This is a genomic window from Prevotella heparinolytica, from assembly GCF_004342845.1.
Classification (GTDB): domain Bacteria; phylum Bacteroidota; class Bacteroidia; order Bacteroidales; family Bacteroidaceae; genus Bacteroides; species Bacteroides heparinolyticus.
Genome location: NZ_SLXB01000005.1, coordinates 57672 through 115342, shown reverse-complemented (window position 1 = coordinate 115342; position 57671 = coordinate 57672). Strand labels below are relative to the sequence as shown.

General features: G+C 47.5%; 45 protein-coding genes and 2 pseudogenes (1 of these 47 only partly in view). 17 read left to right on the top strand and 30 right to left on the bottom strand.

Translation table 11 applies throughout. From position 1 onward, the window contains the following. Positions 1-46: 46 nt before the first annotated feature. Complete coding sequence (locus EV202_RS04350) at positions 47-1321, bottom strand: DUF2851 family protein (RefSeq protein ID WP_106069449.1); 1275 nt, start codon at positions 1319-1321, stop codon at positions 47-49. A 99-nt stretch (positions 1322-1420) separates the two neighbouring features. On the opposite strand from EV202_RS04350, the gene dapB reads away from it, so the two are divergent. The 4 genes from dapB to EV202_RS04330 all read left to right on the top strand — a co-directional run bounded on the left by dapB (position 1421) and on the right by EV202_RS04330 (position 6036). Beyond that, positions 1421-2188 carry a 4-hydroxy-tetrahydrodipicolinate reductase gene (gene dapB / locus EV202_RS04345; RefSeq protein ID WP_131925702.1) on the top strand — a complete coding sequence of 256 codons (768 nt, stop codon included), beginning with the start codon at positions 1421-1423 and terminating at the stop codon, positions 2186-2188. A 36-nt stretch (positions 2189-2224) separates the two neighbouring features. Next, positions 2225-3715, top strand: a complete 1491-nt coding sequence (locus tag EV202_RS04340; protein WP_131925700.1) for a S26 family signal peptidase — start codon at positions 2225-2227, stop codon at positions 3713-3715. Positions 3716-3734: 19 nt separating this feature from the next. Beyond that, the gene (gene lepB, locus EV202_RS04335; RefSeq protein WP_131925698.1) at positions 3735-4670 is read left to right on the top strand and encodes a signal peptidase I; all 936 of its coding nucleotides are present in this window, start codon (positions 3735-3737) and stop codon (positions 4668-4670) included. A 118-nt stretch (positions 4671-4788) separates the two neighbouring features. Continuing rightward, entirely contained in the window at positions 4789-6036 is a 1248-nt protein-coding gene (locus EV202_RS04330; protein WP_131925696.1) for a M16 family metallopeptidase, read from the top strand. Between the two features lie 174 nt (positions 6037-6210). Here the strand turns inward: EV202_RS04330 and EV202_RS04325 are convergent, their stop codons facing one another. The 13 genes from EV202_RS04325 to EV202_RS04270 form a co-directional block, all read right to left on the bottom strand. Further along, positions 6211-6795, bottom strand: coding sequence for an epoxyqueuosine reductase QueH (locus EV202_RS04325; protein WP_131925694.1), 585 nt, complete (start codon positions 6793-6795; stop codon positions 6211-6213). Between the two features lie 103 nt (positions 6796-6898). Next, positions 6899-8164, bottom strand: a complete 1266-nt coding sequence (locus EV202_RS04320) for a biosynthetic peptidoglycan transglycosylase (protein WP_106069444.1) — start codon at positions 8162-8164, stop codon at positions 6899-6901. Beyond that, positions 8161-8901, bottom strand: a complete 741-nt coding sequence (locus EV202_RS04315) for a galactosyltransferase-related protein (protein ID WP_106069443.1) — start codon at positions 8899-8901, stop codon at positions 8161-8163. The genes EV202_RS04320 and EV202_RS04315 overlap by 4 nt, the downstream gene beginning before the upstream one ends. Then, on the bottom strand, positions 8898-9914 hold the full coding sequence (locus EV202_RS04310) for a hypothetical protein (protein ID WP_131925692.1): 1017 nt from the start codon (positions 9912-9914) through the stop codon (positions 8898-8900). The genes EV202_RS04315 and EV202_RS04310 overlap by 4 nt, the downstream gene beginning before the upstream one ends. 24 nt (positions 9915-9938) lie before the next feature. Beyond that, positions 9939-10928 (bottom strand): glycosyltransferase, encoded by a 990-nt coding sequence (locus EV202_RS04305; protein ID WP_131925690.1) that lies wholly within the window; start codon positions 10926-10928, stop codon positions 9939-9941. Positions 10929-11170: 242 nt separating this feature from the next. Further along, positions 11171-12973: a hypothetical protein gene (locus EV202_RS04300; protein ID WP_131925688.1), complete on the bottom strand. Its 1803-nt coding sequence runs from the start codon at positions 12971-12973 to the stop codon at positions 11171-11173. 74 nt (positions 12974-13047) lie between these two features. After that, positions 13048-13221 (bottom strand): hypothetical protein, encoded by a 174-nt coding sequence (locus tag EV202_RS15015; protein ID WP_164996233.1) that lies wholly within the window; start codon positions 13219-13221, stop codon positions 13048-13050. 21 nt (positions 13222-13242) lie between these two features. Continuing rightward, positions 13243-15537 (bottom strand): outer membrane beta-barrel family protein, encoded by a 2295-nt coding sequence (locus EV202_RS04295; RefSeq protein ID WP_164996232.1) that lies wholly within the window; start codon positions 15535-15537, stop codon positions 13243-13245. Positions 15538-15895: 358 nt separating this feature from the next. Further along, complete coding sequence (locus EV202_RS04290) at positions 15896-17125, bottom strand: radical SAM/SPASM domain-containing protein (RefSeq protein WP_131925686.1); 1230 nt, start codon at positions 17123-17125, stop codon at positions 15896-15898. A gap of 321 nt (positions 17126-17446) precedes the next feature. Next, positions 17447-17947 (bottom strand): putative HlyD family type I secretion protein, encoded by a 501-nt coding sequence (locus EV202_RS04285; RefSeq protein WP_131925684.1) that lies wholly within the window; start codon positions 17945-17947, stop codon positions 17447-17449. Between the two features lie 4 nt (positions 17948-17951). Continuing rightward, on the bottom strand, positions 17952-20159 hold the full coding sequence (locus EV202_RS04280; protein ID WP_131925682.1) for a peptidase domain-containing ABC transporter: 2208 nt from the start codon (positions 20157-20159) through the stop codon (positions 17952-17954). Between the two features lie 114 nt (positions 20160-20273). Then, the gene (locus EV202_RS04275; protein WP_131925680.1) at positions 20274-22073 is read right to left on the bottom strand and encodes a tetratricopeptide repeat protein; all 1800 of its coding nucleotides are present in this window, start codon (positions 22071-22073) and stop codon (positions 20274-20276) included. A gap of 158 nt (positions 22074-22231) precedes the next feature. Further along, on the bottom strand, positions 22232-23416 hold the full coding sequence (locus tag EV202_RS04270; protein WP_131925678.1) for a DUF5009 domain-containing protein: 1185 nt from the start codon (positions 23414-23416) through the stop codon (positions 22232-22234). 720 nt (positions 23417-24136) lie between these two features. Between EV202_RS04270 and EV202_RS04265 the strand changes: the two are divergent. From EV202_RS04265 to EV202_RS04240, 6 genes and pseudogenes are all read left to right on the top strand, one after another. Beyond that, positions 24137-24403: pseudogene (locus tag EV202_RS04265) on the top strand (DNA alkylation repair protein); the annotation flags it as partial. A gap of 133 nt (positions 24404-24536) precedes the next feature. Continuing rightward, positions 24537-25037, top strand: a complete 501-nt coding sequence (locus EV202_RS04260; protein ID WP_125238126.1) for a hypothetical protein — start codon at positions 24537-24539, stop codon at positions 25035-25037. Continuing rightward, positions 25034-25570 (top strand): HXXEE domain-containing protein, encoded by a 537-nt coding sequence (locus EV202_RS04255; RefSeq protein WP_131925676.1) that lies wholly within the window; start codon positions 25034-25036, stop codon positions 25568-25570. The genes EV202_RS04260 and EV202_RS04255 overlap by 4 nt, the downstream gene beginning before the upstream one ends. Further along, positions 25567-27170: pseudogene (locus EV202_RS04250) on the top strand (DUF6377 domain-containing protein). The gene EV202_RS04255 and the pseudogene EV202_RS04250 overlap by 4 nt, the downstream one beginning before the upstream one ends. A 203-nt stretch (positions 27171-27373) precedes the next feature. After that, entirely contained in the window at positions 27374-28627 is a 1254-nt protein-coding gene (locus EV202_RS04245) for a glycoside hydrolase family 5 protein (RefSeq protein WP_131925674.1), read from the top strand. A 55-nt stretch (positions 28628-28682) separates the two neighbouring features. Next, the gene (locus EV202_RS04240) at positions 28683-30905 is read left to right on the top strand and encodes a glycoside hydrolase family 3 C-terminal domain-containing protein (protein ID WP_131925672.1); all 2223 of its coding nucleotides are present in this window, start codon (positions 28683-28685) and stop codon (positions 30903-30905) included. Between the two features lie 738 nt (positions 30906-31643). Here the strand turns inward: EV202_RS04240 and EV202_RS04235 are convergent. From EV202_RS04235 to EV202_RS04215, 5 genes are all read right to left on the bottom strand, one after another. Further along, positions 31644-32084 carry a PepSY-like domain-containing protein gene (locus EV202_RS04235; protein ID WP_106070522.1) on the bottom strand — a complete coding sequence of 147 codons (441 nt, stop codon included), beginning with the start codon at positions 32082-32084 and terminating at the stop codon, positions 31644-31646. Positions 32085-32193: 109 nt separating this feature from the next. After that, a complete protein-coding gene (locus EV202_RS04230) occupies positions 32194-33465 on the bottom strand; it encodes a sensor histidine kinase (RefSeq protein ID WP_131925670.1) in 1272 nt (423 codons plus the stop codon). Then, on the bottom strand, positions 33462-34139 hold the full coding sequence (locus EV202_RS04225; RefSeq protein WP_125238133.1) for a response regulator transcription factor: 678 nt from the start codon (positions 34137-34139) through the stop codon (positions 33462-33464). Before EV202_RS04225 ends, EV202_RS04230 begins: the two co-directional genes overlap by 4 nt. 121 nt (positions 34140-34260) lie before the next feature. Then, positions 34261-35073, bottom strand: coding sequence for an SDR family oxidoreductase (locus EV202_RS04220; protein WP_106069427.1), 813 nt, complete (start codon positions 35071-35073; stop codon positions 34261-34263). 262 nt (positions 35074-35335) lie between these two features. Next, positions 35336-35971 carry a WbqC family protein gene (locus EV202_RS04215; RefSeq protein WP_131925668.1) on the bottom strand — a complete coding sequence of 212 codons (636 nt, stop codon included), beginning with the start codon at positions 35969-35971 and terminating at the stop codon, positions 35336-35338. A 559-nt stretch (positions 35972-36530) separates the two neighbouring features. Between EV202_RS04215 and EV202_RS04210 the strand changes: the two genes are divergently transcribed. Both EV202_RS04210 and EV202_RS04205 read left to right on the top strand, forming a co-directional pair. Further along, positions 36531-37136 carry an SIS domain-containing protein gene (locus EV202_RS04210; RefSeq protein WP_106069426.1) on the top strand — a complete coding sequence of 202 codons (606 nt, stop codon included), beginning with the start codon at positions 36531-36533 and terminating at the stop codon, positions 37134-37136. Next, complete coding sequence (locus EV202_RS04205) at positions 37124-38044, top strand: carbohydrate kinase family protein (protein WP_106069425.1); 921 nt, start codon at positions 37124-37126, stop codon at positions 38042-38044. The genes EV202_RS04210 and EV202_RS04205 overlap by 13 nt, the downstream gene beginning before the upstream one ends. A 332-nt stretch (positions 38045-38376) precedes the next feature. Here the strand turns inward: EV202_RS04205 and EV202_RS04195 are convergent, their stop codons facing one another. The 4 genes from EV202_RS04195 to EV202_RS04180 all read right to left on the bottom strand — a co-directional run bounded on the left by EV202_RS04195 (position 38377) and on the right by EV202_RS04180 (position 41330). Further along, positions 38377-39243, bottom strand: a complete 867-nt coding sequence (locus EV202_RS04195) for an FKBP-type peptidyl-prolyl cis-trans isomerase (RefSeq protein WP_131925666.1) — start codon at positions 39241-39243, stop codon at positions 38377-38379. Between the two features lie 24 nt (positions 39244-39267). Further along, positions 39268-39858 carry an FKBP-type peptidyl-prolyl cis-trans isomerase gene (locus EV202_RS04190; protein ID WP_131925664.1) on the bottom strand — a complete coding sequence of 197 codons (591 nt, stop codon included), beginning with the start codon at positions 39856-39858 and terminating at the stop codon, positions 39268-39270. Between the two features lie 336 nt (positions 39859-40194). After that, positions 40195-40644 carry a hypothetical protein gene (locus EV202_RS04185; RefSeq protein ID WP_131925745.1) on the bottom strand — a complete coding sequence of 150 codons (450 nt, stop codon included), beginning with the start codon at positions 40642-40644 and terminating at the stop codon, positions 40195-40197. Between the two features lie 17 nt (positions 40645-40661). After that, positions 40662-41330: an outer membrane beta-barrel protein gene (locus EV202_RS04180; RefSeq protein ID WP_131925662.1), complete on the bottom strand. Its 669-nt coding sequence runs from the start codon at positions 41328-41330 to the stop codon at positions 40662-40664. Between the two features lie 519 nt (positions 41331-41849). Here EV202_RS04180 and EV202_RS04175 point away from each other — a divergent pair. Next, a complete protein-coding gene (locus tag EV202_RS04175; protein WP_131925660.1) occupies positions 41850-42548 on the top strand; it encodes an SIR2 family NAD-dependent protein deacylase in 699 nt (232 codons plus the stop codon). Between the two features lie 14 nt (positions 42549-42562). On the opposite strand, the gene EV202_RS04170 is transcribed toward EV202_RS04175, so the two are convergent. From EV202_RS04170 to metG, 7 genes are all read right to left on the bottom strand, one after another. Next, positions 42563-43312, bottom strand: coding sequence for a glycosyltransferase family 2 protein (locus EV202_RS04170; protein ID WP_131925658.1), 750 nt, complete (start codon positions 43310-43312; stop codon positions 42563-42565). Continuing rightward, on the bottom strand, positions 43302-44570 hold the full coding sequence (locus EV202_RS04165; protein WP_131925656.1) for a glycosyltransferase family 4 protein: 1269 nt from the start codon (positions 44568-44570) through the stop codon (positions 43302-43304). Before EV202_RS04165 ends, EV202_RS04170 begins: the two co-directional genes overlap by 11 nt. A 410-nt stretch (positions 44571-44980) precedes the next feature. Beyond that, positions 44981-45895 (bottom strand): glycosyltransferase, encoded by a 915-nt coding sequence (locus EV202_RS04160; protein WP_106069418.1) that lies wholly within the window; start codon positions 45893-45895, stop codon positions 44981-44983. A 33-nt stretch (positions 45896-45928) separates the two neighbouring features. After that, on the bottom strand, positions 45929-46921 hold the full coding sequence (locus tag EV202_RS04155) for a glycosyltransferase family 8 protein (RefSeq protein ID WP_131925654.1): 993 nt from the start codon (positions 46919-46921) through the stop codon (positions 45929-45931). A 24-nt stretch (positions 46922-46945) separates the two neighbouring features. Next, the gene (locus EV202_RS04150; RefSeq protein ID WP_131925652.1) at positions 46946-47878 is read right to left on the bottom strand and encodes a beta-1,6-N-acetylglucosaminyltransferase; all 933 of its coding nucleotides are present in this window, start codon (positions 47876-47878) and stop codon (positions 46946-46948) included. Then, positions 47875-49320: a lipopolysaccharide biosynthesis protein gene (locus tag EV202_RS04145; protein WP_131925650.1), complete on the bottom strand. Its 1446-nt coding sequence runs from the start codon at positions 49318-49320 to the stop codon at positions 47875-47877. Before EV202_RS04145 ends, EV202_RS04150 begins: the two co-directional genes overlap by 4 nt. An 11-nt stretch (positions 49321-49331) precedes the next feature. Then, the gene (gene metG / locus EV202_RS04140; protein ID WP_131925648.1) at positions 49332-51374 is read right to left on the bottom strand and encodes a methionine--tRNA ligase; all 2043 of its coding nucleotides are present in this window, start codon (positions 51372-51374) and stop codon (positions 49332-49334) included. A gap of 517 nt (positions 51375-51891) precedes the next feature. Here metG and EV202_RS04135 point away from each other — a divergent pair. The 4 genes from EV202_RS04135 to EV202_RS04120 form a co-directional block, all read left to right on the top strand. Continuing rightward, positions 51892-54267 (top strand): LruC domain-containing protein, encoded by a 2376-nt coding sequence (locus EV202_RS04135; RefSeq protein WP_131925646.1) that lies wholly within the window; start codon positions 51892-51894, stop codon positions 54265-54267. 148 nt (positions 54268-54415) lie between these two features. After that, on the top strand, positions 54416-56485 hold the full coding sequence (locus EV202_RS04130) for an acetate--CoA ligase family protein (protein ID WP_131925644.1): 2070 nt from the start codon (positions 54416-54418) through the stop codon (positions 56483-56485). 76 nt (positions 56486-56561) lie between these two features. Then, positions 56562-57017: a radical SAM-associated putative lipoprotein gene (locus EV202_RS04125; RefSeq protein WP_131925642.1), complete on the top strand. Its 456-nt coding sequence runs from the start codon at positions 56562-56564 to the stop codon at positions 57015-57017. A gap of 4 nt (positions 57018-57021) precedes the next feature. After that, positions 57022-57671: the 5' portion of a TIGR04133 family radical SAM/SPASM protein gene (locus tag EV202_RS04120; RefSeq protein WP_131925640.1), read on the top strand. It continues 418 nt past the right edge of the window; 650 of the gene's 1068 nt are visible here — the first part of the coding sequence; it begins with the start codon at positions 57022-57024; the stop codon falls past the right edge of the window.

Sequence of the window (57671 nt, the reverse complement as noted above, 5' to 3'; positions counted from 1 at the left end):
TTCCTTTCGGTCGTTACGGGTGAAGAACCGTTCTACGGCAAGGCGTTTACGCCTTTTTCAGGTACTCGTAGCCGAACCTGCACCGCAAGCACTCTTTCCTGTCGCAATACTCCTTCCGAAGCTGGAGCAAGGCCTGCGAATCGGCTGCGGTGGAAACAGGCAATCCCGCCTCTGCCCACAACCGGATGATGCGGTTATCCTCGGCCGTTAGCGATTCGAGAAAACGGGTGGCACGGTCGCACAGCGAATCGTCGGCCTTGTGCAGCCCGTAGGCATAAAGAAAGGGGACGACGGTGTTTATCAGAATCAGTTTCAGGGCATTCGCCCCCACGGATTTCGTTCGGCGGGGCGACGGCCTGCCGAAGATGAAATGCTCCTCCCAATAAGCCGATGTGGGGGAGGTGAAAAGCCTCTTCACCTCATCCGCGCTGTCCGCCTCCATGACACGGGAAAAAAGTCCCTGTTCGCGGTGATACAAACCGGCCAACTGCGCCAGCCTGACGTGGGGGAAGTTGCCGGGACGCAGGCGCAGGAAGTGCCATCGGTGGGCATCCATCGGCGCAGGCAGTCCGAACTTGTGTTGCAGATAACGGAACTCATCCCGGAGTTTCAGGTAATACTCATCCGCTTCGGGAGGCACTTCCTCCAACAGGCCGGCCTGCCCGAAGAAAAAAGCCTCTACTTGGAAAAGATTGTCGCGATGCTTGTCCACGGCACGAAACGGAAGGTTGCCTGCCCAACACTCGAAAGCGTCGCCGTTCAGTCCGAAGCCGAAGTTGCGGGCAAGGGTGATGAAAAAGGCGTCTTCCCAATGGCCGGTGTTACGCTCCAACCTTTGGTAGATGGCGTGCGCCTTCTGTTCAAGACGCTCCACTTGCAGGGCCGACAGCCAAGCGTGAACGGTGAGCTTGGGGAGGGCGGGCAGTATGGAATGGCAGGGAGGAAAATACTCGGTGCGGCGCAGCTCCTCGTAGCGCTGCCTGACGATGTCGGGGCAAGGAAGCACAAGCTGCTGAACCGGCTCGCCGTTTGCCCGGCATACCTCGCAGTCGCACTTGCCCACCACGTGCAGTATGACGGTGTCGTAAGCCTTGTCGTGCTGGTGTCCGTGGCGCAGCCAGTCCGAAGCCTGTGTATGCACCTCTACGTTGCCCACCCAAAGCGTACCGTCTATTTTCAGTTTGGCATTGAAGAAGTCAGGGCCTGCATTCGTGTTCGGCAAACCGGCATCTATCACTTCCACCGGCAGTCCGGAGGTGGTCCGAAGCGAAGATAGAGGAAAGATTTTATGCTTCCAGACGTAGTGCAGTAATTGTTCCATTGTTAACAAGACGTTAATGTTGGGCGCAAATGTAAGAAAAAGATTATCTTTGCGACCTATACTTCGCTGATAAACTGAATGAATAATAAAATAAGAAGAATGAAAATCGCACTAATCGGTTACGGAAAAATGGGCAGGGAGATTGAGCGGATTGCCCTCGACCGCGGACACGAAATCGTCTGCATCATCGATGTGGACAATCAGGAAGACTTCGATTCGGCTGCTTTCAAGAGCGCCGATGTCGCCATAGAATTCACCAACCCCATGGTGGCATACACCAACTACATGAAGACCTTCAAGGCGGGCGTAAAGCTCGTTTCGGGCAGCACGGGCTGGATGGCCGAACATGGCGAAGAGGTGAAACGCCTTTGCACCGAGAGCGGCAAAACACTGTTCTGGTCGTCCAACTTCAGCTTGGGGGTGGCCGTCTTCTCGGCCGTGAACAAGTATCTGGCAAAGATCATGAACCGCTTCCCTGCCTACGACGTGACCATGAGCGAGACGCACCACATCCATAAACTGGACGCCCCCAGCGGCACGGCCATCACCCTTGCCGAGGGCATCATCGAGAACCTCGACCGCAAGGACAAATGGGTGAAAGGAACTTTCCGTGCTCCGGACGGAACCGTTTCGGGCACCGGCCGATGTGACGCCCACGAGCTGCCCGTCAGCTCCATCCGCGAGGGCGAAGTGCCGGGCATACACACCATCCGCTACGACTCCGAGGCCGACAGCATCACCATCACCCACGATGCCAAAAACCGCAAAGGCTTTGCGCTGGGCGCCGTACTTGCCGCCGAGTACACGGCGGAACACCACGGCTATCTCGGAATGAGCGACTTGTTCCCTTTCCTGAAAAATCAATAGAATCATCGGACATCATCAATCAAACAACCATATACAATGAGAAAAGCAACACGTGCCCAATGGATTAAATTCGCTATCGCAGCCCTGCTCTATCTGCTCTTCCTCGTCTGGGTAAGAAGCTGGTGGGGACTGATTGTACTGCCTTTCATTTTCGACGTCTATATCAGCAAGAAGATATCGTGGGGATGGTGGAAGAAGGTCAGGAATCCGGCTGTGCGCAGCGTGATGAGCTGGGTAGATGCCATCGTATTTGCCTTGGTGGCCGTCTACTTCGTAAATATTTATGTGTTTCAAAACTACCAGATACCTTCTTCTTCGTTAGAGAAGTCGCTGTTAGTGGGCGATTTCCTCTACGTCAGCAAGATGAGCTATGGGCCGCGCGTGCCCAACACACCGCTCTCCATGCCGTTGGCGCAGCATACGCTGCCCATACTGAACTGCAAGTCGTACATCGAATGGCCGCAATGGAAGTACAAACGCGTGTCGGGATTCGGCCGGGTGCAGCGCAACGACATCGTGGTGTTCAACTTCCCCGCCGGCGACACCGTGGCAACCAACTTCCAGCAGACCGACTTTTACAGCCTTGCCTATGAGGAGGGCAAGCGCATCTATCCCAACAAAGTAAATATGGACAGCCTGACGCAAGACCGCCAACGCACCGTTTACGAGTTGTACTACAACGCCGGACGCAACCTCATCCGTTCCAATCCGCAGATGTACGGCGACATCGTGGTGCGTCCCGTAGACCGCCGCGAGAACTACGTGAAACGTTGTATCGGCTTGCCGGGCGACACGCTGCAAATCAAAGGCGGACAAGTGTATATCAACGGGACACCCGCCGTGAATCCGCAGGAGATGCAGTTCAACTACTTTGTGCAGACCACCGGCCCTTACATTCCGGAAGAGATGTTCATCGAACTGGGCATCAGCAAGGACGACCGGATGCTGATGAGCAGCGATCTCAATTGGGAGGAAGGATTGCTCGATATGAGGCTTGACCGCCGCGACGCGCAAGGCCGACTGACGCCGGTCTATCACCTGCCGCTCACCCGGAAGATGTATGACACGCTGTCGGGGAACAAAAAACTGGTCAGCCGCATCGTGAAAGAGCCCGATTTATATTCCGGACAGATGTATCCGTTGAACCTCCACACCGGCTGGACACGCGACGACTACGGTCCGGTATGGATTCCCGCCAATGGAGCCACCGTCCGCCTCACCGCCAACCTGCCCCTCTACGAGCGCTGCATCACCGCCTACGAAGGCAATCGGCTGGAATTGAAGCCTGACGGTATCTACATCAATGGCCGGAAGACAGACACCTATACCTTTAAGATGGATTACTACTGGATGATGGGCGACAACCGCCACAACTCCGCCGACTCGCGCTACTGGGGCTTCGTGCCCGAAGACCACGTGGTGGGCAAGCCTATCGTGGTTTGGCTCTCGCTCGATAAAGACCGTGGTTGGCTCGACGGCAAGATTCGCTGGAACCGCATATTCAAGTGGGTAGACAACATCAAATAACCGTATCCGAAGTAAGGCCATGAAGAAAGCAGGAAGGGCAGCCTTGACAATCGTCGGAGTGATACTCGCCGTAGTGTTGCTCCGGGGTTGTGTTGCCACGTCCTGCCTCATCCCCTCTTCGGGCATGGAGAACTCGCTCTATCGCGGCGAACGCATCCTCGTGAACAAATGGAGCTATGGTCTGCGCCTGCCTTTCATGGGTTTGTGGGGCTATCATCGTTGGGCAGAAAGACCCGTACAGAAAGAGGATATCGTGGTGTTCAATAATCCGGCCGGCACTTCCACAATGCCCATAGAGCGGCGGCAGGTATTCATCGGCCGTTGCATCGGTATGCCGGGCGACACCTTGCTGATAGATTCGCTCTTCTCCGTGGTTCCTTCCGAGAAGAAAGCCCCTGATCAGAAATTTCTTTATTCCTATCCCAAAGAAAAAGAATATCAGTTAGACTCGCTGCTCCGGTTGCTTTCCATCTCCTCCGACAAACTGATGGGGCAAGATTCGGTGAAAAGCATACGCAGCTTCAGCCGCTACGAATACTACCTGCTGGAGCAGGCCATGAACGGAAAGTGCTGGATAGAACCTATGCTCAGGGAAGATCCCATCGAGGCATTGAAGCCCTTGATTGTCCCCCGCAAGGGGCAGGCCGTGCGTGTCTATCCGTGGAACATGACTTTGCTCTGCAACACCTTGCTCCTGCACGAGAAGAAGCACGCCCGGATAAAGAACGATACCCTCTACGTGGATGGCAAGCCCGCATTGCACTGTTACTTTACCAAAGATTACTACTGGATGAGTGCCAACAACTCCATCAACCTTTCAGATTCCCGCCTTTTCGGCTTTGTTCCCAAAGACCACATCATCGGTAAGGCCGCCTTCGTCTGGTTCTCCAAAGAAGAGGGGACGGGACTTTTCCACGGATATCGGTGGGAGAGGATGTGGAAGAGAGTGAGGTGAGCGGTTAGCGTTGAGTGGTTTTATGGGGTTGTGCCGGGGGCAAAAACAAGCGGGCATGTTTTGTACTGATTGCGGTTTGCACTATCTTTGTGCCCTCAAACTGTTTTGAAACGTCGGAATGAAGAGAATAGCAAAGAGGGAGAAGCGGGTTTTCAACGATTTTACCTTGCCCAACGGACTGCGTATCATTCACGAGCGCACAGCCTCTCAGGTGGCCTACTGCGGGTTTGCCGTAGATGCCGGCACGCGCGATGAGCTTGAACACGAGCAAGGCATGGCGCATTTTGTGGAACATCTCATCTTTAAGGGTACGCGCAAACGCAAAGCGTGGCACATCCTGAACCGCATGGAGAACGTGGGCGGCGACCTCAATGCTTATACCAATAAGGAGGAGACGGTGATCTATTCCGCTTTCCTCACCGAGCACTTCAACCGTGCCACCGAGCTGCTCACCGATATCGTGTTTCACTCCACTTTTCCGCAGCGCGAAATAGAGAAAGAGACCGAGGTCATCATCGACGAGATAGAGTCTTACAAAGACAACCCTTCCGAACTTATCTTCGACGATTTCGAGGATATGATATTCCGTGGTCATCCGTTGGGGCGGAATATTCTGGGTACTCCCGAAAGCCTGAAGCAATTCCGTAGTGAAGATGCTGCCGCATTCACTGCGCGGCTCTACTGCCCTGCCAATATGGTTTTCTTTGTGTCGGCCGATGTGGACTTCAAGAAAGTGCTGAGCCGCATGCAATTCTTGACACAGGATATTCCGGCCTTCAAGTCTGCACACCTCCGCACCCCGCCGCCTCTCTACGTACCCGAACGGCTTGTGCTCCGTAAAGACACCCATCAGGCACACGTCATGATTGGTGCTCGTGGCTATGATGCTTATGACGACAAGCGCACGGCACTCTATCTGCTCAACAATATGTTGGGCGGCCCCGGCATGAACAGCCGGCTGAACGTCTCCCTGCGCGAGCGTAGCGGACTGGTCTATAACGTCGAGTCGAACCTGACTTCGTATACCGATACGGGTGTTTTCTGCATCTACTTCGGGTGCGACCCCCAAGACCTGAACCGTTGCATCCGGCTGGTTCATAAGGAGCTGAAGCGCATGCGCGACACCAAGCTTACCTCTTCTCAGCTTGCCGCCGCTCGCAAACAGTTGATGGGGCAAATCGGCGTAGCCTCGGACAACAACGAGAACAATGCGTTGGGCATGGGAAAAACTTTTCTGCACTACAACAAGTACGAAACGCCCGAAGAGGTGTTCAACCGTATTGAACGGCTCACACCGGAAATCCTGCTGGAAGTGGTCAACGAAATGTTTGCCGAGGAGTATCTCTCCACGCTTATCTATCGTTGAGGCTTTTTTAGCTCTTGTTTATTCTTGTTTGGTTTGCCTTCGGTTTGCTTTTTCTTTGTGTAGGATTCGTGCCGAGCTATTACCGGCTTCATACTTCTTCCGTATGTTCTTCTTATCTATATGCGTGCTTGCTACGGAGCAGGTATGTTTTGTCCTTCCGCAAGCATGTACTTCTTATTCCGTCTTGGTTTCCGCAGGGCGTATGCTGAATTCGCATCCGCAATACTGCTGGTTGTAGAAATCGTATTCTTTCAGCAATTGGTTACGTCGGTCTTGCAGTCCGCCTTTCCGCCAATTCTGTTCCCAGAATACGGTGCCGGGATAGCGGGCGGCGGCTCGGCGTCCTGCCTCGAAGATTTGCTCCAGACTTTTCCACCGGGAGGAGGCAAGGGTGGTGGTAAACACGGAAAAGCCGTGTTCCGAAGCATAGCGTGCCGTCTCCGTCAGCCGCAGGGTGAAGCACTTCAGGCAACGGCCACCACGCTCCGGCTCATTCTCCAGTCCTTGCATGGTGTGCAGCCAGTGCGCATGGTCATAGTCGGCATCGATGAAGTCGAGGTTCAGGGACGTGACGAAACGTATTGCCTCGTTTTTCCTTATCTCATACTCCTCCTGCGGATAGATATTGGGATTGCAGTAGAACACGGTGGGGCGGATGCCGTTCTCCAGCATGCACTCGATGATGGCCGACGAGCAAGGTGCGCAACACGAGTGCAGCAGCACCCGTTTGTCTCCGTTGGGCGTTTCAATGTGTGGCATATCTCTCTTCAAATAAGGCTTCAGCGGTTCGTTATGTATAGAAAACCGGAATCATATACTTATGGTTATTTTCTTTTGTCATTGGCAAATGTACTGATTTTATTTAGAGAATGTCAAGAACGAGCACACCGAATTTGTCGGAAAACTCTATCTGTTTGATATCTGCCGATGAGACATTCTCTCGATGGATAATCTGTTTCTTCATCATTACGGGCAGATATTGCCTGATATGTTGCAGAAGATTTCTGCGGAGTTGCTCGGTTTTTTGTTGCAATGCTTCGTAGAAATGAATCGGGCGCGGGATGATATAAGTCAGTACTATGACTTCGATAGCATTCAGCTTGGAAGAAGATTTGTCGAAATAAAATAGTGCGGCATCTTCAATGCCATATACGTCGGGAGCGAATTCAATCATGTTCAGATAAATTTCCAATATATCCTGTTTGCCGGTGCCGTAGTGATTTTCCATCAGCAATGTCAATATGGCTTCTTCTGTTTTTCTGGTAAAAGTGCGTTCGCCGTTGAGCAAAGCATTTTTTATGAGTTGCATGCTTATGGTACTTCCTCCTCGTTTCAGTGCTTTCTGATCGATGGCCGATTTGAGTGTCATTCCCGTCAGTGTCGGACTGATTCCTCTGTGTAAATTGAAAGACGGGTCTTCGGTACAGATTACCGTCTGCCGAATTATTTCCGGAATCTCTTCCAACTTTTTATAATTCTTCGCGAGATGATTGCGCTTGCTTAATTCATCGGTTAAGTACATTTTTGAAAGCGCGTAATTTTCCGGATGTATCTTTAATGTGTCATACTGAAAAGTTGAGTTAAATTTGGGATATGGAGATGTATGACCATACTTGTAACAGCAAAGAAACGTTATGAGAGTGTCGGAATATACGGTATTCATGAATCGGGATATGATGTGGCCATCGAACAATTGTTTATACCGGTCTATGGATAGAAGAGATGTTTTTATAAAGAGTTCGCCTTCATCGGCATTTCCTGTATGCTTGAGTGAGAGATGGATTGCCTGATTCAAGGTCACGTCTATCGAGGTGCTCTTTCGCCGCTTCTCATATGATATATTCCCCTTTAAATCGGGAAGGTGGAAATCCTTATTCGATAAATATCCCGGCATGACGGTGATATTCTCACTCGTCATATCTATGGCAATCCTTTTCCGGAATAACTCTTTTATTCTGATCTTGAGCAGTAAGTTCTCTATCAGTATCCTTTCGCCACAAGCATCTATATCCGTATTTTTTAAGGATAAGCCTTTTTTGAAAGAGAAATCTTCGATGTAGATATCTATTCCTCTTCGATGTGCGTATCTCGACAAACGCTCTAAAAGAAAAAATTTCAGTGGGTTCATGGCATCATGTTTTGCGTTTTATAAAGTTGTCCTTTTGATATTCTGCTATGCAGTTCCGTATTGAATCCGCTATTCATTCCTCTTGGATGTGACAGATGAAACAATACATTTCTCGTCCTGTAAATTTTCAATCCATGATTCATGAATCGGATGTACCGGTCATAATCATCATCGCCCCAGCCATAGTAGGCTTCGTTCTCTCCTCCTATCTCGATGAACTTCTGCCTGTTCATCATCACGGCCCCGCCCGTCATGACCCGTTCTGACAGCCTTTCCATTTTCCCGATGTTTTGCATCAGCACTTCCTCATCTTGTTTTTTCAGATACAAGGCGCGAAGGATATTCGAAGTGTCCAGACAGACCCCGTTGTAGGGCAAGGCCATATCCGCGTTTTGCTTTCGCAACTGGTCGAGACATTGGCCTATGGCTTCGCTTCCGGCTATGGTGTCGGCATCCCATATCGCCACGAATGGGGTGTCTGCGTGCGTCATCATCCTGTTGAAATGCCATGTCTTATACAGAATCGGGTCGTCATCTTCTATAAACTCATAATCGATGCAGGTATTCAATGCGGATTGTAATATTCCGTTGCAATAGCAATCCGCTTCTCGCAGACAGATTCGGGTGTTCAGACTTCTTTGCAAGTGTTGGATGACGGCTGTTACATTCTCCAATCTTGCGATAGAATCAGTCCTGATGAGAATCATTATTGTCAGGTCGGTTGCTTCTTTTCTCATGACGGTATGTTGTTTTCTTTTTGTCTTTCCATAAATTCATAGGCCGAGGCCACTCCGCATATCCCGCTGTATAGCCCTAAGTGCGAACGAAGATAGGCTTTGTTCTCTGCCAGTAACTGCCATTCGGGAGAGTTATCTATCAGTGTCATTATCCTCTTTTTGTATTCATCTATTTTATCCGCATATCCGTTGATTTGTCTGAGCAGGAAATAGAGACTGCTTGCTCCATTGTTTATGTAAATGCTTTTGCATCCCATCTCTTTTGTCAGAATATGGTCTACGTCGATGCTGTCGAGTAAGATGGAAGCATGTTTTTTCCATTCCTGCGGGCATGCTCCATGCGAAGCCAATGCATTCATTCCGCATAGCAGATACAATCGGTTGGCTTGTATTCTTGGAATGGTAGAAAGAATGACGGGAGCCAATTCTCCCATCATCCTTTCAATGCGTTGCCTGCAGAGAGTTTGTGAAAATAAATAATCCATAATAAAGAGAGTTTGCGGCAACGCATAATCCAATGAATAGTGTAAAGGCTCGCTGATGCTTTGCGCATCGATGCGTGCATACATGCCATTCATGGTTTGGGTGATAAGACTTTTAAAGATGTATTCGGCATCGCTGCCTTTCTCTTGCTCTTTCCATCTGGCAGTCAGGTAATACAACAGGTGAATCAGTGCGGTGAGATTATATTCTTTACTGTGTCGTTCGTATGCTAATTGTCTGAATACACTGTTGTCTATCTCTTGCAGCGCAACATTTACATCTCCGTTCAAGTAACCTTCCCGGATGAGGTGGCCGATTGCCATTCCTACCCCGCAAAGACCTCTCTCCATCGAGATATCGCCTTTCATTTCAGGCAGTTCTTTGCATACGGCTTGCAGCCATTCGTATGCTTTCTCTGTTTCTCCGGTGTGAAAGAGATAGAGGCATATCCCCATCTTGCCGGTGAATAGCCCCGTGGGGATAGCGGTTGTGGGGTCTGATAACGAATTGGTGATGAAATACTTATTCATGAGGTTCTCATAATAAAAGTTTGTTTAATTGATTAGGGGTATTTCGACTCCATTGTTGGAGGTTATTTTGATGATACGTTCTATATAATACAGGAAGAGATCATTTGTGATTCTCCCGGATATATTTTTTTTATTCTTCACTACATCGGATAGGTAGTCGACGTTTTCGTAATAAAAAGCAATAAAATCTTCTTTCTCATGGAGTTTGGTCAAAGCATAATAATACATTTGAATAGCCCTTACATATAACCAGCTTTTTAAAATATCATCATTAGTAAAAGACGCGTTTCGTGAGAATGACAATATGTTTTTTGATAAAGCGATAAGTGAACTACTCTTTTTATAAATAGTTTCTGCTCCATGCATAATTGATCCGTTTCTTTGCCTGTAATAGTAGAAAGGGAAGTCCATAATTTTGATTTTCTCGGCTTGACATACAGTCTGTATAGTCCAAAGTTCGTCTTCATACATTTCCTTTTGGAAGCGGATGTTGTTTCTTTTTAGGAATTCATGCTTATACATATAGCAATAGACCATCGGGATAAAGGAATTGGCATTTGATAAGTTTATATAGCATTCTTTTCCTTGCATCACTTTCCCAAATAACGATGGTGGAGTTTTATATCTTTGTCTTATATCTTTGGAATGGTAATAGAATAGAGCATTTCCCATGACCATATCCAAATCATTGTCTGCTAATTCTTTATACATGATGTCTAAAGAGTTCTTGATAATCCAATCATCGCTGTCTATAAATGTGATGCATTTACCTTTGGCAATGTTTAACCCTAAATTTCTTGCATTTCCCGGGCCACAATTCTTTGTTTGCAACAATACTATTCTTCTATCTTTCAAGGCTAAATCGTTTGCAATTTGATACGAATTATTTTCAGAACCATCGTCAATGACGATAATCTCCACATTCAAGTTTTGGGATGCAATTGAGGAGATACATTCATTTATAAACTTTCCTGTATTATACATTGGTATAATGACTGATATATCTATGTGCATAGCTTTTATGATGTTTGGATTTAGAAACTGTTTTGAATTTATCCGAGCTATTTCCTAAGGATTATTTTTGCGGATTTTTCTCCTTTCTCATGAGTAGCATAGCGGGCTATGTGACGAATGTGAAAGGAGAAAAAGACTAAAAATAATAACGAAAATAAGATTATCTTTCTTTTATGCCAAAGAAAGAGGTATGGCCTTGGTATGATAAATTTTAACCGTATGTCTGCGATTATGATATGTGCTTAGAATTTTTGAATGAATTTATCCCATAAATCCGGAGAGCCTGCTTGATTATGAGTTTTTTCGTATAGTTTTTTACGTGAAGAATTGATAGCCTGCTTGGAGCGTGCGGTCAGATTGGCGATACTTATTGGAGGGATTTCCATCTTCAGCAGCATGCAGATACGTATCTCATGTGTGCTGATATTCGGGTAGAACTGCTCTAATCGCTCTGTAAAATTGTTATAGGTTCCGTTAATGGATTTAGTCAGTTCTTCCCAATCCTCCGGAGTTATTTTTTTCTTATCAGAGATGTTTTCAGAATGAGGCATTTCTGCCACATGATAGAAGTCTTTATATATTTGTGATGCTTTGAATGTCTGTTCTGAAAGAACCCGTATCTTTTGCTTGGTCTCTATTTGTCTGTTAGTAAGTTCCAATAGCTCTTTTTCTGTCTCTTGCAGCATCTTCTCCATCTCATTCTTTTGGTTTTCGATGTTTCGCTGTTTTTCTTTAATTAATTCTATACGTTTTTCATTGGCTATAATGTACTCTTGGCTATTTTGATATTGTTCTTCAACAATGTCTTCCAGTTTCTCTTTCTGCCGCATGGCAAGTATGGCTTTTTGCTTTCTTTGCAACAAGTAGATGATGCAGGCAGATAAAACGAGAGTTAAAATGCAGATGATTCCTGTCGATAGCAATACAATCCGGTTTTCCTGTTTTTGGATAACATCGCTAAGGTGATAGTTTTCTTTTTCGTGAATCTGATAGTTGTACTGCCAGCTGTTTCTTTCGTTCTCAGTAGTAATTTTTGCTATTAGCAGGCTATCTGCATAAAGCAAAGATTTATGCAGATACTCCAATGCTTCGGCCCGGTTTCCTTGCTTATCGGCTATTTGACTCATCATCTTGTAGCCTTTCTTTTGGTCGTTGTAGTAGGCATCCTTGTTATGATACTGATTACTGATAGAAAGCATTCTTTTGCAATAGTGCTGTGCAGAGTCTAATCGTCCTGTTTCGTAAAACAAGCGAGTACAAGTGGAGAAGTAGGTCGGTAAATAATTTATAGAGATATCATGAACAGCTTGCAGTGCGTCATAGGCTTTCTTATATTCTTCTTCTTGAAAATAACACATTCCCCATTCAATATTAATGCTATTATATAAATCCGTATCGCAGATCTTCTGTGCCATATCACTTGCTTTCTTGTAGTAAAGTGACATGCTGTCTATATTTTCTCCCTGATAACCTCTGGCAATAAGAAGCAATCCGTTGGTCATAAGAGTGCTGTCGGCTGTCAGTTCCGCATACCGGTAAGCTTTTCTGAAAGGTTTAACAGACTCGGCATATGTATCAGGATTAAGTTTATATATCAATCCGATATAGCGATGTATTTTATAGAGAATGCGATAGTTTGTGCTTCCTTTAAATGCATCCAACGCTTTCTGTAGATAGATTTGTGCTCGTGGCGAATCTCCTATGATATAGTAAATCATTCCTGCATAATAATATATTTCCGGCAAACGCTCTTGATCTTTCTTCTTTTCATAATAGTTCAGCAAAGGTTTGATGAGATTGTCAGAAGTAAAAATGGAATGAGTATTCTCTTTCGGCTTTATGGTCAGTATCCTATAGTACATCTGTGTGGATTCGGGTTCATTGCCAATACTTCCTTCTAATTGTGCCAACAAGGATAGGGCACTGTCAGGACGGGTATCCATCAACGAATCCGCCATTTGCATGAGACGCGGACAGGGTTTACTGACGCAAGAGCAAACGGTAGAGAGGAATGCTATCATAAATAGTTGTATAATGACTTTCATAGAAGCATTTCATTAATTATATCTGCAAATGTATAAATTATCAGGTTTATGATTCATGATGATGGATTAAAAAGTCAGAAGTTTTTTGTACAGATATTATATTGAGATAAACAATTGACATAAAGTTTTACACATTTATATCCTCCAAAGATTTCTCCCAATTCATCTTCATCCAGAAGATTCGTATTGTCACTCATTCCTGTTTTGAGTAACAGAATTTCTTCGTCTTTCAGTTTTTCTATTTCCATATTATTCTAACTTTTCTGTTTCTAATTAGCCCTTTGTAATACTTTCTGATTTCCGCTTTTACTCTTGAAGTTTGTCTTTACGGTGTTGAAGGTATAGCGCACTGTCAAACTTACACCACGAGTGTCATATCTGTTACGCCTCCAGTATTCGGTATCGGCATAGTTATTGGTCCATGAGGGGGTTACGCTTCTGGCAAATAAGTCTTCACCTTCAAGGGATATGTATAATTTATTCTTGCAGAAACGCCCTGAAACTCCGACATTGGTATTCAAAGAATACCCGTATTTATGTGTGCCGTTTCTATTCGGAGAGTTATAGTACGTATTGGCAAACGCTTCGAAATGTTTAAAGAAGCGATAACTGACATATCCTCCGATGTTTGTATAAACGTCGCGGAAAAAAGTCTGTTTCTCCAAATAGGGGTAGGTTATGTAACTGCATGTCAGGTATCCATAAGCCGAGATATTGAATTGCCCTGATGAAGTGGAGTATTCCAAGCCGAAATCCCATTCCTGTGCGTGACTGATGTTTTGAGGCTTGTTTACCAACACATTGCTTTTCTCTATATCGTGTGCGTATACCGAAATGGTGGGATTTGTGATGTAATTGTAAGAAGCCTGAAGAGTAAGATCTTTCAGGTTGGCAGTGAGTGCAAGGGTGTTCCTAAACGCCGGCTTTAGCAGCGGATTCCCTGTCCAATAGTGCAAAGAGTCTTCATAATTGACAATGGGTGTCAGATCTTTGAATGACGGTCTGCCGATGCTTCTGCGATAACTGAAACTGTAACTGATATCTTCTTTAGGCTTGTAAGTGATACGGGCATTAGGGAAGAGATTAGAATAGGTTTTTCTTACATCTGTAATTTCCCCGTTTTCTAAAGCCTTTGTATCGGTATAGTCATATTCATAGCGCAAGCCCAAAGACAGACTGAATTTACCCCATGTACGCGTAAATGTTGTATAAGCAGCGAGCCATTGATTCTTTCGGTTCATGTTTTGGGGCATTTCGTTGATGGCTGCTTTCGAATTGTTTTTTGTATAACCGGCTTCTGCTCCTATGCTCTCTCTATCTTTCTTTCCTAATCTGAACGAATAGTCACCGTTGAAAGTATAGATTTTATAGTCGGTAGTTGCATCTGTATAGGTCGAGTACAGTTTGCCCGTATTTAAATTCAGTTCTCGTATGTCGTTATTCTCGTTGTTTTTTCTGAAAGCATAATCAGCAATCAGTGTCAATATGGAATGTTCGTTACGAGTCCATGTATAGTTGGCAGAGGCGCTATGTAATCTTCGCTTGGTATATTGATCTAAGTCTTTTTTCTTTGATGTTATTTTGCCATTGTTGTCAAGAGTTATGTCATGGAAATTATATCCACTCACGTTACTGTAGGTTCCTGAATATTGGACACCTAAAGTCGCTTTGGGAGAAAGGGCAAAATTCAATCCACCAAACAAGGTATAGTTATTTAACGTTCTGCCATAGCCGCCTATTGAACTATTCTTGAAAATATCATTTTCGGCATGCTGAATTGTTGTAAGATATTCATCATACGAAAGGCTTTTGGAATGCTGGCAGTTCAATGAAAAATTGCCGGATACGATTCCGCTTTTTCCCGAAAGTGTGATGCGAGGATTTTCTGCATATCGCCTTCTTAGGGTGAATACATTACTTACTGTCGCTCCTAAATAATCTTTCAATTGTTTTTTCAAGTAAATCTTCACCACGGCATTTGTTCCGTTCTTATAGCGTGCATCGGGCTCTTTGATAATCTCTATTTTATTGACGTCGGTCGATGATAGAGCCTCTAATTCCGATTGGTTTGTTACCCTGCGGTCGTTGACGTAGATCAAAGGGGTTCCTGCACCGGCAACAGATATGTTGCTATGGTTGGTGACAATGATCCCCGGTGTCCATCTTAACATATCGACGAGATTTCCGGCATCTCCGATGTGTGTTCCTTGAATATTTCGGATGGTATAGTTTGACCCATCGTGCTTTATCTCACTTTTTGGGGCTTTTATCACGACTTCCTGCAGCTGTATGGACGTCTTATACAAAAAGATTCTGCCCAAATCGTTAGATGCAGGTAACAATGTCTTTTGCAGCCGATATGTCTCATAACCATCAGAACTTACGGATAGCACTACTTCTCCAATGGAATCAAGAGGCATCTCGAAGCGGGATTCATAGAAAGAGCCCGTCGTCACTTTAGTGGAATTGACATATTCTATCTTTACTTGATAGATGATGTCTTCGTTGTCGGCGGCAACGATATTTCCTGTAACCTTATTCTGAGCAGTAGCTTGTAAGGTCATACTTAAAAGAGCTATTAAAAAAAAGATTCGCATATTTTCATGTTTTTTGGGTTCTACTTTTTCCGGTGAAGAACAATTTTCCCTAAATTGATATCCGTAGCATATAACATCTCTACTTTTGCACTATAAGACTTGTGCCCCTTTGAGGAAATAATTATTTTTACATTTCCTTTTAATGCAGGTAGTGTAAAGTTCGGTTGTGAGAAAGTGGCTTTCATGCGGACGGTCCTTGTACGTAGCTTCACTATATAATTGATGATACTATCATTACCCTCTGAAATGACTCTTCCGGTGACTATGCCTGAGGCAAAAAGTGAACAAGACATAAAAAGGCAAAAAGGGATTAATAGTTTTTTCTTCATGATTTTCTTTCCTCTTCTTTTAATACATTTTCAAGGATAGTAGCAAATTCTTTTTTTATGGAAGGACATATAGACTCTCTCTTTCCAAAAGCTTTTAGTTCCCTTTCGTTAGGACAGCCTCCTCCGCATATAGGAAGAATGGAACATTTTTGGCATTCAGGGTCTTCAAAGGGTTCGTATTTTAAAGCATATTTTGCGAGTTTTGAGACAGAGATTGAAAAAGAGTTAATATTTCCAATGCTTTTTGCTTTATTCCCAATAAACTCTAAGCATTTATATATGCTTCCATCTGGCCCAATAACGATATGGCTCTGAACTCTTAATGGACATGGTAGACATAATTGGGGAATAGAAAGTTGATTATGTTCAACTTTGGTATAGAAGTTTAAGTATTCTTCTTCTGTGATGCACTTTTCGCACCCTTCAAAGTTTGTTATATTTCTAATATAATTACTACTAATTTTTAAAGTTCCATTGTTAAGATACTCTTGAATTTTTTCATGTAGAAATTCCATGAGTTCTTTACATGAGACGAGATTTTCTTTATCAACATTTATTTTTAGGAAAAGTGTGATAGATGTATTTTTAAGAATTTTTTCTATGTTTGAGAGGATTAAAGTATATGTTCCTTGTTGATTTTTCCTGAAGAAACGTTTTTTATCATGATTCTCCTGTTCCCCATCAAGAGTTATTTGTATTTGTTGAATATTTAGTTGGTTCAATAGTTTTATTTTATCATCTGTAAAAAGTGTTCCATTGGTTATAATGGATGTTGTAAAAGAAACATTATTTGATATCAATAGATCATTTAGCTTTACAATCTTATCATAACATAATAAAGGTTCTCCCCCAAACCATGTTAGTTCTATTGTTCTCTCTTTTTTCGATATAATGTATTTTGCTATTGCATTAAGCGTTATGTCGTCCATATATTCTTTATGCTTATTACCTTCTTCGAAGCAATAAGGACAACAAAGGTTACAATCTGTTGTTGGGGCTATTGTTATATCTAAACTTTTTTTTGAAAATATTTGATTGTAATAAATGTATTTATAGGAAAGGACTTCATTTTCATTGTCCTCAACTAAAAAACCTTTTTGTATAAGAATGTCTTTCGCATCGTCAATTTTCTTTTTGCTTAGTTTTAGTAATGCTCCACTCAGTGAATTATATAAAATCAGATATTCCCCTTTATCTATGGTAGTATTGAATATAGAATAACGCATAATATATATGATTAGATTATGTTATAGAATCACTAAGAGAGTAAAGAAACTCTCTTAGTGAATAAAAAAGTTTAGGGATACTTAGATAGTAAATCCTTCGCTACATTCCATTTTGAATTTTTTAGGACAGTTAATAGTATATCCTCCAAAAATTTCCCCCAACTCATCTTCATTCAGAAGATTCGCATTGTCACTCATGCCTGTTCTAAGCAATTGGATTTCATCGGTCTGAAGACCTTTTTTTTAAATCTTTCATGATTTTCAGATTAAAAAATTAATAAATAAATGTTCTCGTTAGTTTATGTTGACGTCTCGATAAACTCATTCTCCTGTCATCTGCTTCAATGGGTTGATAAACTTTGAAATCAATGGATGCATGGCTACAATCACTTCAATGCCGGCAGTCATTTCGGCGATAGGCTTGATGGGCTTGCCGTAATTGGTAGTCGTTCCGCAAACGTCGATGTCTATCGGATATGCGTCGTCTTGCAGATGGGTGCCGATTCCGCAGACAGTTCCGGTTAAATGTCCGAACTCTGTTTCCGGATAGCAGTCCGGTTTTATAATCACTTTTTGTCCTATCTCTATCTTTCCAAACCCTTTGCTTGGTATCAGTGCCGTTACTTTAAACTTGTTATCGGCATAATACATAGTGGCGGTTGCCGGCACCTTGTCTTGATAGGTGATGAAGAAACTCATGACAAGCAGGACGGCGAATGTCATGAAAATGACGGTATTGCCCCGACGGAGAATCCAAGGAGGAATTTTGCCTACTATTTCATTGGTTTCGGCACTGTGGTATGTGTTTATTATTATCGGCATGGTCTTAACCTCCTAATTCAAGCTGGTTTTTTATTAATTCAAAGTATGCGCCTTTCCGTGCTATCAGTTCCTCGTGTTTGCCTTGCTCTGCAATGTTGCCTTTATCCAACACGACAATATTATCGGCATTGCGTACCGTGCTCAGCCGATGGGCTACAATAACTACCGTCTTATTACGGAAGAATGCGTGGAGCTGCTCCATGATGAATCGTTCGTTGTTGGCATCGAGTGAGTTGGTGGCTTCGTCGAAGAAGATGTAACCGGCGTCTTTATAGATGGCGCGGGCTATCAGGATGCGCTGTTTCTGTCCGGTGCTCAAGCCGTGCCCCTCTGCACCGATCTTGGTGTTATATCCCATAGGTAAAGATTCGATGAAAGTATCTATGTTGGCACGTCGGGCTGCACTTTTTATCTGTTTCATGTCAGGATTTTCATCTGATATGCTGATGTTGTTGGCAATGGTGTCGAAGAAGATGAAGCCGTCTTGCATCACTACGCCACAATTTCTTCGCCATTCGCGTATGCTGTGGTTGGCTAATGGCTTTCCGCCTAATGAAATATTGCCTTCGCACGGCTCATAGAATCCGAGGAGCATTTTCAGAAGCGTGGTCTTGCCGCTTCCGCTGGCTCCTACGACGGTCGTCACTTGTTTGGCGGGAATTTGCAGCGTGAGATTATTGATGACTTTCGGTGATCGCGGACCGTCATATTGGTAAGAGACATTGCACAAGTCGATGTCTGCATGGCATGGTATCTCCTGTATTTTAGAGTCAAGCATGTTTTCTTCGTTCTCTTTTTCATGGATTTCACTCATGCGTTCCATACTGATTCGTGCATCCTGCAAGGACTGCATGAAGGTGATGAATTGCTGTAGCGGAGCGTTGAGTTGCCCGATGATGTATTGTAGCGCAACCATTGCTCCCAAGGTCATGTGCCCGTTTATCACGGCTTCGGTGGCAAGAAAAGAAATGACGATGTTTTTTGTCTGGTCGATAAGCGTTCCGCCTATATCTTGCGTTTGCCCGAGGCTGAGACTACGGCTACTGATCCGAAACAGCTTGGCCTGAATGTGTTCCCACTCCCAGCGTTTGCGGCGTTCGCAGTTGTTGAGCTTGATGTCTTGCATCCCGTTGACCAATTGGATGAGGTTGCTTTGATTGTTCGATGCTTCCTGAAACTGCATGTAGTCAAGTTTACGCCGGCGTTTCATGAAAACCAGAATCCAGCATATATAGGCCATGCTGCCAACGACGAACACTGTCAGGATGACAGCATCGAAGGCCGACATGATGATGGCATAAATGAAAAAAGTAACTGCCGCCATCGTGGTGCTGATTAATGAACCGGTAAGAAATGATTGGATGCGGCTGTAGTCGCGGATGCGTTGCAAGATGTCTCCCACGTTCTTGCTGTCGAAGAAAGCGATGGGAAGTTGCATCAGCTTGTTCAAGAAATCGGCAATCAGGGATATGCTTATGCGGGTGGTGATGTGCAGCATCAGCCAACTGCGTATCATATTGTTTGCCATCTGCCCGATTACGAGAAACAACTGGGCGATGAGAATCATTACGATGAAACCGATATTGCCCGTCCCGATGCCCGTGTCTACGACAGATTGCGTGAGAAACGGGAAAATCATGCTGATGATACTTGCCGTGAGCATGGCAAATATCACTTGAATGACAAAACTCTTGTAAGGACGCAGGTAACTGATTAGGTTCTTGAATCGTATCCGTTTTTCCGTATCCCCCTCTTCTTGATAGAATTCCGGTTTGGGGGCAAGCAGCAAGGCTATACCTCGTTTTTTGTTCTCGGAACCTTGTTCGGTTATCTGCAACCATGATTGGAGAAACTGACCGGCTGGATATTCCAATAATCCTTTTGCCGGATCGGAAACAAAGACTTTTTGTTTGCCTTGTTTCTTTTTAATGCGATACACAACGATGAAGTGAGACTGGTTCCAATGCACGATGCACGGCAGCATGGCATCGTTTTGCAGTTGCTCCCAAGTGAGTTTTGTGCCGATGGTTCGGTAGCCGATGGTTTCGGCGGCATCGCTGATTCCTCGCAGCGAAACGCCATTGCGTGTGATGTGGCACAGTTCGCGCATGGTTTGCTGTGAGAAGTAGCGTCCGTAGTACTTCGAAATGATTTGCAGGCAGGCAGCGCCGCAATCCATTCCGTCGAGCTGTATGTAACTGGGGAACTTCATGCAGGCAAAAATAGGAGCGTACCCTTTTTCGGCAAAAGAAAGAAGTACGATATGAGTACGATTCGGGGGGGGGGAGGAGGAGCGGTTACTGTACGATAGCTGTACGATGGAGACTTAGAAATTCTGAATGAAGCGATCCCACAGGTCGGGCGTACCGTCTTGACTATGTGTCTTTTTGTATAGCTTTCTGCGCGAAGACGTGATGGCCTGTTTGGAGTGGGCGGTGATGTCGGCAATGCTTGTGGGCGGGATTGCCATTTTCAGTAAGATGCAGATGCGCATCTCGTGTTCGCTGATGGCGGGGTAGAGGTCTTGCAATCGTGCGGTAAAGCCGTTGTAGGTTTTATTGATGGCTTCCGTCAGCTCTTCCCAATCTTTAGAGCTGATTTTTTTCTTTCCGGAGATTGTTTCCGAACCAGGCATTCCTGCCACATGATAGAAGTCCTTGTATATCTGCGATTCTTTGAATGTCTGTTCCGAGATGGCCTGTATCTTTTGTTTGGTTTCCGCCCGTCTGTTGGTGAGTTCGAGCAATTCCTGTTCTGCTTTTTGCAGGGTTTTCTGCATTTCGTCTTTTTGAGATTCGGTGTCTTGCAGCTTTTGCTTTATCTCTATGATACGCTCTTCATTGGCTGCGATGAAGAGTTTGCTGCTTTGATACTGCTCTGTGGCTATGCTTTTCAGCTTTTCCCTCTGCCGTTCGGCCTGCATTGCTTTTTGCTTCTTCCGCAGCAGGTAGATGATGAGGGCGGACAGGATGAAGAGCGACATAAAACCGATGCTCGCCGAGAGAATGATGATTCGGGCTTCTTGCTGTTGGGTGATGTCCTCCAAACGCCGGTTCTCCTTTTCGCGGAATTGGTAGTTGTATCGGGCGTTCAATTGCCGGAGGTCGTTAACCCTCCTTGCTTCTTGCAGGCTGTCGTCATACATCAGGCAGTGCCTCATGTATTCCAATGCTTTTGCCGGGTTTCCCTGCTTGGCTGTTATTGTGCTCAGCAGGCTGTAGGCCTTTTGGCGGTTGCTGTAGTATGCGTCTATGTTGGCATAGGTGTTGCCGGTCGAGAGTACTTTTTCGGCATAGTATCGTGCGGAATCCGGTCTGCCCGTTTCATTAAAGACATTGGCACGGGCGAGATAGTAAACGGACGGAAGCATTAGCGGATTATGCGAGGCTTGTAGGGCGTCGCAGGCTTTTTGATATGCTCGTTCCTGAAAATAGCATTGTCCCAATTCGATATAGACGATGGAACGTAAATTATCATTGTGCATCTGCCGAGCCATGTCGATTGTCTTTTGATAGTAGAACGATAGGCTGTCGATATTTACGTTCTGAAACCCTCTGGCTATATCACGCAGTGCGTTGGCCATGAGGAGGCTGTCGCCGCTTAGCACGGCGTGCCGGCAGGCGTTTTTGAAAGGGGCTATGGATTCGGCGGGCCTTCTTAGGTTGTGGTGGTAGGTCATTGCAAGCTGCCGATGGATTTTATACAGCAGGCGGTGGTCGGCATCTTTTTCGGAAGCTTTCAAGGCTTTTTGCAAGTAGTCCTGCGCTTGAGGCGTATCTCCCAACTCGCGGTAGGTTTTGCCTGCATAGTAGTATACTTCGGGCAGCTGTTTCTTGTCTTTTCGCTTTTCATAGTATTCCAGCAGTGGTTTGACAAGACTGTCCGAGAGGAAGTATTCTTTTCGATCTTCATTTGCTCTGATGGATAATAGCCGATGGTACATGCGAGTGGCTTCGGGCTCTTTCGAGATGCTTTCTTGCAGGACGTCCAACAACGTGGAGGCACTGTCGGGGTATGTGTCGGCTAAAGATTCGGCCGTTTGCATAAGTCGGGGATACGGCTTGCTTTCGCACGAGTGGATTATAATCGGCAATATGGCTGCGAATAACAGTTTTGCGAGCTTCATACAATGATAAGTTAGTCGGCTTGCAAATATAGATAAAAAAGATTGTTTATATCAATCATATCGATGAAAGTTTGTGCTTTTGCCGTATCCTCCCCGGTGTCATTAAGGATTGTGTTACTTTCCTTCGACAGAATGTAGGAGAAAGGGTAAGTGGGTTCTTACACTTTCAGTTTTATTCTGCTTTTCACTAACAGCCCGGTCAGCCATATGATGATGAACGAGAAGAGCAGCGATTTGAGCAATCCCGGCACACCGCTTCCCAATACATCGGGATAGCGCAGATGCAATAATTGCCAGAGGGCGTACCAGACGTAGGGCAGGATGTAGCAGGTCAAGGTGGCCGTACCTGCGGGTTTAATGATGTCGAACCAATGGGTTTTGCCCTTCACGTCCGTCAGCCAATAGCAGAAGCCGAATAGCGGGAACAGCAGGGCGAGGCAGTAGAACAACCACGTGGGGGTGGCCTGTATCTTGGAGATAATCCAATAGGAATGCGACACGAGGGCAAGGATAAGCATGCCCGCACCGAGGGTGCAAAGCATGCCGATGAATCTGCCCGGACGTTGTGTGTCGGCGTGGCGTTGCATCAGCAGGGAAGTCAGCAAGCCCGACATTCCGAAGGCATGCAGCGTCCAGTCGCCGGGAACGAAGGGGAGCAGGATAATACGGCTGCCGTACTCTTCGGGTATCAGGCCCGAATGGCCGGCTACGGCAAGCAATGTCACCGCAAACCATGCAAGGGCATTCCTTTGGAGATTCTCGCGGGTGAACAGATAGATGCCCGCACATACGGCATACGTCCATCCGATGAGTCCGAGAATGCCCCACCAACCTGTTTGGAACGGCTTTCCATGGATATCCTTATAGAGCACGAGGAAAGCGAGCAGAAGCACGCCTGCCACTTTCATGGCGGTGAAAAGGATTTTTTTTGTTTTTTCCGCTTTGGAATAAACTCCCCAGACGAGAAAGAAGCCGATGACCATCAGGATGGAGAACCATTGGTGCGAGATGCCTCCTTCGATGCCTCCGCTGTTGAGCGAAAAGAGTCCCATGGTCACTAAAGCCACTGTCCGCCAAAAGATGTGGGCGATGACTTGCAGTGTGGTGTCGCCTTTCCTGTACCGGTTCTGTATGGCGAAAGACACGGACATGCCCATGCAGAAGAGGAAAGCCGGGAAGATGGTGTCCGAGAATCCCAGCATGTCTTCGTCCGCCTCCGCGTGCATCAGCCAGTGAGGCACGTTTTGCAGTCCTGGAATATCGTTCACGAAAAGCATGAGGAGCATGGTGAGTGCACGGAATACGTCAACGGCGGCTATCCGTCGGAGGGTTACGTTTTTCATAAGTGGGCAATTATGCAGGATTATAATACTGTATTTCTTAACTGTCAGTCTAAGACAATATTCTTTACCGCAACATCGTTGAGGGCTTGTTCGGGCATCTTGCTTGATTTTTCGACGAAAGTAACCAAAAAGGGCTGTAATTCCAAACAGGTCCGTCGTTTTTTTTGTGAATGGGCGTTCTTGGGGTCGGCTTGTCTTTCAAGCCCTTCAAAATGGTTGGTGTTCGCCGGCCTTGGTAGGTGTTTCGCGATTTTTTTTACAAAAAAGTCCAAGGTTGCGGCGCTGTCGTTTTTGGGGCACCGAGCAAGGCGTCGTTCCTCGGTGTCCAAGACATCGTTCCTCGGTGTGGAACGCCTCGTTCCTCGGTGCCTGAGAAATACCCTGTCCAGAACGTCTTCTCGACGGGGTAGGGCAATCGTTCATGGGTTTTGATTAAATCTTGACATACGCACCGGACTTGACGTTTTTTTGCAAAAGTATCTGTAATGCCTGTTCGTAGATGTGGCGAGTGCTGATAAAGAAAGAACGGTTTAGATATAAAAAATCTTCTGTATCACTGTAAGGCTTTGGGCGTCAACCATCAAATAATCCGGCATAATAAATGTTTTCGCTTACTACCTTTGTCATCTAATATCTTTTCTATAAATTGCCACAGTTTATCAGTAAGGTTAGTTGGATATTCCATTGTACTATATACTTTAAATATGGTGTGGCCGTTGTATTCCGAACGTTATCCGTGCCGTAACGGAAGGATTAAGGTCTTGGACAAGTCGCCCATTCTTTAAGGATAATCCTCCGTTGGCTATCAGGCTGATAAGTAAGCACAGGGCGCACGAAAGCGAATATCTTCGGAAATCCGTAGGAAACGCTTTGAGAGATATAAGCAAGAAGCATGCGGAATTAATACGGAATGAGGTTCGGCAATGGGATTTATCCAATCCACGGGTTTTGTTCACTTATAAACTTGCAGCGAAATTGTTGAAATAGAATAAGACCATAGAATTTTGCGCTATTGACAAGTCCGAAAATTGGATAGAGATGGTCGCTGGGCAATTGGGCACATCGGTGACAGAGAGTATGACAAAGTGAATGAAATTGAACTCTAAAATGAATTGATATTATGAATGAGTTTACAACAGCACTATGCAGTAATGTAAGAAGCGAGCGAATTCCCAAAGAATACGATTTCTTTGGGAGACTGGTAGGCGAATGGGATATTATTTGGAACGACCATTTGGAAGATGCCGAACCAAGACGGGTAAAGGGCGAATGGATATTCTCCCGGATATTGGACGGTACGGCAGTGCAAGACCTCTTTATCGTTCCCTCCCGTGCGGAACGTCTGCACGATAAACAACCCGATGCCGAATACGGAACGACACTTCGCATTTTCAATCCCAAGACTATGGCGTGGGATATTTTCTACGGCTGTATGGGTGAAGCCATCCGCCTGACAGCTCGAATGGTCGGCGAAGAGATTATCCTGACCGAAAACACAACAGAGAAGATGCGATATGTGTTCTCCGACATAAGGGCTTCTTCTTTTCTGTGGAGAAAAGAACGAATGGGCGGCAGTAATGAATGGAAAACAGTTGCCAAAGTAACGGCAGAGAAAAGATGACGAAAGTAGAATTGATAATGATGCTTCTCCCTATCGTATTCATGGTTCACGAATACGAGGAAATAATAATGTTCAAATATTGGCTTGGCAATAACGGAAAAGAATTGAAAAGACGCTTTCCGGCATTCGAGCAGTTTCTTGCACGCAGGGGACATTTTGATTATTCCACAGCCACGTTTGCCGTTGGTACGGCTCACGAGTTCATTTTGATTTCTGTCATTTCTTTCTGCGCCGTATGGCTGGATGTTTATCAATGGTGGTTTGCTGCATTTGCAGGGCATTTCATACATCTTGTATTGCATTTTGCACAATGGGCAATATACCGAAAATATATACCTGCCATCATGACCACAATCTTGACATTTCCTTATTGTGTCTATGCCTTTGCTGTATTTGCAGAGGCTTCTATTCTATCTTCTTTGCAGATGTTCTTATGGGCAGTAACCGGCATCGTTCTTGCCATACTTAGTTTAGTTTCCGCATTTTTCTTTATGAACCGCTTTCAACGGTGGCAGGATAATCATTCTTCATGAAAAGGCAACTGATACCGATACTCTTTCTTTTCCTCCCTCCTCTTACGGTGTTGGTGCAAGGGCGGGGTGCTTCGGCCGACACCTTGCAGGTGTTCGCATTGCTCCACTTGCTGGACGAGGCCATTGGTACGCACAAACAGTATACCGACGTACGCGAATCACGTATTGCCCGCCTGAAACAAAGGTTGGCTGATACCGATACGGCGGATGTGGCTTTCTTCAAGTGGAATGGGGAGATTTATAAGGAATACAAGGCGTATGTATGCGATTCGGCCATTCATTACCTCAACGCCAATCTGGTTTGGGCGGAACGCAGGGGCAGCAGTGAGAAGGCTTGCGAAACCCGTCTGGAACTGGCCTACCTGATGGCTGCTACGGGGATGTATGAAGAGGCTTCCGAACTGCTCAGGCAGATAGATAGGACTGCGCTTCCGCCCCGCCTGCTGCCCGACTATTACCACTGCCGGTACAAACTTTACGAGGAATCGGGCTTTTATACTTCGGACGATTCCTTCAGGGAACGTTATCAAACGTTGGCCGCTTGCTACGAAGATTCGCTGATGCAGCTGCTTCCGCCTGCCTCGCCTCTTTTTCTCGAAAGGCAAGAAGAGAGGAAAGCCGCCCAAGGTGATGTGGATGCGGCTTTGGTTATCAACGACGCGCGTCTGAACGGCGTGCGACCCGATACGCCCGAATATGCATTGGTGACTTATCAGCGTTCTCTTCTCTACCGCAGCCTGAAGAATCGCGAAGAAGAGAAACGCTACTTGGCACTCTCCGCACTGACCGACATCCGCCTTTGCATCACCGATCATGCTTCGCTTTGGAATCTGGCGCAACTGCTTTATGAGGAAGGCGATATAGAGCTGCCTACCGCTACATCCGCTTTTCGTGGGATGAGACTAACCGCTACAATGTCCGCAGCCGGAACCTACAGACGGCAGGTATTCTTTCGCTGATAGACCTCACCTATCAAGCCATGCAAGAGAAACAGAACGATCGTCTGCGGTTATATGTCGCATTGGTTTGCGCGCTTGCATTGTTGCTCATTGCGGCTCTCGCCTTTATTTGGAGGCAAATGGAACGCCTCTCTGCCGCCCGCAGTCGGTTGGAGCAAACCAACCGGCAGTTGCTGGTGTCCAATCGCATCAAGGAGGAGTACATAGGCCGTTTCATGAAGCTCTGTTCCGTATATATCGACCGGCTGGATGCTTATCGTCGCATGGTGAAAAAGAAAATATCGGCGGGACAGACGGAAGAGCTTTTGCAAATGGTGCGCTCCCGTGAAGTGGCGGATGCCGGATTAAAAGAATTATACGTTAACTTCGACTCTGCTTTCTTGAGCATTTTCCCCGATTTCATCGAGCAATTCAACGAACTGCTACAACCCGGAGAGCACATTGTGCCCCGTAAAGGGGAATTGCTCACTACCGAACTCCGTATCTTCGCCCTCATCCGTCTGGGCATAGACGACAGTTCGCAGATTGCCGAGTTCCTGCGTTATTCCGTCAACACCATCTATAATTATCGGGCGAAAGTGAAAAACAAAGCCCGTATTTCGCGTGATGATTTTGAAACACGTCTGATGCAAATACGCTGACAATACGCCAAATGCCCGTAAGGTATCCACTTTTCCATCTCCTCTGTTGTTGTGTATGCTGTTGATTATTAGTGTATTATTTTGGCTTTGGCATTCTTCTTGTCCACTTGTTGCCTATTCGTCGGTAGGCGACGTCTTTATCTTCACTAACTTTGGGGAGGTAACGAACCGCCGAAACCGATACGATAACCAAATAAACGACCATGAAACATTTATTAGCGACAAGTATCTCCATTGCCCTGCTTGCTTTGGGCATGACGGGATGTAGTGAGAAACAAAGGGCAGAGAAAGAAACTTCGAAAGCCTTCGTCACCATTCAGGGACAATACCTGCTGAAACCCGATGGTTCCAGACTCTTTATTATGGGCACCAATTTGGGCAACTGGCTGAATCCGGAGGGATATATGTTCAAGTTCAGTAAAACCAATTCCGCCCGTTTCATTAATGAGATGTTCTGCCAACTGGTAGGTCCGGACTTTACGGCCGACTTCTGGAAGGCATTCAAAGACAACTATGTGACGCGTGAGGACATTCGTTTCATCAAAAGTACGGGAGCCAATACCATCCGCCTTCCTTTCCATTATAAGTTGTTCACGGATGAGGATTACATGGGGCTGACTGTTCGTCAGGACGGCTTTGTCAGAGTGGACAGCCTTGTAGAGTGGTGCCGGGAATCTGAACTTTATCTTATTCTGGACATGCACGATGCCCCGGGCGGTCAGACGGGCGATAATATAGACGACAGCTATGGTTATCCGTGGCTGTTCGAGAGCGAGGCGAGCCAACAACTTTATTGCGACATCTGGCGTCGCATTGCCGACCGGTATAAGGACGAACCGGTCATCTTGGGCTACGAACTCTTCAACGAACCCATTGCTCCCTACTTCGAGAATATGGAGGAACTTAACGGCAAGCTGGAAGAGGTATATAAGAAAGGTGTGGCGGCCATACGGGAAGTGGACAAGAATCACATCATCCTCTTGGGCGGCGCGCAGTGGAACGGTAACTTCAAGCCTTTCAAAGATACCGGATTCGACGACAAGATAATGTACACCTGCCACCGCTACGGGGGCGAACCTACCAAAGCCGCCATTCAGGAGATCATAAACTTCCGCGACAGTGTGAACCTGCCCATGTACATGGGCGAGATAGGCCATAACACGGACGAGTGGCAGGCAGCTTTTTGCAGGACCATGCGCGAGAACAACATCGGCTATACTTTTTGGCCCTACAAGAAGATGGACGGCTCGTCGTTCGTGGGCATCACTCCACCGGAGAATTGGGCAAACGTGGTTTACTTTTCCGAAGCGTCGCGCACCACGTATAAAGAAATACGTGACGCCCGTCCCGACCAGAGCATGGCACGCAAAGCGATGACGGATTTCGTCGAAGCCTGCAAACTGAAGAATTGCGTGGTTCAGGAGGGATATATACATTCCTTGGGAATGAAGGACTGAACGTATCGCACTGGCTTGTAATTACGTATTTATAAAGATAAAATAGAGAAAAACCATGAAGAAAGTTTTATTCGGTCTGGTTCTGGCTGTCGCACTGCCTCTCACGGCGCAGCAGAAGCCCGTCTATCTGGATGCGGGCAAACCTGTTGAGGAGAGGGTGGAAGATGCGTTGGCCCGGCTGACGCTGGAAGAGAAAGTAGCGATGGTGCATGCGCAGTCTAAATTCAGCAGTCCGGGTGTACCCCGTCTGGGCATTCCGGAGTTTTGGATGACCGACGGTCCCCACGGTATCCGCCCCGAAGTGCTTTGGGACGAGTGGGATCAGGCTGGATGGACCAACGACTCTTGCGTGGCCTATCCGGCATTGACCTGTCTGGCAGCCACGTGGAATCCTGAAATGTCCTTGCTATACGGAAAAAGTATAGGCGAAGAGGCTCGTTACAGGGGAAAGACCGTTCTGCTGGGCCCCGGTGTAAACATCTACCGCACACCGTTGAACGGGCGCAATTTCGAGTATATGGGCGAAGACCCTTATTTGGCAGCCCGCATGGTAGTGCCCTACGTGCAGGGCGTGCAGCAGAACGGGGTTGCTGCTTGTGTGAAGCACTTTGCACTGAACAACCACGAGGTGAACCGCCATACCACCAACGCGGTTGTGGACGACCGTGCACTGTATGAAATCTATCTGCCGGCCTTCAAAGCGGCTGTCCGGGAAGGCAAGGCATGGAGCATCATGGGTGCTTACAACCTTTACAAAGGACAGCACGCCTGCCACAACCAATATCTGCTGAACGACATCCTGAAAGGCGAATGGGGATTCGATGGCGTGGTGGTGTCTGATTGGGGAGGCGTACATGACACTGATCAAGCCATCGCCAACGGGCTGGATATGGAATTCGGCAGTTGGACAAACGGCTTGTCGAACGGTGCCAGCAATGCTTACGATAATTATTACCTGGCCATGCCTTACCTGCAACGCATCCGTGAAGGGAAAGTCGGCATCCGGGAGTTGGACGACAAGGTGCGGCGTATCCTCCGGTTGGCTTTCCGCACTACGATGAACACCGACCGTCCTTTCGGTTCGCTCAACTCTCCGGCACATTATGAAGCTGCCCGCCGCATAGGTGAAGAGGGCATCGTGTTGTTGCAGAACCGTAACAACGTGCTTCCGATAGATCTGAACAAGACAAGGAAGATTGCCGTAATAGGCGAGAACGCCATCAAGATGATGACCGTGGGTGGCGGCTCTTCTTCGTTGAAGGTGCAACGCGAATGCTCTCCGTTGGACGGCATCGGACAACGCGTAGGGGGCAAGGCCGAGGTGGTTTATGCCCGTGGCTACGTGGGCGATGCGAGCGGTGAATACAACGGTGTGGTGACGGGGCAGAACCTGAAAGACGAGCGCACTCCGGAAGAACTGATTGAGGAAGCGGTGCGGGTGGCGCGCGATGCCGACTATGTGATCTTCATCGGCGGACTGAACAAAAGCGCCGGGCAGGATTGTGAAGACTCCGACCGTAAGGGCTTGGATTTGCCCTACGGACAAGATGCCGTAATCTCTGCCTTGGCAAAGGTGAGCAAAAAACTGGTTGTGGTCAATATCTCCGGCAATGCCGTTGCCATGCCTTGGGTGAACGATGTGCCTGCCATTGTACAAGCCTGGTATCTGGGCTCCGAGGCCGGCAGTGCGCTGGCCGCCGTTCTGATGGGTGATGTAACCCCCAGCGGAAAGTTGCCCTTCACGTTCCCTGCAAAGCTGGAAGACGTACCGGCTCATAGCTTGGGCGAATATACCGGGGCGCAGAGTGAGAGCGTGATAGACATCAGATACAATGAAGGCATCTTCGTAGGCTATCGCTGGGCGGACAAGCAGAAAAAAGTGAAGCCCTTGTTCCCCTTCGGCCACGGACTGAGCTATACGACCTTTGAATATGGCAAACCGACCATCGACAGCAAGACTATGACAGCCGATAGTACGTTGACCGTGAAAGTGACCGTCAAAAACGCCGGTACTTACGAAGGACAAGAGGTGGTGCAACTCTACATCAGCGATAAGAAATCGTCCTTGCCCCGCCCTGTGAAAGAACTGAAAGGTTTCCGAAAAATCAAACTGGCTCCGGGCGAAACGTGTGAAGTGACTTTCTGCATCGACCGCGAGGCCCTCAGCTTCTTCGATGACACCAAACATGCCTGGGTGGCGGAACCGGGACGGTTTGAAGCAGTGATTGCCTCCTCGGCAGCCGATGTCAGGGGAGTAGTTCCCTTTGAGTTGAAATAAGACGGGGGGAAATGCGTTTGTTACATATTTATTACTTGCGTTCGGGATAAGAAGCAGGTCGATAACCTCATCGGAGGCTTGTGTTTTAAAGTCGAAGTGTATTGGTTATCAGACGTTTGTCACTGCCCTGTCAGACACTTGTGTCTGTCACGTCAAACATTTGTGTCTGTCGGCTTGAACACTTGCCTCTGTCACGACAAAGGCTTGCAGCTGTCAAACAGGGAGGGGGAGGGCAGGTCGGAGTAAAAGTTCTCTTCTGCCCGGCCGCTGTAAACCGGTGCATTCAGGAAATATCCGTCCGATAGGATGCAACCCTGATCTTTAGCAAAAGAAACCGCTTGTCCCGAACCCAGGTATTTATTCCTCTTTGCAAGCATAAAAAGTAAACGAAAAGGTGAATTTCTCATCTTTTTGTTTACTTTTGTAGAAGTTGATGTTTAATAACTATTCATGAAAAAGTATTTAGCAGAAATGGTCGGGACAATGGTTCTTTTATGCTTTTGTTTTTTTACACAGATAATGCTGTGGCATCCTGCGTCTGAAAAAACCTTTCGATAGCATATATTCTTTTTCTCGGAAGCCTTAGGTGTACATAATCATTTCACCGCCATCGGCCAATGCGTGTCTTCTTTTCCTGTGACATCTTTTGTCCGTATCAAGTATCCTACTTCCGAATAAAATAGTTGATACTCTGCCTTTCCTTTTTTCAATCTCGATGATAAACCGGAGTGCTTCGAATCAGTCGTCTATGCTGACGAACTTCCCTTTCTTATTGAACTTTAAAGAATAGTCATTACTCAATTCGATTTTCATTCCACTACGTTCACGTTCAATCTTGGTAATGATTTCTCTCGGAAAGTTCGTCTTCACGTATTCTTGTACCGAAGTGGGAATCAATGCGGCAGGTATGGCCGCTTTCTTGCAATCTACTTCCAGCCAATTACCTTGCTTGTCAAAATCGATTTCCGTGAAATCCGCCAGTTGTACTTCGTACTTTTTGTTTTGCAGGATTTCGCTTTCAATCTTGATATAATGAATTTGAGGTTTCGTGAAATGTCGGTTGATAAAGTTGCGTGCAACCAGTGGGAGTTGTTTGGCATCCTGAGTAATGACATCTCCGGCAAAAGAAAACTGAACGGCAAAAATTGCCAGTGCTAAAATAGATAATACTTTCATGATTGTTTTTTTAGTGTTACTAATAAAATTGATTCATATCATTCACACTGCAAATGACGGCAATGAATTAGGAAAGATTTGGGAATAATCTGCGTCAGGAACAATCTTTTGATTATTTAACAAGCCGAAAGCAATGCATACCGTCTTGCCATTCATAAGTGAGCTTTAAGGAAGAGTAAAGGGCGATGGAATGTGCTATGGCAAGTCCCAGGCCTGTGGATTCTTTCTTTTCGTCTATGCCATGATAGAAGCGGTGGAACAATTTTTCCTTGTCTAGAGGGGACTCGCCCGTGTTTTTTATCGTCAATGAAGACGACGTGGTAAGAATATGCAGTTCTCCCTTTTCTTTGTTGTGAAGTAATGCGTTCTTCACCAGATTGGATACCAGAATCCGGGCTAAAGAGTGGTTGCAACGTATGATGAGTGGCTTATCACTCCGTTCCCTTGTCAAATGTATTTGCTTATATTCGTAAATATCCATCAGGTCTGGTAGTGAATCATCTAGTATCTCATCCAGCGAAACATCTTTCATTTCGGTATATTGTCCGTTCTCGATGCGAGAAAGCAGTAACAAGGATTTATTCAGTTTGACGGCACGGTTCACGGTAGAGCAAAGTTCATCCAGTGTTTTCATTTGTTGCTCTGTTATACCCTCGCTTTCGGCCAGCAATTCTACCTTGCCTCGGATAATGGCAAGTGGTGTTTGTAGTTCGTGCGAAGCGTTTTCTATGAATTGTTTTTGTTCTTCGTAGGCTTTGTAACTGCGCTTGCCCATATCGAAGGCTGCATTACTCAACTGCCGAAACTCCTGTATTTCCGTTGGGTTATCCAAGGGAGGAAGAGCTTTGCCGGGTTGAATTTGGATGAGCCAATCCAGTAATTTGTATAGTGGGGTAAATACTTTCTTTAAGACCAACCGTATACCGATGGAGGTACAAAGCAGAAGTAAAAGGAATAATGCTCCTAAATACCACAGTAGCGCTTCTACCATATCGTCGCGCTCTAAAGTAGAAATCATCAAAGTCAGCTCGTAAAACTGTCCGTCGGGCATGCTGAATGCTATACGCATCACACGGACAGGCTCTTCTTCATCTTCCGACTCGATGTAGACGGTAGAATCATAGAATACTTGTTGGTAGCGTAATCCCTCCTCTTCCGATATAGGCCTGAATTTGTAGAATGACATCACTGTCCCGGAGGTTTCGAGAATGAAAGGATCATGAAGTGCGTTTTTTATTAGTATACTCCCGTAATTCTTTAATGTATCGTCTGTTTCATCCATCACCTCGTCGATAATCGCATAATAAAACAGCACACCCCATACTGCCATCAACAAGAAAAATAGCAGCGAAAGTTTGCGGTAGGTGTGGTGTAGCAGTTTCATTCTTCCGAAAGTTTATATCCAAAGCCATATACGGCTTTTAATTCGACGGTGGCTTCAGCTTGTTTCAACTTCTTGCGTAGATTCTTTACTTGTGAGTAGATGAAATCCAATGAGTCGGCCTGGTCAATGTTGTCTCCCCATACAGATTCTGCAAGGCTCATTTTGCTGATAACTCGGTTGGGGTTGATTACAAAATAATAAAGCAAATCAAACTCTTTACGATTAAGTTGCAAGAGCTGCCCGTTTATATCGGCTTGTCGTTTATCGGGATTAAGCGATAAGTTTCCAATGTTGACAGTCATATCCCCCTTAGCCTGCCGACGGCGTATCAGGGATTTGACCCGGGCATTCAGCTCTGCCAGATGAAAAGGTTTTGTGAGATAATCGTCTGCGCCCAACTCCAGCCCCTCTACCTTGTCATCCAAGGAGTCTTTGGCAGAAATAATTAGTATACTGTCATTGCGGCGAAGCTGCTTTAGTTCGCGCAACAAGTCCAGGCCGCTTCCACCGGGCAACATGATGTCGAGCAGAACGCAGTCATAATCGTAGTCGTTTATTTTGTTCAAAGCAGAGGAATAATCGGCTGCGGTTTCCACTACGAATTTTTCTTTTAAGAGCGAAGAGCGGATTGTTTCTCGCAGATCTTGCTCATCTTCTATAATCAAGATTTTCATGCAGACAAAAGTCGTTTAAGAATCTGGAAACAATCGGGAATAACCATCAGTCTGTTGCGACGGCTTCTGTTTCATAGTTACCACAAGCTATTTTCGGTTTATGGGTTCTGTACGACAATAATCACATGGCGAAGGCATTGAATCCTCCGTCTACCACGGCAACCGTTCCGGTGACGAAGCTCGAAGCATCACTGATAAGGTATTGGATGGTTCCGCACAGCTCTTCGGCACGACCCATGCGTCCGAAAGGAGTTTGCCGGATGACATCCTGTCCGCGTTGCGTGTAACTTCCGTCGGGATTGGTCAGTAGGGCACGGTTCTGTTCGGTCAGGAAGAAGCCTGGTGCAATGGCGTTTATGCGGATTCCCTCGCCGAATTTCTTTGCCACTTCGGTGGCCATGAAAGCGGTGAAGTTGGAAATGCCCGCTTTGGCTGCGGCATATCCGGCTACTCGTGTCATGGGGCGGAAAGCCGCCATGGACGAGAAGTTGACGATGGCGCCCGACTTCTGTTCCACCATCGGCTTCAGGAATACTTGCGTAGGCAATACAGTGCCCGTCAGGTTCAGGTCGAGCACTTTTTGAAACTCTTCCACCTTCAAGTCGAAGAAAGTTCCGTCGGGAGCTATGGTGGCGCCCGGCATGTTGCCGCCGGCAGCGTTCAGCAAGGCGTCTATGCGTCCGTATGCTTTCAGGATATCGGCCAGATTCTGTTCCAGCAATTCACGGTTCATCACGTCGGTAGTCAGGAACATAGCCTCTCCGCCGGCAGCTTTTATCTCATCTACGATGGCATTCCCCGTTTCGGCCTTACGCCCTAAGATTACGACTTTGGCTCCTTCTTCGGCCAAGTGCAGTGCGATGGCATGTCCCAATACTCCCGTTCCTCCGGTGATGACCACCACTTTGTCTTTGATGTTGAATAAGTTCTTCATGATTTTGCTATTAAAAGTAATTTTTGTCTGTTTGCAAAATTAAGTATTAATCACATTGATACACTAAAAAGCCGGTTAAAATACTTGCTCTATCTCGTCTTTGATGCGTAGTTTGTCCTTGTGTACCACACTTGACTTTTCTTGCGAGCTTCTTTTCAGCATCGTTTCTTTGCCCAATACATTTCTTTCTCAGAAGCTTTTCTGTCAGAGGAACACTGGTTCTCTACAGCCTTTTCAAAATTTTGGTCGAAAAGATAAGCCTTTATTTACAACTTTGCTGCAGCACGAGCAGGCTTTCAGGCCCCATGTTGAAGAGTAGGTCGATGATGCTGAGGTTGGGCAAGAAGCCGAGCCGGTCTTGAAAGACCTGATAGTAGGGATGTGGGGAGAACTCCGTGTTTTCTTGTGTGAAGTCTTTCTTAGGGTGGATGCCTTCGCGGAAATCTGCTTCATCAAGGGTAAGTTCTGTCCGATACTCGGCGGTGCGTTGCATGTCGGGCTGCATGTCTATCAATGAACATACAAGGTGGCACAGCTCTTCGTTGAAATCGGCAAGAAATTCATATTTCTTTTCGTAGAAAGGGCGGAAGTCGTCTTTGTAATACTCGAAAAAAGGAGTATGGTTGTAGGCGGATGATATGGCGTTCCAATGCAGATGTCTCCAGTTACCATGATCGGAAATGCGTATGTCGCGCATGATGCATTTAGGACTGTCCGGTTTCACGATGGGGATAGAAAGGGATAGTTCGCCATCCGGTGCCGCAATGGTGCATCGGTTGCGATAGGTCTGCTTCATGTAATGGTCATGCTGTTCTATGAGCACCTTGTCGTATGTTAGCAGTTTGGTGTAATATTCCACTGGGGCCAGATAGGCGGATGAAAGAAGTACCGTTCGCATCTGTTTAATTGCTGTTTGACGATTTTCCATTTGTTTCCCATACGGTTTGCAGGTTTGTCCCTTGAACACACACATGCATACTCAACAGGGTTTCGGGGTTGCAGATGATACAAATGGCGCAGATTCTTCATTGAAGCGCGACATCTTATCTGTAACGTTGACGCAAAGTTAGGAAAAAAGGAATGTTTCATCGGCACGGCTTCGGCAAAAAAATGTAGTATGTTCTTATTTATACCTCCTCTGGCAACATTATACTTTTGGAAAAGGAAAGTGAAGGGGGATGAAAAGCCTGTTGGTCGTTTTATCTTTCCTCCCGGGTTGTTGTCCTTGAAGTGTGGGCTGATGCCTCCTGAAGTGTGGGCTGATGCCTCCTGAAGTGTGGGCTGACTCCTCCTGAAGTGTGGGAATATCTCCCCTGAAGTGTGGGCATGCGTTTACTAAAGTGTGGCAATAGGCCTGATAAGGTGTGGCAATAAAAACAAAGGAAACTTATTGTCGTTTATGGAAAATTGCAGATATTTGTAGACTATAACCTAACTATTAAACAATTTCAGGTATAATGATTGAATCCATTCAAGAGCTTTTGCAAAAAGAAGCGCAAGCCGTATTGAACATCCCCGTGACAGACGCATACGAACGTGCCGTGGAGCTTATTGTGGAACAAGTGCACCACAAAAAAGGGAAACTGGTGACTTCGGGTATGGGCAAGGCCGGGCAGATAGCCATGAACATAGCCACTACCTTCTGCTCTACCGGCATCCCTTCCGTATTCCTGCATCCCAGCGAAGCACAGCATGGCGACCTCGGAATCTTGCAGGAAAATGATTTGTTGCTGCTTATATCCAACTCGGGCAAGACTCGCGAGATTGTGGAACTGACGCAGCTGGCGCATAATCTGAATCCGGAATTAAAGTTCATAGTAATCACCGGTAATCCCCATAGCCCGCTGGCAGACGAATCTGATGTATGCCTCAGCACGGGAAGCCCCAAAGAGGTATGTGTGCTGGGCATGACTCCCACCACTTCGACTACTGTAATGACCGTTATCGGTGATATTCTGGTGGTGCAGACCATGAAAAAGACAGGATTTACCATTGAAGATTATTCCAAACGCCATCACGGTGGTTACCTTGGAGAAAAGTCAAGATCGTTATGCGTAAAGTAATAGGTATCGGAGAAACCATATTGGACATCATCTTCCGTAACGGACAGCCCACAGCAGCCGTACCCGGTGGTTCGGTATTCAATGGCATTGTTTCGCTGGGGCGTGTAGGGGTTCCCATTTGTTTCATCAGCGAAACCGGAAACGACCATGTGGGTAACATGATTCTTGGGTTTATGCGCGATAACAATATTCCTACGGAGCATGTCAATGTGTTCCCCGACGGAAAATCGCCCGTATCACTTGCTTTCCTGAACGACCGTAGCGATGCGGAATACATCTTCTACAAAGATTATCCTAAACAGCGTCTTGACATTGTCTACCCTGAAATAGAGGAGGACGACATTGTCGTTATCGGTTCGTACTATGCCCTGAATCCGGTGTTGCGCGATAAAGTGGTGGAACTTCTTGACAGGGCACGCAAGAAAAAGGCGATTGTGTATTACGACCCCAATTTCCGTTCTTCGCATAAGGAGGAGGCTATTAAGCTGACTCCCACCATCATTGAGAATCTGGAGTATGCCGATATCGTGCGAGGCTCGCAAGAGGACTTCTTTTATATGTATAACTTGCGTGAAGCCGACAGGATATATAAGGACAAAATCAAATTCTATTGTTCCAATTTTCTTTGTACGGCAGGAGCGGAGCAGATTTCATTGCGCACCGGAAGTATTTCCAAGGAGTATGCCATTCCACCGCTGGAAGCTGTCAGCACCATCGGTGCTGGAGATAACTTTAATGCCGGTATCATCTACGGACTACTGAAGTACGACGTGCGCCACGAAGATTTGAACACCATGAGCGAAGCTACATGGGACAAAGTCATCGGATGCGGCATTGAGTTCTCGGCAGAAGTTTGCAAGAGTTTCTGCAACTCCGTTTCGAAAGAGTTCGCCGAAGCACATAAATAACGTGAGTTCCAACTTTGCGTCGGGTGTTATGAATACGTATAAGTCCTAAGCTACCGAAGTTTGTTGTTAAAATGGGGCGTGTATCTAATGTCGCAAACGGAATAATCGGGTCGATTTGGTTCGATTAATAGACTAAAGAAGGTGGTGCTGATGTTCTATGAGCAAAACAATATCGCATCATTTAAGCAAATCTTCATCTACCGGTTCCTTTTTGCCGTAGAAACCTATTCTTGGAGTTCATATATGGCAAATTTGCGGGCTGATTTTTCGGGATGTCTTATAAAAAATAAGGGCGTATCAAAACGCCCTTATTTTTTATTTCTCAGAATCTTTTATTTTTCGATTCCCAGCAGTTCCACTTCAAATATCAGAGCAGAGAACGGTTTGATTTGACCACCGGTTTCTCTTGAGCCGTATGCAAGGTTGTAAGGGATATAAAGTTCCCATTTTGAGCCTACCGGCATCATTGTGAGCGCTTCCGTCCATCCTTTGATTACTTGGTTGGCGAGGAAAGTAGCCGGTTCGTTGCGTTTGTAAGAGCTGTCGAACTCTGTGCCGTCAATCAGCGTACCTTTGTAGTTTACTTTCACCTTGCTGGTATCGGCAGGGATGGCGCCGTTACCTTTGTTGATGATTTTGTATTGCAGGCCGCTCGGAGTGGTTACCACACCTTCTTTGCCTTTGTTCTCGGCGAGGAACTTCTCGCCGGCAGCTTTGTTGTCGGCATACTTCTCGGCAGTAGCTTTTTCTTTGATGGCTTCCATCTGAGTGTTCATGTACTCTTGTGCCTTTGCCATATCCATGGCGCCGCCCTTGCCTACGACACCTGCGACGAAACCTGCCAGCAGGTTCTCGCGGCTGATGGTTTTCGTGGAGTCACCGCCGAAAATTTGTTGGTTGAAACCTTCCACCCATTGTTTGCTCACCATCTGTCCTACCTGCAGACCGGCCATGTAGGCTGCGTCTTTCTTGGCGATTTTGGTAGCTCCTTCGTTGAAACCTTTCAGGAAGTCGGCCATCTGAGTAGAGTCAATGCCTTGTTGTGCCAGATATTGATCCAGGCCTTCCGTACGTGCCATACCGATGGCATAAGATAATGAGTCAAGATCCGTTTTTAAATTAGCTTTCGGACTTTGTGCTGTGCAAGAAGCCAAACCTGCGGCTACTGCAAGAGCCATGAGAAATGATACTTTTTTCATTTTGCTTTTTAATTTGTTATTTACTTATGATAGAATTTTCAGGAGTTCCACTTCGAATATCAGTGTACTGTGAGGAGGAATCATCTCGCCCGCTCCTTGTGCGCCATAGGCCAGGTCGCCGGGGATGTAGAGTTTCCATTTGGCGCCTTCGGGCATTAGTTGCAGAGCTTCTACCCAGCCGGGGATGACTTGGTTGACGCCGAATACGGCCGGTTGTCCGCGTTTGATGGAACTGTCGAAGAGGGTTCCGTCAATCAGCGTGCCCTCGTACTGACATTCCACTTTGTCGGTTGCTTTGGCATACCGTCCCACGGTTCCTTCGTTGATTACTTCGTATTGAAGCCCGCTGGGCAATGTGACAACGCCGGGACGTTTCTTGTTCTCTTCCAAGAACAGTTGTCCTTGCTCAATGTTGGCGGCATTCATCTTTTCCTCCATTTCTGCGAAATATTTGTTCACGATGTCGCGAGCTTCTGTATGGCTGATAGCCGTTTGGTTGCCTTCTAATACATCCTTGATTGCTTGTGCAAAGTCATCTACCGCGATGCCTTTGGCACCCATGCTTAAAAGATTCTGGCCTATTCCGAGGCCGATGGCGTAACTGAATTTATCCATAAAAATGATGTTGGAGAGCGGAATGAATGTTTGTTCAATCCTATAACATATTAACGAGGGGCAAAAATACATCTTTTATTTGAAAGACAAGGCTTTTTGCCCGTTTAATTTTTGTTTAGGCTGTTTTTAGAGTCTTGGTCGGGCAATTCAGTGGGGTGGGTGATAAAAATGTAATGATAGCTTACCTGTCGAGCGCTTTCATTGAAAAGGAGTCTAAAGACGAGTATCATGAGGATGTCAGAACTCTCTATTCACGAAGAGAACCTCAGTCACAGATGGCTGTGGCGGGGGTAAGTCTTCCAATTTGGGCGTTATGACACACTTTCTATTCCATTTCTAATAGGCAATGTCTTCTTCCGTATTCTTCTCTGTGTATTTGATGTCGAAGCGTCCTTCCGTAATTTTGTTTCCGCTGAACGTGCCGCTGATGACGATTCCGTCCTTGCGTGTTATGAAGGCTTTGCCGTTTCCCAGATTCTCTCCCTCGAAGATGGCGTCTATGTAGGTGCATTCGGCATTTGCTGTCGGGTTGACGAGCTTGAATTCCAACGTCTTGAATCGGTCCACTTGGGTTCTTATCAGGTAGTAACCGGCTTTCTCATCGCTGATAATGGAGGCTTTGGGTAGCCCGAATCGTCCTCCGGTGTATATCCAGCCATCTATCAGGCAGCCCAATGTGTTCTTGCCGGTTTTGGTGGCTTCCGGCATCAGGGTGGGGTCCACAGAAGTATTCTCCTCGCAGGCGCAGCAAAGGAGTAGCATGAACAGGTATAATAGCTTTTTCATCATGATGGTATGTTTTTTTAGAAGTGATAATTCAAACCGAAAGTCAGGGATAACTGGCCGAAGAACCCTTCGCCGGTGTCGGGGTGTTCTACTTTCCAATGTTCGCCGTGGTAGTCGACGGAGTATCTTTCCGAGTGCGACAACACCCAGTTGCAACGGGCCGAAACGCCCCATTGCTTTGTCAGGAAGTACTCTGCGGCAAGGGCAAAGTTGCAGGCCAATTTGTCCATCGACACCTTGCGCGGCTTATCATAGACCACGCTCTTGTCCGTATAGAACTGGTAGCCTGCGCCGGCTGACAGTTGTATCTGATAGCCGGGTTGGAGGAAGAATACACCGACTTGCGGTGCCAGATAATTGAGGTGGATTTTATCCGAGCCATTCGCCTGTTTTTCCTGAAAGAGACTGCCTTGATAGAGGAATCCCGCTCCGATAACGGCTCTTTTTTCGGACGATGCCTGACCTGTATACCAATAGTTGAGGTCCCAGCCGACTCCTTTTCGCAGGTTGTTGCAGTAGTCGTCGGCACTGCCGGTGACTCCCATAAGCCGGCCTGTGTACCGGGCGGGACCTATGTGTGCGGAGAGTGAGGAGCTTCCCGAAGGTTTGCCTTGTGCGGACGAGGAGACGGAAAGGAACAGCAGTATCCCCGTCAGGCAGAGGGTAAGGCGATTTTGTCTTTTCATAAGTCGTTTTGTTTAATGATGGTTGCTTTAATAAATGCAGCTGTTGCGAAATACTGCGTATGATGGAGCAATATTCGGCGGACGATGTCGACATGCGGCATGGATTGCCGTGTTGCATCTGTTGTATCTATAGAAAAAGTTCCGTATACTCAGGGAATAAAAGTGTTTAGTGTATGCAGAAAACTTGTTCTCGGCCGAGATGAATCTCTGTACGCGGCCTGCGGATACAAATCCGCGCACTGCGGATATATGTTCGCGCCTTGCGGATATATATCTGCGCACTGCGGACAAAGATTCGGGAATAAGGATGAAGCACATTCCGTAAGCAGAAACGTGTAAATACATCAGTCGCGGAGACAAGTTTTGGCAGGCACACCGAGAACCGGTCGATTTTTGAGCAGGCTGACAGCTGCTCTTAAAGTTTTATCCTGCGTTCCGGTTAAATATCTTTGTGAAAGTGGCGGCGTGTCACTAAAAAACCTAAATTTGTAAAGGCTTAGTAAAGAGAGGAGTAAAACTATGAGAAAAATGGTCGTTTTATCCGGCGCAGGAATGAGCGCCGAAAGCGGTATCAGCACGTTTCGCGATGCGGGCGGACTGTGGGATAAATATCCGGTGGAACAAGTGGCCACTCCCGAAGGATATGCACGTAATCCGGAGTTGGTGACAAGCTTCTACAACGAACGCCGTAAACAACTGCTGGAGGTGGAGCCGAATGCGGGGCACAGACTGCTTGCAGAGTTGGAGAAGAGTTTCGATGTGACTGTCGTGACGCAGAATGTCGACAATCTGCACGAGCGCGCAGGCAGCACTCACGTCATTCATCTGCATGGTGAGTTGACAAAAGTCTGTTCCGGCCGTGACCCTTACGACCCTCGGTATGTGAAGACCCTGAAACCCGAAGAGTATGAGGTGAAGCCGGGCGACAAGGCCGGAGACGGTTCGCCGCTTCGTCCGTTCATCGTATGGTTCGGTGAGGCGGTGCCGGAGATAGAAACAGCCATCGGCTATGTGGAGAAAGCCGATGTGTTTGTCATCATCGGAACCTCCATGAATGTATACCCGGCCGCAGGATTGCTGCATTACGTGCCCCGTGAAGCGGACGTTTACTTGATCGACCCCAAGCCGGTGGACACGCACTCCGCGCGGCAGATACACGTCATCCGGAAAGGAGCGTCGGAAGGGGTGAGGGAACTGATTGCCTTGCTGAACGGATAAGGGCAGGGGGCGGTTTACTTCTTCAATAGAGCACGCAGCACGAACCATGCGTGGTGGGCCGCCGTGCTTATCATCCCATAGTGTTTCGCCATGATACGGAAGCGTTCGATGAGAGATGCCCTGCGGTTCTTAGTGGTCATCCCTTCCTCTAAATAATCTATGAGGGTGAGGTGCGTGTTGTGCAACGTCTTGGCTTTCTTCATTATTCTGATGCACCAGTCGAAGTCTGCCGAGTAGCGATATTGCAGGTCGTATGGCTCGGCCAAAGCAGTTCTGGCGAAGAAAGCCTGATGGCATACCAACATCCCTTGTTTGAAACTGCGCCATGTGAGCGTCTCCGGGGCAGAGAGGCGGCGCATGCGGACAAAATGCCTTTCCTTGTCCACCAATGCCGTTTCGCCATACAGCACGTCGGGGAGTTCGGCCTTGGTAAGGCTATCTGCCATCTGCTGCAAAGTGCTGTCTTCGTGAAAGCAGTCTCCGGCATTGAGGAAGCACACATAGTCGCCCGTGGCCAGACGCAGGCCTTTGTTCATGGCGTCGTACAATCCCTTGTCCGGTTCGCTCACCACACGGGCGATGCGCCCTTTATACCGTTCTATGATGGCGAGCGTGCCGTCCTTCGAAGCGCCGTCCACGATGATATACTCCACGTGGCGGTAGGTTTGCGCAATGACGCTCTGAATGGTGTCTTCCAGTTCCGCTTCGGCATTGAAGCACACGGTGACGATGCTGAACGTCGGTGTAAGGTGGTTATTGTGCATGGTTTCCGGTGGCTTTATTGTAGAGGTCGATGTATTTCTTGGCGATGATATTCTCGGAATAACTGGACACCGCCTTGCGCGAGGCTTGTTCCGCGAGGCTTGCATGGTCGGGTTCATTCAGCGTCCAGTAAATGCCGTTGGCAAAGTCTTCCGACGATTTGTATTGCGCCACGTATCCGTTGTGCAGATGGTCTATCATCTCCGGAATGCCGCCTACGTTGAAGCCGACACAAGGAATGCCGCATGCCATGGCTTCCATGATGGTATTAGGCAGATTCTCTTCCAAAGAAGGGGTCACGAAGATGTCTACGGCATTGTAGATGTCCACCAGCCGGTGCTCGTTGCTGACAAAATCCAACGGATAGACCTTGAAAGGCAGGAGGTTCTCCAGCTGTTGCGATTGGCTGCCGAAGACCACAACTCCCAGTTCGTCTTTCAGTTCGGGATGCTTTTCCGCCAGCAGCCTGCACGATTCCACCATATAGTCTATGCCCTTCCGTTTGTCCGTTATCTTCACCGAACCGAAGAGCATGAGCTTCATGTCCTGCGGGAGCATGCACTTGGCGCGGGCTTCCTTCTTGTCGCGCGGTTTAAAGAGGTTCACGTTGATGGGGTTGGCGATGCACGTCACGCTCTGTCCGCTCAGCAAGGCGCTTTTCTTGGCCTGCTCTTCCAGCCAGTGGCTGCACGTCACGAAGTGGATGCGACGGTTCTTGTAGAGTTTCATCTTCTTCTTGTAGGTGCGGTATGACAGGTCTCGCTTGCTTCCGCCTCCATAGATGAAAGGACAGTGGTGGCATTCCTGATGATAGTTCGTGCACTCGCGGGCATGATGGCAGATGCCGGTGCAAGGCCACATGTCGTGCATGGTCCAGACCAAAGGTTTGCCCGAAGCCAGTATTTTATCGATATTCTTCAATGAGAGCATCCCTTGGTTGATCCAATGCAGATGGATGATGTCTGCCTGCTGAAATTCGGGCAGCGAGGTGATGTCCGTCCCCGTATTGGCTATATCTATGGCAAAAAGGTTGGCTTTTTTGAAGCGGTTGGCCTTCCAGATGACGATGCGTTCCCAAACAAACTTCCACACAGTGCGCCGGCTATGTCCCAATGATACGACGGAAATCCGGTCGGTCTGCTTGTCACGTACCAGCAGTTTTGCCTTGATGCCATGATTCTTGAGCGACTCCATCAGTCGGCAGGCAGCAATGGCAGCTCCGCCTATGCGTTCGGATGTATTGATAAGTAATACTCTCATGAAGTAGTTTTTTATCTTCTATATGCGTGCAAAAGTAGTGCTTTCTGTTGAGAAAGATCTGTTTTTACCCGTTAAAATAATCTGAGTTAGGGATAAGAAGCAGGTCGGTAACCTCACCCGTAGGCTTGTGTTTTAAAGTTGAATCCTATTGTTTATCAGATGTATATCTCTGTCTTGTCAGACGCTTGTGTCTGACGGCTCAAACACTTGCCTCTGTCACGGCAAAGGATTGCAGCTGTCAAAACAGGAGGAGGGCGGCCGGCTTGAAAGGCTCTCTTCTGCCTAATCTCGCTGTAAACCGGTGCATTCAAGGAATATCTTGCCGACAGGATGCAGCCTCTCATCTTTAGCAAAAGCAACCGCCTATGCCGAATTCAGGTTAAAATAGGAGGGTAAGGCGAATGTTGCCTTCAGGCTCCGAAATCACCTTTCAGCGTGCGCTTGATTCGTCGCAGTGCCTTTGCCCAAAAACAGTTGGTACGATGGTAATAACGGGCAAAGCTCTGTCGTGCTTCCTCACATTCTTTTATAGGGCTGATTTTTACTACCGGAAGCGGTTCTGCCCTGAGCAACGAACTGTACAACCCGCCGCCTCCGCAGTTGGTGCCGCTGCCGTCGAATCCGTTGTTTTGTACGAGTGACCGGCCGACGTTCAGCGAGAGGATGTCCGCAAGAAACAGACTTGCGTTCCAACGAATGGCCCATGAATTGTTCTTCCCCTCGGTCTGTCGGCGCAGCATGCGGGTAAAGCCATACGTGCCGTCGAAATCGAAAATGCGGGTCAGCTTTCTGTCTTCAAGTTGTTGCAACAAGGCTTTGCCGTCGGGGTTGAAGTACTGCCATGCACGCTTCCACGTGGCCCACCCCCAGCTTCCTGTCCATTTGATGAGGAAAGTAGAGGGAAGAGAAGGGTCTTGCGTGAAATCGCACGCTTGGATATGCCCCACGTGCGGTTCGTCTTCGTAGACATTGAGTGCGTCGTTCATGAAGCGCAGAAAGTAGGGCGACACTATCAGGTCGTCTTCCAGTACGATGACCCGTCCGTAGCGGTTCACCTGTTCGGTGACGCCGGCTATGACGTTGGTTGCCAGTCCTTGATTTTCCGTGCGCTCTATCACTTCGACAGAGAGAAAGCCGGTGAGGGTGTGCAGGTAGCGACGCACCTCTGCTACGGTTTCTTGATCGGTGGAGTTGCGGGCGGCGTCCGAATAGACGAACAGACGGCTTTCGGCCGCTTCCTCATTGGTCAGCAGGCTTTCTATCAACTGCCGGGTATGCGTGGGGCGGTTGTAGGTGAAGAGCAGGATGGGTGCGTATTCTTTCATTGCTTCTGTTTTATGGATAGTCGATGCGGCGGCTTATGATGATTTGAGCAGCGATTTCTTCAAACTCTTTTTCAGGACGGCCGGAATAAGCCTTCCTATTTTCCGCTTGCTTTCCAAAGAGAATTGTCTTTCGATGGCTTTGCTCGCCAATAAATAGCATTTGTGCAGTTTGTTCTTTAGGTTTTCGTCTTTGGGACGGTAATGGGCGAAAGGGGTTTTCTTTAAGGTCTTCCACCATTTTTTCCTTTGAGGATGTACGGAAAGAACGGACCACGGCTTGACGGGGCCGATGAAATGGATGATGGCCGGCGATGCCTTTGCTTCCTTGACCTGCTCTCTGCCCCACACCCGCCTTGCAACGTCTTTTTCAACAGAATAATTCATGTTGTAGCGAGGATGAATATAGAGGGTTTTTCCTTGGCATATATGGTTCAAGGAATCTTGGTCGGGAGCAGCAATGACATTGTAGTGCGCACGTGTAAAGACGGCGACTTTTTCAAGCAGATCGATGGCTCTCAGTTCTTTCAGGTTCAAGAGGGTCACACCGGCATTGAAATACCAGTGTTCATCGTTTATATCCAGCGCCCGAATGAAATCGGGATGATAGATGCAGGCCGTATCTCTGGCCGCCGCAACACAGCAGGAAGAAATATCTGTATGAAACAACTCTGCCAGATTGTCCTGAACGATGGTGTCTCCGTCAATGTACAGAATCTTGTCCAATTGGGGCAGCAGGGTGGGCAGAAAAAGCCGTAGAAGTGTTGCTTTTCCGTGCCTGCTATCGGGAAATCCCTCGATTTGTTCACGCTTCACTTCCAAGGGGATGAACTTCTGCCTGTGCTTTTCGGTATAATCCGCAAGAAAGTTCAGGTCCTTCTCCTGTAGCGTCTTTTCTATGAAAAGCAGGTAGATGCAGACTGTTGCATCGGCATGATGGTCGAATATCGATTGAAGCAGCACCGTGATAGGTACGATATAATTTGAGTCGGCGGCTAAAGCTATGTGGATTTTGGCATCTTCTTTCATTTGTCTATATCTCGGTTTATGGCTTTATACGTTTTCAGAACTGTTTCGGGCGGAGGACCGACGGTTGGTTTCGATGGCTTCTACGAGGGTGTCCGACTCGCCGCTCACCACTTTCCGGCAGAACATCTTACCTGATTGCATCAGCATGGGCAGGTCTTTCAATGTCATGGTCTTTATGAACTCTCTATATACGATATAGTGCAGGGGAGTGAGTTTGGCAAGTCCGAGATACATTCCTTTGTATAACAGCGCATGTGAGGCAAAGGGCGAATTGAACGCGATTGTCTGTATACACAGCTCGCTGGGCACGAAGCTTGTCTTGAAGTAGCGGGCCATCTCCTTCTCAGTGCAAAGCTTTTCGTACACATAACAGGCGCAGGGCAGAGTGATGGCCCAATAATCGGAACCGAAAAAGACGTCAGCCTTTTTGCCGCCTATCTTTGTGAAAGGCAGTTTCCTGAAAGGGAGCAGTTTCATCAGGTTGCGCGAAGCTACGATGAATTTGTTCTTCAACCAAAGGCTTGGACACCGCAGATCGCGAAAGAAGTGGTAGTATATCACTTTGGCTATCTGCTGTCTGTCGGAAGATTCTGTCAGGTTCATTGCCATGATGAACTCCGCATCTTTGTGTGCATCAAAGTAGTTGTGAATCTCTTCGTTAGACCAAAGGGGATAGTCTTGCCCGCTTAGGCAGACGATGCGGCTGTAAGATATGCCGCTATGCAGCACGGCAGCCAGCAGCTCTTTTTGATATTTCACCTGTCCCCAGCCGCCCCAGCTCACCCGATGTCCGGGCACAAAGCTTGCTTTGTCTTTCAGCAGTTCCTTGAAAGGGCGGCTGTCTGCATTCCGGTCGATGTGTATGTAGAAATCGGCATCACCGGCTAACGCATCTACAAGGCGTGCCAGATGCGGCGCATCTTTATAGGCGGATATGATATAGGCAATGCGGCTCATAATTTTTTCTTTTTTAATAGGAATTCAATGCTTTCTCTGAAGATGACGGATTGCAGCTTCCATAAGGCCAGTGCATAAAGACCGGCTACGAACGTCACTTTCGTAATCATACTCAGATAAAGATTCCCGATGGGGCGGGTGATATAATAGGCTGCTGTAACGAGTACGACAGATAATAGCAAATAAGGAGAGATATCTTTCAGCATATCGCCTGACTTCAATCCGATTTCTCTTCTCACAAACCCGAACCATACGAACAGCCAGCCGATGTTGATTGCCACGAAGATGCGCAACATCCATTCCAGTCCATAAGGATACATGGCACATACGGCAGCCAATTGCAGTACGCTCAGGCCGATGGTGCTCCACATGTAGACTGACGAGTGGCCGCGACTGATAATCAGGTTGGAGAATAAGTTTATGATAGGGATGAAGGCACCCCAAATGCAGAGAATCTGCATGATGTAAGCACTGTCTATCCACTTCTCGGTGATGGCGATGATGATAAGCTCTTTTGCCACGAGGCTTAGCCCGAACATGGCGGGAAAGGAGATGAAGGCCGTGAAGCGAAGCAATTTCCTGAACACGGCCAGCTGACGAACCTTGTCATCGGACACGCGCGTAAAGACGGGTTGTGCAATGCCGTTTATCATGCCGGTAATCGTGGTATGCCCCATCCCGTTCCATTTGTTGGCTTGCGTGAAGTTGCCCACCTCCCTTTCGGTATAGAACTTACCCAGCAAGACGGAGAAAAGGTTATTGTTGATTATCGTAAAGATGTTCGTTATGATCATCTTACTACTGAAACCTATCATTTCCCTGATGGGAGTGAAATCGAATTGAAGCTTGGGCCGCCAATGAGAGAAGTAGAAGTTGAGTATCGTCACCATCGTGACGAAAGAAATGGTCTGCAAGGCAATACCCCAATAGGCAAAGCCGTTGGCTGCCAATATGATTCCGATACTTCCTGACACACATAAGCTGGAAATTGAGATAATGGTGGTTTCCTTTATCTTCAAGTTCCTGAAAAGATAAGCGCGCGGTGCAATGCTTAAGCTGGAAATGACAAAACTCAGGAACAAGAGCCGGGAAAGGGGAATCAGTTCGGGAGTCTTGTAAAAGTCCGCTATCAGCGGAGCAGCGAAGAAAAGCAGGATGTAAAGCGTGATGCTGCACAAAGTACTGAACCAGAATACTGCATTATAGTCTTTGTGCAAAGCATCTTTTCTGTTGGTCAGTGCGGAGATGAAACCGCCTTCTTGCAGGGCAGCGGCAATGGCGGAGAAAATGGTGAGCATGCCTACCATGCCATAATCCGAAACATCCAGCAGGCGGGCAAGCACTATTCCGAAGCCCAGATTCAGCAACTGCTGCATACCGTTGCTGAATCCTCCCCAGAATAGTCCTTTTGCTGTTTTTTCTTTCAGTGATGTTTCGTTCATAATTGTTTTTCTTACTTCACCTCGCTGCCCGGCTTCACCTCTTTCAGCAACGAAGTCACTGCCAATGTGCCGTCATGGTTCTCGGCAGAGAGGATCATGCCTTCGCTCACCAAGCCGTTCTTGAATTGGCGCGGGGCAAGATTGGCGATGAACAAGACCTGCTTGCCCACCAGTTCTTCCGGTGCATAGTGCTGTGCAATGCCGCTTACGATGGTGCGGTTTTCCAGTCCGTCGGCAATCTTGAACTTCAGCAGTTTCTTCATCTTGGGCACTACTTCACATTCCAGCACCGTGCCTACGCGGATGTCCAGCTTCTCAAAGTCTTCGAAAGCGATGGTCGGCTTGATGGGATTGGCCTTGTAGTCCGACTCTTCGTTGGCTTTCTTGGTAGCCAGCAACTTGTCTACCTGTACTTGGATGAGGTCGTCCTCTATCTTCTCGAACAGTAGTTCGGGAGTGCCCAACCGGTGTCCTGCCGGCAGCAGGTCGGTGTGCCCCAGTTCGCTCCAGTCAAAGTTCTCTATGTTCAGCATGCTGCGCAGCTTTTCGCTGCTGAAAGGCAGGAACGGTTCGAAGGCAATGGCGAGGTTGGCCACTAATTGCAGGGAGATATTCAAGATGGTGCCTACACGTTCCATATCTGTTTTGGCAAGTTTCCACGGTTCGGTATCTGCCAGATATTTATTGCCGATGCGGGCAAGGTTCATGGCTTCTTTCTGTGCGTCGCGGAACTTGAATACATCGAGCAGCTGTTCCACTTGGGTCTTTACGTCGGCAAACTCTTTCAGCGTCTCGCGGTCGTAATCGTTCAGTATGCCCGCAGCAGGTACTTTGCCGTCGAAATATTTCTTGGTGAGTTGCAGGGCACGGTTCACGAAGTTGCCATACACGGCCACCAGCTCGTTGTTGTTGCGTGCCTGGAAGTCTTTCCACGTAAAGTCGTTGTCTTTCGTTTCGGGCGCATTGGCAGTGAGCACGTAGCGGAGCACATCCTGCTTGCCGGGGAAGTCGGCCAGATATTCGTGCAACCATACTGCCCAGTTGCGTGAGGTGGAAATCTTATCGCCCTCCAGATTCAGGAACTCGTTGCTCGGCACATTGTCGGGCAAGATGTAGTTCCCTTCGGCTTTCAGCATAGCGGGGAAGACGATGCAGTGGAACACGATGTTGTCTTTGCCGATGAAATGCACCAATCGGGTTTCGTGGTCTTTCCACCATTTCTCCCAAGAGTCGGGCAGCAACTCCTTGGTGTTGCTGATGTAGCCGATGGGGGCATCGAACCATACATACAGAACTTTGCCTTCGGCACCTTCCACGGGCACGGGGATGCCCCAGTCGAGGTCGCGGCTCACGGCACGGGGTTGCAAGCCCATGTCGAGCCAACTCTTGCACTGGCCGTAGACGTTGGGGCGCCATTCTTTATGTTCTTCCAGAATCCATTGGCGCAACCAAGCCTCGTGCTTGTCCAACGGCAGATACCAGTGCTTGGTTTCGCGCATCACGGGCTTGCTGCCGCTGATAGAGCTCTTCGGGTTTATCAGGTCCGTGGGGCTCAGGCTGGTGCCGCATTTTTCGCATTGGTCGCCATAGGCTCCTTCGGAGTGGCAGTGAGGACATTCGCCGGTGATGTAGCGGTCGGCAAGGAACTGCTTGGCTTCCTCGTCGTAATATTGCATGCTGCTTTTCTCGATGAACTCGCCTTTGTCGTACAGTTTACGGAAGAATTCGGAAGCCGTTTCGTGGTGTGTTTTCGAGGTGGTGCGGCTATACACGTCGAACGAAATGCCGAACTCCTCGAACGATTTCTTGATGAGCGCATGGTAGCGGTCTACCACATCTTGCGGGCCGATGCCCTCTTTCTTGGCACGTATGGTGATGGGCACTCCGTGCTCGTCGCTTCCTCCAATGAAGACTACATCTTCTTTCTTCAGTCTCAGGTAGCGAACATAGATGTCGGCAGGTACATATACACCTGCAAGGTGTCCGATATGAACAGGGCCGTTGGCATACGGCAGAGCCGACGTCACGGTGGTACGTTTGAATTTCTTTTCCATATAATAGTGTATCTCTTTTGTTATGAACGCTTTTAGTGGTGCAAAGATAGCTATTTTCTAATAAAGTATGAATGTTCGTGTACAATCGTTTTTAGATTCTTATATATATAATGTGTATAGCGAAATTTGTTACGGTTTATCGTAAGGGGCTTTATGGGCTGTTGGCTGAAAACTACTCCGGAGTTCAAAAGCAAAGCTTGGGGATGAAAGGAGGAGTCTAAAAGTTGATTATTCTGGACTTTCTTCAGGGGCATCAGCCATTTAAAGTAAAATCGGAAAGTAAAAAATATAGCGAAACAGGACATCTATATGTCGACACGCTCTTTTTATCATTCAGATTGCGGTAAAATGGTCGTATTGGCTCCTATGTGCCTTTTATGGCTTTCTTTACGAGGAATTTAAGGCAGATATGTGTTAAATATACGGAAAAAAAGACGTTGTATTGAATAAACCTCTATATTTGTAGAAAAAATCTAGAGAGTTGTATTATTCGTTCTTTTTTAATCTATATCCGAGTATGAAAAAAATGAAATTTGGATTGATTGTGTTGATTGGCACCATGATGGTGGCGGCATGTAGTACAGACAATGATGTCTATAATCCAAAGGCTGATGCCCAGAAAAAAAATCCTTTGAAGCTTACCACGACGGATGACTTTACGTGGGAAAACTTGCAGAAAGTAGGCATTACGGTGAAAGTTGCCGACCAATATAGCGCAACTTATACCTATGGTGTGGAAGTGTTTGACAAGAACCCGATTACGGCCAAAGATGCGACATTGTTGGCACAAGGCACGGCTACGGGCAAGAAAGATTTCTTTGTATCCCTTGAAATAGGTAAAGGGACGAGTACTTTATTCGTAAGACAAACTTCTCCGACAGGTGTTAAATTGGTGAAATCGGCTGTGGTTGAAAGCACAACGGCGATCGTTGACTTCAATGAGAAATATACGGCTTCTGCCACTAAAGTGACACGTGCTAAATCGGACTGGACACTGCCGGCAACTCCTGCCGACAGCAACTTCCCTACCAGCGCACCTGCCGATGCACAGACCCCGAGCGGCAGCACCATTTCTGCCGCAGGAAACTATATTCTGACAAGCAGCGTAAGAAGCGTATCGGGCAGCAATGTCAATCTCTATGTAAATGGTAATGTGACTTTGTCATTCGGCAACAATGAAAAATCTTTCATTACCGGCAGCAACGTGAACATATACATCCTTCCGGGTGCCAAGTTGACCGTGGATGCACGCTATCGCTGGATTCTTGAAGCAGAAAAGACCACAATATACGTAAGCGAAGGCGGACAACTGGTGAAAACAGGCGAATTCCCCGAAATAGGGCTGAAGAAAAACAGCGCCATCTACAACCGTGGTAAGGTAGAACTCCGCCTCATCGAGGCATCGGACAATGCCGTATTATACAATCTGGCAACAGGAGAACTTAGATGCACCGGAAGCAACAACGGAAAGTTGACTTTCTTCGGCAACAGCTTCTTCGTCAACGATGGTACAACTACTACCGACGAGTTCAATGAAGTGAGAGACGACCGTGCTGGTAATGTCTACAACTTCGGTACGATGAATGTTACGGGTACCACTCACATCAGTGCCATCAATCCGGTGTGGGTGAACGAAGGAAAATGGACTACCGAGAACTTTGACTATGCGGAAAAAGCCCAGCCTGTACATGTTATTAACAAATGCTATCTCACAGTAAAGAATAAGATGCAGGTATATGCCCTATTTACGGTAGATGCGCATGGGAGTGTAGTGACCAAAGACTTGTTGATGACCAAAGGCGGTGTAGATTTACGTAGTGGTGCCTTGTTCCGCGTAAACGGTACGGCTGAATATAAACATGACGATGGTGTGTTCACCGGTGTGGGCGCGGAAAAAGCTCTTCTCATCATGAATTGTGCCACTGTGCAGGGTGCGGCGACAGTATCATCCGGTCAGCATGCCCATTATAAAGGAAATCTCGTGGTAGCATGCGATAATTATGTCGGTACTATGAATGTGACAACTGCCGGTGGCGCATTGCTGACAAGCGATGTTAACAACACGGGCGTAAACATTCCTGTTACTGAATGTAATCCCGGACATGTGGAAACACCTCCGGCACCGACTCCTGTTGATTATCAATATGCGGTTTCTTTCTCTGGCATCTATGCGATAGAGGACGAATGGCCTGATTTCGGCGACTATGACATGAATGATGTTGTAGTGAAATTGGTTCTCACCGCTTCCGGTAATGGTACGGCAGCGTCAGAAGCTGAAGCAAAAAATATTCCGCTGACAAAGGTAGATGTTACTGCTACATTTATGGCAGTGGGTGCGGAGAGAGATTTGGGCGCTTACGTACAGTTGGATAATGTTGCAAGCAGTGCCGCTACTTTGACGGGTGCTAACGGCATTGGGTTGGAAGGCGGTCAGAGCAAAGTTGTGTTGAAGCTCAACGAAAATATTGCCCGATTGTTGGGTGGTAAGTATGTAAACGTCACCGGAGAACGCTCCACCACACGTTACAAAACCGTGACCGGCACGCTTTCCATTCCCGCCGGTATTCATGCTGCCGACATCAGTTTTGACAAGGTGAACTTCTTCATCACGGTGGGCGATGCCGGTACAGGTAAACGCAAAGAGGTGCATCTCAAGAATTTTGTTATGACGGATAAAGGAGCCTCCAGCGGTGATAGTTTCGCAGATAAGTATCAGACGGCCGATAATTTCGTATGGGGTGTATGTGTTCCGGGTGAAAGCTATCATTGGCCTGACGAACGAGTATCCATCAAGGATGTCAATACCGATTTCGTTAATTGGGTGACATCCGGTGGTACAACAGGCCTACAATGGTATAAGGCAAATGTCAACGAGAATGTGACAACTCCATAAGTATAGATTATAAAGAGATGTAAAGAGAGTGTGGCAAGAGGTGAAGAAGTTCATGTCTTGCCACACTCTCTTTTTGGGTATCTCGTTTGTTTTTACGCATGGAAAATGTATATTTGTGCACGAATCGTGAACTTAATCCAAGCAAACTATGATAACAAACCAATTACTCAACCCCGGCAGCATTGTGGTGGTGGGAGCGTCCAACAACGCGCATAAGCCCGGAGGAGCCATCCTGAGAAACCTGATCAACGGCGGATATGCCGGCGAACTCCGTGCCGTGAACCCCAAAGAGGCAGAAGTGCAGGGCGTTGCCGCCTTTGCCGATGTGAAAGATATTCCCGATACCGATTTGGCCATCCTTGCCATTCCCGCCCCGCTCTGTCCCGATGCCGTGGAGGTGCTCGCCGCCGAAAAGCAGGTGCGTGCTTTCATCATCCTGTCGGCAGGCTTCGGCGAAGAAACCCGCGAAGGGGCGTTGCTCGAAAACCGCATACTGGATACGGTGAATAAGTACGGCGCATCGCTCATCGGCCCCAACTGCATCGGGTTGATGAACACTTGGCACCACAGCGTCTTCAGCCAGCCCATCCCGCAACTGCATTCGCAGGGAGTGGATCTGATCTCCAGTTCGGGAGCCACGGCGGTATTCATATTGGAGAGCGCGGTCACCAAAGGATTGCAGTTCAATTCCGTATGGTCGGTGGGCAATGCCAAGCAAATCGGCGTGGAAGACGTGCTGCAATACATGGACGAGCATTTCAATCCTGAAACGGACTCCAAGATAAAACTCCTTTATATAGAAAGCATCGGCGACCCTGATCGCATGCTGTTTCATGCCTCCTCGCTCATTCGCAAAGGATGCCGCATTGCGGCCATCAAGGCAGGCAGCAGCGAGAGCGGAAGCAGGGCTGCCGGTTCGCATACGGGTGCCATTGCCAGCAGCGATTCGGCCGTAGAGGCATTGTTCCGCAAGGCGGGGGTGGTGCGTTGCTACTCGCGCGAGGAGCTGACTACGGTGGGCTGTATCTTTACCCTGCCCGAACTGAAAGGGAAGAACTTTGCCATCATCACCCATGCCGGAGGGCCGGGCGTGATGCTGACCGATGCTTTGAGTAAAGGCGGACTGAATGTTCCTAAGTTGCAAGGCCCGGTGGCCGAGGAGTTGAAGAGCAAGCTTTATCCCGGTGCGTCCGTAGGCAACCCCATCGACATTCTGGCCACGGGCACTCCGGAGCATCTGCGCTTGTGTCTGGATTATTGCGAGGAGAAGTTCGACGAGATTGATGCCGTGATGGCTATTTTCGGTACGCCGGGATTAGTGACGATGTTCGAGATGTACGATGTGCTGCACGAAAAGATGCAGACCTGCCGTAAACCGATTTTCCCCATCCTGCCTTCCATCAATACGGCGGGAGCCGAGGTGGATGCTTTTCTTGCCAAAGGGCATGTGAACTTTGCCGACGAGGTGACGCTGGGCACGGCACTTTCGCGCATCGTGAATGCTCCCCGTCCTGCCAATAATGAAATAGAATTGTTCGGAGTGGACGTTCCTCGCATACGCCGTATTATCGACTCCATTGCCGAAGACGGTTATATCGCTCCCCATTTGGTGCAGGCGTTGCTCCACTCGGCAGGCATTCCGGTGGTAGAGGAGTTCGTTTCGGACAAGAAAGAAGAAGTGCTTGCTTTTGCCCGTCGCACAGGTTTCCCGGTGGTGGCAAAGGTCGTAGGGCCGGTGCATAAGTCGGACGTGGGAGGCGTGGTGCTGAACATCAAGAGCGAGCAGCATCTGGCGTTGGAGTTCGACCGCATGATGCAGATTCCCGAAGCCCGCTCCGTCATGGCGCAACCCATGCTGAAGGGTACGGAACTGTTCATCGGCGCGAAGTATGAGGAGAAATTCGGCCACGTGGTGCTTTGCGGTTTGGGAGGTATTTTCGTGGAGGTGTTGAAGGATGTCTCTTCCGGTCTGGCACCGTTGTCATACGAAGAGGCCTACTCCATGATCCGTTCACTCCGTGCCTATAAAATCATCAAAGGTACACGCGGACAAAAGGGACTGAACGAGGATAAGTTTGCCGAGATCATCGTGCGCCTCTCCACCTTGTTGCGCTTTGCCACCGAAATCAAGGAGATGGACATCAATCCGCTACTTGCCACAGACAAACAGGTGGTGGCGGTGGATGCGCGCATACGGGTAGAGAAAAAGCGGGAGTGACAAAAAGTGCGGCCATCATGCAGTATTTGTTACCTTTGTACGTTTCATCGATATAATAGAAAAAAAGAAATTGTCTATGAAAAACAGGAAAAGGCAATGGCTGACTGCTTGTAATCAAGTGTTGTCCGGGGTATTGGCTCTATTGGGCTTCGCATCGTGCGTAGGAGGTGAAGCTCCGGATGAGTACGGTACGCCGTATGCAAAGTATGAAATCAAGGGAAAAGTACAGAACGAGGCGAAACAGCCGCTGAAAGGCATGCGCATGGTTGTGAAAGAAAACCCGCCGGCAGCGAGCAGCTACTATTCCGGCCGGAAAGATACGCTTTATACGAAAGATACGGGCGAATATGCCTTCAAAGATGGGTATGCGTGGCCCCGTATGGGCTATCGGATTGTCTGCGAAGACCCTGCCGGCGTATATAAAGCCGATTCCGTGGATGTGGAAATGAAGCCGGAGGGGGGCGAAGGCAATTGGTATGAAGGCAGCGACAGTAAGACAGTAGATTTCGAACTGAAGAAAAAAGAAAAATAATCCCGTGACTGCCCTTTCTATCCGTAAACGTCTGGCGTTGGAGGTGGCGCGTAAAATCCGCAACAACAGGAAAGAGATGCATCCGTTGAAGCAACTCTTCTGGGAGTGCACGCAGCGTTGCAACCTTCATTGCAAGCATTGCGGCAGCGATTGCAAGCGTACTTCCGAAGTGAAAGACATGCCTGCCGCAGACTTCCTGCGGGTGATTGATTCCATCACGCCCCACATCGACCCGAATGAAGTGAATATCATCATCACCGGTGGCGAACCGCTGATGCGCGACGATTTGGAAGAAGTGGGCCTTGCCCTCTACCGTCGCGGCTATCCGTGGGGCCTGGTCTCCAACGGCCTTTATCTCACCGCCGAGCGTTTGCAAGGGCTGATGGCGGCCGGACTGCATACCATTACCATCAGTCTGGACGGTTTTGCCGGTGAGCACAACTGGCTGCGAGGGCATCCGGACAGTTATGACAGGGCGATGGATGCCATCAAACGATTGGTGCACGAGCCTGAGCTGACGTGGGATGTGGTGACTTGCGTCAATCGCCGCAACTATCCTTATCTTGAAGAAATCAAGTCATCGCTATATAATATCGGTGTACGCCATTGGCGGCTGTTCACCATCTTTCCCGTAGGCCGTGCGGCACAGCATCC

Excerpts from the sequence above, each read along its gene's own strand:
- EV202_RS04320 (WP_106069444.1), bottom strand. The coding sequence starts at position 8,164 with ATGAACCCACTGAAATTTTTTCTTTTAGAGCGTTTGTCGAGATACGCA.
- EV202_RS04205 (WP_106069425.1), top strand. The coding sequence starts at position 37,124 with ATGCGTAAAGTAATAGGTATCGGAGAAACCATATTGGACATCATCTTC.
- EV202_RS04310 (WP_131925692.1), bottom strand. The coding sequence starts at position 9,914 with ATGAATAAGTATTTCATCACCAATTCGTTATCAGACCCCACAACCGCT.
- EV202_RS04295 (WP_164996232.1), bottom strand. The coding sequence starts at position 15,537 with ATGACCTTACAAGCTACTGCTCAGAATAAGGTTACAGGAAATATCGTT.
- dapB (WP_131925702.1), top strand. The coding sequence starts at position 1,421 with ATGAAAATCGCACTAATCGGTTACGGAAAAATGGGCAGGGAGATTGAG.
- EV202_RS04285 (WP_131925684.1), bottom strand. The coding sequence starts at position 17,947 with ATGCCGATAATAATAAACACATACCACAGTGCCGAAACCAATGAAATA.
- EV202_RS04350 (WP_106069449.1), bottom strand. The coding sequence starts at position 1,321 with ATGGAACAATTACTGCACTACGTCTGGAAGCATAAAATCTTTCCTCTA.
- EV202_RS04325 (WP_131925694.1), bottom strand. The coding sequence starts at position 6,795 with ATGCCACACATTGAAACGCCCAACGGAGACAAACGGGTGCTGCTGCAC.
- EV202_RS04340 (WP_131925700.1), top strand. The coding sequence starts at position 2,225 with ATGAGAAAAGCAACACGTGCCCAATGGATTAAATTCGCTATCGCAGCC.
- EV202_RS04145 (WP_131925650.1), bottom strand. The coding sequence starts at position 49,320 with ATGAACGAAACATCACTGAAAGAAAAAACAGCAAAAGGACTATTCTGG.
- lepB (WP_131925698.1), top strand. The coding sequence starts at position 3,735 with ATGAAGAAAGCAGGAAGGGCAGCCTTGACAATCGTCGGAGTGATACTC.
- EV202_RS04230 (WP_131925670.1), bottom strand. The coding sequence starts at position 33,465 with ATGAAACTGCTACACCACACCTACCGCAAACTTTCGCTGCTATTTTTC.
- EV202_RS04150 (WP_131925652.1), bottom strand. The coding sequence starts at position 47,878 with ATGAGCCGCATTGCCTATATCATATCCGCCTATAAAGATGCGCCGCAT.
- EV202_RS04220 (WP_106069427.1), bottom strand. The coding sequence starts at position 35,073 with ATGAAGAACTTATTCAACATCAAAGACAAAGTGGTGGTCATCACCGGA.
- EV202_RS04330 (WP_131925696.1), top strand. The coding sequence starts at position 4,789 with ATGAAGAGAATAGCAAAGAGGGAGAAGCGGGTTTTCAACGATTTTACC.
- metG (WP_131925648.1), bottom strand. The coding sequence starts at position 51,374 with ATGGAAAAGAAATTCAAACGTACCACCGTGACGTCGGCTCTGCCGTAT.
- EV202_RS04210 (WP_106069426.1), top strand. The coding sequence starts at position 36,531 with ATGATTGAATCCATTCAAGAGCTTTTGCAAAAAGAAGCGCAAGCCGTA.
- EV202_RS04215 (WP_131925668.1), bottom strand. The coding sequence starts at position 35,971 with ATGCGAACGGTACTTCTTTCATCCGCCTATCTGGCCCCAGTGGAATAT.
- EV202_RS04290 (WP_131925686.1), bottom strand. The coding sequence starts at position 17,125 with ATGCGTTATTCTATATTCAATACTACCATAGATAAAGGGGAATATCTG.
- EV202_RS04125 (WP_131925642.1), top strand. The coding sequence starts at position 56,562 with ATGAAAAACAGGAAAAGGCAATGGCTGACTGCTTGTAATCAAGTGTTG.
- EV202_RS04185 (WP_131925745.1), bottom strand. The coding sequence starts at position 40,644 with ATGAAAAAGCTATTATACCTGTTCATGCTACTCCTTTGCTGCGCCTGC.
- EV202_RS04175 (WP_131925660.1), top strand. The coding sequence starts at position 41,850 with ATGAGAAAAATGGTCGTTTTATCCGGCGCAGGAATGAGCGCCGAAAGC.
- EV202_RS04305 (WP_131925690.1), bottom strand. The coding sequence starts at position 10,928 with ATGCACATAGATATATCAGTCATTATACCAATGTATAATACAGGAAAG.
- EV202_RS04195 (WP_131925666.1), bottom strand. The coding sequence starts at position 39,243 with ATGAAAAAAGTATCATTTCTCATGGCTCTTGCAGTAGCCGCAGGTTTG.
- EV202_RS04240 (WP_131925672.1), top strand. The coding sequence starts at position 28,683 with ATGAAGAAAGTTTTATTCGGTCTGGTTCTGGCTGTCGCACTGCCTCTC.
- EV202_RS04300 (WP_131925688.1), bottom strand. The coding sequence starts at position 12,973 with ATGAAAGTCATTATACAACTATTTATGATAGCATTCCTCTCTACCGTT.
- EV202_RS04245 (WP_131925674.1), top strand. The coding sequence starts at position 27,374 with ATGAAACATTTATTAGCGACAAGTATCTCCATTGCCCTGCTTGCTTTG.
- EV202_RS04170 (WP_131925658.1), bottom strand. The coding sequence starts at position 43,312 with ATGCACAATAACCACCTTACACCGACGTTCAGCATCGTCACCGTGTGC.
- EV202_RS04255 (WP_131925676.1), top strand. The coding sequence starts at position 25,034 with ATGACGAAAGTAGAATTGATAATGATGCTTCTCCCTATCGTATTCATG.
- EV202_RS04190 (WP_131925664.1), bottom strand. The coding sequence starts at position 39,858 with ATGGATAAATTCAGTTACGCCATCGGCCTCGGAATAGGCCAGAATCTT.
- EV202_RS04275 (WP_131925680.1), bottom strand. The coding sequence starts at position 22,073 with ATGAAGCTCGCAAAACTGTTATTCGCAGCCATATTGCCGATTATAATC.
- EV202_RS04315 (WP_106069443.1), bottom strand. The coding sequence starts at position 8,901 with ATGAGAAAAGAAGCAACCGACCTGACAATAATGATTCTCATCAGGACT.
- EV202_RS04130 (WP_131925644.1), top strand. The coding sequence starts at position 54,416 with ATGATAACAAACCAATTACTCAACCCCGGCAGCATTGTGGTGGTGGGA.
- EV202_RS04155 (WP_131925654.1), bottom strand. The coding sequence starts at position 46,921 with ATGAAAGAAGATGCCAAAATCCACATAGCTTTAGCCGCCGACTCAAAT.
- EV202_RS04180 (WP_131925662.1), bottom strand. The coding sequence starts at position 41,330 with ATGAAAAGACAAAATCGCCTTACCCTCTGCCTGACGGGGATACTGCTG.
- EV202_RS04225 (WP_125238133.1), bottom strand. The coding sequence starts at position 34,139 with ATGAAAATCTTGATTATAGAAGATGAGCAAGATCTGCGAGAAACAATC.
- EV202_RS04135 (WP_131925646.1), top strand. The coding sequence starts at position 51,892 with ATGAAAAAAATGAAATTTGGATTGATTGTGTTGATTGGCACCATGATG.
- EV202_RS04260 (WP_125238126.1), top strand. The coding sequence starts at position 24,537 with ATGAATGAGTTTACAACAGCACTATGCAGTAATGTAAGAAGCGAGCGA.
- EV202_RS15015 (WP_164996233.1), bottom strand. The coding sequence starts at position 13,221 with ATGGAAATAGAAAAACTGAAAGACGAAGAAATTCTGTTACTCAAAACA.
- EV202_RS04160 (WP_106069418.1), bottom strand. The coding sequence starts at position 45,895 with ATGAAAGAATACGCACCCATCCTGCTCTTCACCTACAACCGCCCCACG.
- EV202_RS04270 (WP_131925678.1), bottom strand. The coding sequence starts at position 23,416 with ATGAAAAACGTAACCCTCCGACGGATAGCCGCCGTTGACGTATTCCGT.
- EV202_RS04165 (WP_131925656.1), bottom strand. The coding sequence starts at position 44,570 with ATGAGAGTATTACTTATCAATACATCCGAACGCATAGGCGGAGCTGCC.
- EV202_RS04280 (WP_131925682.1), bottom strand. The coding sequence starts at position 20,159 with ATGAAGTTCCCCAGTTACATACAGCTCGACGGAATGGATTGCGGCGCT.